This is a genomic window from Streptomyces sp. NPDC127108, assembly GCF_042677545.1.
In the GTDB taxonomy this organism is placed as follows: Bacteria; Actinomycetota; Actinomycetes; order Streptomycetales; family Streptomycetaceae; genus Streptomyces.
On record NZ_JBHXTE010000018.1, the window covers coordinates 110,550 to 167,140 of the forward strand.

Annotated in this window: 51 protein-coding genes (1 of these 51 only partly in view); 27 read left to right on the plus strand and 24 right to left on the minus strand. The window is 72.7% G+C overall.

Translation table 11 applies throughout. The features are described 5' to 3' along the window. Positions 1-90 precede the first annotated feature (90 nt). Complete coding sequence (locus tag ACFVHO_RS17165; RefSeq protein WP_385714568.1) at positions 91-1,641, plus strand: acyl-CoA synthetase; 1,551 nt, start codon at positions 91-93, stop codon at positions 1,639-1,641. A gap of 31 nt (positions 1,642-1,672) precedes the next feature. Here the strand turns inward: ACFVHO_RS17165 and ACFVHO_RS17170 are convergent, their stop codons facing one another. Then, positions 1,673-4,096 carry a penicillin acylase family protein gene (locus ACFVHO_RS17170; protein WP_385714571.1) on the minus strand — a complete coding sequence of 808 codons (2,424 nt, stop codon included), beginning with the start codon at positions 4,094-4,096 and terminating at the stop codon, positions 1,673-1,675. Positions 4,097-4,282: 186 nt separating this feature from the next. On the opposite strand from ACFVHO_RS17170, the gene ACFVHO_RS17175 reads away from it, so the two are divergent. Further along, a complete protein-coding gene (locus ACFVHO_RS17175) occupies positions 4,283-5,827 on the plus strand; it encodes an acyl-CoA synthetase (protein WP_385714573.1) in 1,545 nt (514 codons plus the stop codon). A gap of 28 nt (positions 5,828-5,855) precedes the next feature. Here ACFVHO_RS17175 and ACFVHO_RS17180 read toward each other — a convergent pair whose 3' ends face one another. Both ACFVHO_RS17180 and ACFVHO_RS17185 read right to left on the minus strand, forming a co-directional pair. Then, positions 5,856-7,061 (minus strand): HEAT repeat domain-containing protein, encoded by a 1,206-nt coding sequence (locus ACFVHO_RS17180; RefSeq protein ID WP_385714574.1) that lies wholly within the window; start codon positions 7,059-7,061, stop codon positions 5,856-5,858. 39 nt (positions 7,062-7,100) lie between these two features. Next, the gene (locus tag ACFVHO_RS17185) at positions 7,101-9,056 is read right to left on the minus strand and encodes a trypsin-like peptidase domain-containing protein (RefSeq protein ID WP_385714576.1); all 1,956 of its coding nucleotides are present in this window, start codon (positions 9,054-9,056) and stop codon (positions 7,101-7,103) included. Positions 9,057-9,313: 257 nt separating this feature from the next. On the opposite strand from ACFVHO_RS17185, the gene ACFVHO_RS17190 reads away from it, so the two are divergent. Further along, a complete protein-coding gene (locus ACFVHO_RS17190; RefSeq protein WP_385714578.1) occupies positions 9,314-9,754 on the plus strand; it encodes a hypothetical protein in 441 nt (146 codons plus the stop codon). Between the two features lie 304 nt (positions 9,755-10,058). Here ACFVHO_RS17190 and ACFVHO_RS17195 read toward each other — a convergent pair. Beyond that, a protein-coding gene (locus ACFVHO_RS17195) for an IS5 family transposase (protein ID WP_385714742.1) occupies positions 10,059-10,939 on the minus strand; the annotation gives its coding sequence in 2 pieces (ribosomal slippage) (positions 10,059-10,123 and positions 10,123-10,939; 882 coding nt in all). Between the two features lie 135 nt (positions 10,940-11,074). Between ACFVHO_RS17195 and ACFVHO_RS17200 the strand changes: the two genes are divergently transcribed. Next, positions 11,075-11,380: a trypco2 family protein gene (locus ACFVHO_RS17200; protein WP_385714581.1), complete on the plus strand. Its 306-nt coding sequence runs from the start codon at positions 11,075-11,077 to the stop codon at positions 11,378-11,380. A gap of 45 nt (positions 11,381-11,425) precedes the next feature. On the opposite strand, the gene ACFVHO_RS17205 is transcribed toward ACFVHO_RS17200, so the two are convergent. Further along, positions 11,426-12,370, minus strand: coding sequence for a LysR family transcriptional regulator (locus ACFVHO_RS17205; protein WP_385714584.1), 945 nt, complete (start codon positions 12,368-12,370; stop codon positions 11,426-11,428). An 89-nt stretch (positions 12,371-12,459) separates the two neighbouring features. On the opposite strand from ACFVHO_RS17205, the gene ACFVHO_RS17210 reads away from it, so the two are divergent. From ACFVHO_RS17210 to ACFVHO_RS17225, 4 genes are all read left to right on the plus strand, one after another. After that, positions 12,460-13,383 carry a zinc-binding dehydrogenase gene (locus ACFVHO_RS17210; protein ID WP_385714587.1) on the plus strand — a complete coding sequence of 308 codons (924 nt, stop codon included), beginning with the start codon at positions 12,460-12,462 and terminating at the stop codon, positions 13,381-13,383. After that, on the plus strand, positions 13,380-14,387 hold the full coding sequence (locus ACFVHO_RS17215; protein WP_385714589.1) for an alpha/beta hydrolase family protein: 1,008 nt from the start codon (positions 13,380-13,382) through the stop codon (positions 14,385-14,387). Before ACFVHO_RS17210 ends, ACFVHO_RS17215 begins: the two co-directional genes overlap by 4 nt. Next, a complete protein-coding gene (locus ACFVHO_RS17220) occupies positions 14,384-15,130 on the plus strand; it encodes an SDR family NAD(P)-dependent oxidoreductase (RefSeq protein WP_385714592.1) in 747 nt (248 codons plus the stop codon). Before ACFVHO_RS17215 ends, ACFVHO_RS17220 begins: the two co-directional genes overlap by 4 nt. Before the next feature lie 86 nt (positions 15,131-15,216). Next, positions 15,217-15,729: a PH domain-containing protein gene (locus ACFVHO_RS17225; RefSeq protein ID WP_385714595.1), complete on the plus strand. Its 513-nt coding sequence runs from the start codon at positions 15,217-15,219 to the stop codon at positions 15,727-15,729. Here ACFVHO_RS17225 and paaK read toward each other — a convergent pair. Together paaK and ACFVHO_RS17235 are read right to left on the minus strand one after the other, a co-directional pair. Beyond that, positions 15,698-16,993, minus strand: a complete 1,296-nt coding sequence (gene paaK / locus ACFVHO_RS17230) for a phenylacetate--CoA ligase PaaK (RefSeq protein WP_385714597.1) — start codon at positions 16,991-16,993, stop codon at positions 15,698-15,700. The two genes, ACFVHO_RS17225 and paaK, sit on opposite strands and share 32 nt — an antisense overlap. Before the next feature lie 264 nt (positions 16,994-17,257). Further along, positions 17,258-18,307 (minus strand): glycoside hydrolase family 5 protein, encoded by a 1,050-nt coding sequence (locus ACFVHO_RS17235; protein WP_385714600.1) that lies wholly within the window; start codon positions 18,305-18,307, stop codon positions 17,258-17,260. A gap of 215 nt (positions 18,308-18,522) precedes the next feature. On the opposite strand from ACFVHO_RS17235, the gene ACFVHO_RS17240 reads away from it, so the two are divergent. Further along, entirely contained in the window at positions 18,523-19,134 is a 612-nt protein-coding gene (locus ACFVHO_RS17240) for a chorismate mutase (protein WP_385714602.1), read from the plus strand. Positions 19,135-19,205: 71 nt separating this feature from the next. Here ACFVHO_RS17240 and ACFVHO_RS17245 read toward each other — a convergent pair whose 3' ends face one another. Beyond that, the gene (locus ACFVHO_RS17245) at positions 19,206-20,819 is read right to left on the minus strand and encodes an acyl-CoA synthetase (RefSeq protein WP_385714605.1); all 1,614 of its coding nucleotides are present in this window, start codon (positions 20,817-20,819) and stop codon (positions 19,206-19,208) included. A gap of 166 nt (positions 20,820-20,985) precedes the next feature. On the opposite strand from ACFVHO_RS17245, the gene ACFVHO_RS17250 reads away from it, so the two are divergent. The 5 genes from ACFVHO_RS17250 to ACFVHO_RS17270 all read left to right on the plus strand — a co-directional run bounded on the left by ACFVHO_RS17250 (position 20,986) and on the right by ACFVHO_RS17270 (position 25,432). After that, the gene (locus ACFVHO_RS17250) at positions 20,986-21,786 is read left to right on the plus strand and encodes a crotonase/enoyl-CoA hydratase family protein (protein WP_385714608.1); all 801 of its coding nucleotides are present in this window, start codon (positions 20,986-20,988) and stop codon (positions 21,784-21,786) included. 17 nt (positions 21,787-21,803) lie between these two features. Continuing rightward, a complete protein-coding gene (locus ACFVHO_RS17255; protein WP_385714611.1) occupies positions 21,804-22,760 on the plus strand; it encodes a Zn-ribbon domain-containing OB-fold protein in 957 nt (318 codons plus the stop codon). Beyond that, positions 22,761-23,828 carry a thiolase domain-containing protein gene (locus tag ACFVHO_RS17260; protein ID WP_385714614.1) on the plus strand — a complete coding sequence of 356 codons (1,068 nt, stop codon included), beginning with the start codon at positions 22,761-22,763 and terminating at the stop codon, positions 23,826-23,828. It abuts the gene before it with no gap. Beyond that, positions 23,825-25,072 carry a thiolase domain-containing protein gene (locus ACFVHO_RS17265; protein WP_385714616.1) on the plus strand — a complete coding sequence of 416 codons (1,248 nt, stop codon included), beginning with the start codon at positions 23,825-23,827 and terminating at the stop codon, positions 25,070-25,072. The genes ACFVHO_RS17260 and ACFVHO_RS17265 overlap by 4 nt, the downstream gene beginning before the upstream one ends. Positions 25,073-25,186: 114 nt before the next feature. After that, positions 25,187-25,432, plus strand: a complete 246-nt coding sequence (locus ACFVHO_RS17270; RefSeq protein WP_030357441.1) for a DUF397 domain-containing protein — start codon at positions 25,187-25,189, stop codon at positions 25,430-25,432. Between the two features lie 76 nt (positions 25,433-25,508). Here the strand turns inward: ACFVHO_RS17270 and ACFVHO_RS17275 are convergent, their stop codons facing one another. Continuing rightward, positions 25,509-27,086 (minus strand): amidohydrolase, encoded by a 1,578-nt coding sequence (locus ACFVHO_RS17275; protein ID WP_385714619.1) that lies wholly within the window; start codon positions 27,084-27,086, stop codon positions 25,509-25,511. Positions 27,087-27,204: 118 nt separating this feature from the next. Here ACFVHO_RS17275 and ACFVHO_RS17280 point away from each other — a divergent pair, with 118 nt between their 5' ends. Beyond that, positions 27,205-27,834 carry a hypothetical protein gene (locus ACFVHO_RS17280; protein WP_385714621.1) on the plus strand — a complete coding sequence of 210 codons (630 nt, stop codon included), beginning with the start codon at positions 27,205-27,207 and terminating at the stop codon, positions 27,832-27,834. A 12-nt stretch (positions 27,835-27,846) separates the two neighbouring features. On the opposite strand, the gene ACFVHO_RS17285 is transcribed toward ACFVHO_RS17280, so the two are convergent. Beyond that, positions 27,847-28,056, minus strand: coding sequence for an MbtH family protein (locus ACFVHO_RS17285; RefSeq protein WP_385714624.1), 210 nt, complete (start codon positions 28,054-28,056; stop codon positions 27,847-27,849). 195 nt (positions 28,057-28,251) lie between these two features. After that, complete coding sequence (locus ACFVHO_RS17290) at positions 28,252-29,202, minus strand: methionyl-tRNA formyltransferase (protein WP_385714627.1); 951 nt, start codon at positions 29,200-29,202, stop codon at positions 28,252-28,254. A 67-nt stretch (positions 29,203-29,269) separates the two neighbouring features. Between ACFVHO_RS17290 and ACFVHO_RS17295 the strand changes: the two genes are divergently transcribed. Then, a complete protein-coding gene (locus tag ACFVHO_RS17295) occupies positions 29,270-30,667 on the plus strand; it encodes a lysine N(6)-hydroxylase/L-ornithine N(5)-oxygenase family protein (RefSeq protein WP_385714630.1) in 1,398 nt (465 codons plus the stop codon). A gap of 18 nt (positions 30,668-30,685) precedes the next feature. Here the strand turns inward: ACFVHO_RS17295 and ACFVHO_RS17300 are convergent, their stop codons facing one another. Beyond that, a complete protein-coding gene (locus ACFVHO_RS17300) occupies positions 30,686-31,411 on the minus strand; it encodes a leucine-rich repeat domain-containing protein (RefSeq protein WP_385714633.1) in 726 nt (241 codons plus the stop codon). Between the two features lie 51 nt (positions 31,412-31,462). Between ACFVHO_RS17300 and ACFVHO_RS17305 the strand changes: the two genes are divergently transcribed. From ACFVHO_RS17305 to ACFVHO_RS17315, 3 genes are all read left to right on the plus strand, one after another. Beyond that, positions 31,463-32,101 (plus strand): CGNR zinc finger domain-containing protein, encoded by a 639-nt coding sequence (locus ACFVHO_RS17305; RefSeq protein WP_385714636.1) that lies wholly within the window; start codon positions 31,463-31,465, stop codon positions 32,099-32,101. A 92-nt stretch (positions 32,102-32,193) separates the two neighbouring features. Beyond that, positions 32,194-32,694, plus strand: a complete 501-nt coding sequence (locus ACFVHO_RS17310) for a hypothetical protein (RefSeq protein ID WP_289954534.1) — start codon at positions 32,194-32,196, stop codon at positions 32,692-32,694. 140 nt (positions 32,695-32,834) lie between these two features. Further along, positions 32,835-35,216: a glycoside hydrolase N-terminal domain-containing protein gene (locus ACFVHO_RS17315; RefSeq protein ID WP_385714639.1), complete on the plus strand. Its 2,382-nt coding sequence runs from the start codon at positions 32,835-32,837 to the stop codon at positions 35,214-35,216. Positions 35,217-35,307: 91 nt separating this feature from the next. On the opposite strand, the gene ACFVHO_RS17320 is transcribed toward ACFVHO_RS17315, so the two are convergent. Next, positions 35,308-37,296 (minus strand): N-acetylmuramoyl-L-alanine amidase, encoded by a 1,989-nt coding sequence (locus ACFVHO_RS17320; RefSeq protein WP_385714642.1) that lies wholly within the window; start codon positions 37,294-37,296, stop codon positions 35,308-35,310. 459 nt (positions 37,297-37,755) lie between these two features. Between ACFVHO_RS17320 and ACFVHO_RS17325 the strand changes: the two genes are divergently transcribed. Beyond that, positions 37,756-38,964 carry a serine hydrolase domain-containing protein gene (locus ACFVHO_RS17325; protein ID WP_385714645.1) on the plus strand — a complete coding sequence of 403 codons (1,209 nt, stop codon included), beginning with the start codon at positions 37,756-37,758 and terminating at the stop codon, positions 38,962-38,964. A 3-nt stretch (positions 38,965-38,967) separates the two neighbouring features. Here ACFVHO_RS17325 and ACFVHO_RS17330 read toward each other — a convergent pair whose 3' ends face one another. The 4 genes from ACFVHO_RS17330 to ACFVHO_RS17345 all read right to left on the minus strand — a co-directional run bounded on the left by ACFVHO_RS17330 (position 38,968) and on the right by ACFVHO_RS17345 (position 41,495). Continuing rightward, a complete protein-coding gene (locus ACFVHO_RS17330) occupies positions 38,968-39,804 on the minus strand; it encodes a pentapeptide repeat-containing protein (protein ID WP_385714647.1) in 837 nt (278 codons plus the stop codon). Between the two features lie 68 nt (positions 39,805-39,872). Further along, on the minus strand, positions 39,873-40,127 hold the full coding sequence (locus ACFVHO_RS17335) for a hypothetical protein (RefSeq protein ID WP_385714650.1): 255 nt from the start codon (positions 40,125-40,127) through the stop codon (positions 39,873-39,875). Positions 40,128-40,212: 85 nt separating this feature from the next. Next, positions 40,213-40,923 (minus strand): hypothetical protein, encoded by a 711-nt coding sequence (locus tag ACFVHO_RS17340; RefSeq protein WP_385714653.1) that lies wholly within the window; start codon positions 40,921-40,923, stop codon positions 40,213-40,215. Then, entirely contained in the window at positions 40,920-41,495 is a 576-nt protein-coding gene (locus ACFVHO_RS17345; protein WP_385714656.1) for an RNA polymerase sigma factor, read from the minus strand. Before ACFVHO_RS17345 ends, ACFVHO_RS17340 begins: the two co-directional genes overlap by 4 nt. A gap of 267 nt (positions 41,496-41,762) precedes the next feature. Here ACFVHO_RS17345 and ACFVHO_RS17350 point away from each other — a divergent pair, with 267 nt between their 5' ends. After that, a complete protein-coding gene (locus ACFVHO_RS17350; protein WP_385714658.1) occupies positions 41,763-43,055 on the plus strand; it encodes a TolB family protein in 1,293 nt (430 codons plus the stop codon). A gap of 170 nt (positions 43,056-43,225) precedes the next feature. Then, positions 43,226-43,573, plus strand: coding sequence for a hypothetical protein (locus tag ACFVHO_RS17355; protein WP_385714661.1), 348 nt, complete (start codon positions 43,226-43,228; stop codon positions 43,571-43,573). 49 nt (positions 43,574-43,622) lie between these two features. Here the strand turns inward: ACFVHO_RS17355 and ACFVHO_RS17360 are convergent, their stop codons facing one another. After that, positions 43,623-45,554: an SMI1/KNR4 family protein gene (locus ACFVHO_RS17360; protein WP_385714664.1), complete on the minus strand. Its 1,932-nt coding sequence runs from the start codon at positions 45,552-45,554 to the stop codon at positions 43,623-43,625. Positions 45,555-45,818: 264 nt separating this feature from the next. Here ACFVHO_RS17360 and ACFVHO_RS17365 point away from each other — a divergent pair, with 264 nt between their 5' ends. The 4 genes from ACFVHO_RS17365 to thrS all read left to right on the plus strand — a co-directional run bounded on the left by ACFVHO_RS17365 (position 45,819) and on the right by thrS (position 51,046). Next, entirely contained in the window at positions 45,819-47,261 is a 1,443-nt protein-coding gene (locus tag ACFVHO_RS17365) for a cytochrome P450 (protein ID WP_385714666.1), read from the plus strand. Further along, positions 47,251-48,570 (plus strand): FAD-dependent oxidoreductase, encoded by a 1,320-nt coding sequence (locus ACFVHO_RS17370; RefSeq protein ID WP_385714669.1) that lies wholly within the window; start codon positions 47,251-47,253, stop codon positions 48,568-48,570. Before ACFVHO_RS17365 ends, ACFVHO_RS17370 begins: the two co-directional genes overlap by 11 nt. Continuing rightward, positions 48,567-49,568 carry a hypothetical protein gene (locus ACFVHO_RS17375; protein WP_385714672.1) on the plus strand — a complete coding sequence of 334 codons (1,002 nt, stop codon included), beginning with the start codon at positions 48,567-48,569 and terminating at the stop codon, positions 49,566-49,568. Before ACFVHO_RS17370 ends, ACFVHO_RS17375 begins: the two co-directional genes overlap by 4 nt. A gap of 236 nt (positions 49,569-49,804) precedes the next feature. Next, positions 49,805-51,046 (plus strand): threonine--tRNA ligase, encoded by a 1,242-nt coding sequence (gene thrS, locus ACFVHO_RS17380; protein ID WP_385714675.1) that lies wholly within the window; start codon positions 49,805-49,807, stop codon positions 51,044-51,046. A 14-nt stretch (positions 51,047-51,060) separates the two neighbouring features. Here the strand turns inward: thrS and ACFVHO_RS17385 are convergent, their stop codons facing one another. Genes ACFVHO_RS17385 through ACFVHO_RS17395 form a run of 3 tightly spaced genes read right to left on the minus strand, consistent with a single transcriptional unit; the run spans position 51,061 to position 53,198 of the window. Further along, the gene (locus tag ACFVHO_RS17385; RefSeq protein WP_385714678.1) at positions 51,061-51,498 is read right to left on the minus strand and encodes a nuclear transport factor 2 family protein; all 438 of its coding nucleotides are present in this window, start codon (positions 51,496-51,498) and stop codon (positions 51,061-51,063) included. A gap of 15 nt (positions 51,499-51,513) precedes the next feature. Next, a complete protein-coding gene (locus ACFVHO_RS17390; RefSeq protein ID WP_385714681.1) occupies positions 51,514-51,885 on the minus strand; it encodes a DUF488 domain-containing protein in 372 nt (123 codons plus the stop codon). Between the two features lie 14 nt (positions 51,886-51,899). Further along, entirely contained in the window at positions 51,900-53,198 is a 1,299-nt protein-coding gene (locus ACFVHO_RS17395; RefSeq protein ID WP_385714683.1) for a flavin-containing monooxygenase, read from the minus strand. Positions 53,199-53,292: 94 nt separating this feature from the next. Here ACFVHO_RS17395 and ACFVHO_RS17400 point away from each other — a divergent pair, with 94 nt between their 5' ends. Then, the gene (locus ACFVHO_RS17400) at positions 53,293-53,949 is read left to right on the plus strand and encodes a MerR family transcriptional regulator (protein ID WP_385714686.1); all 657 of its coding nucleotides are present in this window, start codon (positions 53,293-53,295) and stop codon (positions 53,947-53,949) included. Here ACFVHO_RS17400 and ACFVHO_RS17405 read toward each other — a convergent pair. The 3 genes from ACFVHO_RS17405 to ACFVHO_RS17415 all read right to left on the minus strand — a co-directional run. Beyond that, positions 53,933-54,913, minus strand: coding sequence for a superoxide dismutase (locus tag ACFVHO_RS17405; RefSeq protein ID WP_385714689.1), 981 nt, complete (start codon positions 54,911-54,913; stop codon positions 53,933-53,935). The two genes, ACFVHO_RS17400 and ACFVHO_RS17405, sit on opposite strands and share 17 nt — an antisense overlap. A 104-nt stretch (positions 54,914-55,017) precedes the next feature. Beyond that, a complete protein-coding gene (locus ACFVHO_RS17410) occupies positions 55,018-56,157 on the minus strand; it encodes a PQQ-dependent sugar dehydrogenase (protein WP_385714692.1) in 1,140 nt (379 codons plus the stop codon). Positions 56,158-56,378: 221 nt separating this feature from the next. Further along, a protein-coding gene (locus ACFVHO_RS17415; RefSeq protein WP_385714694.1) for an ROK family protein crosses the window boundary here: on the minus strand, positions 56,379-56,591 show its end. Its footprint extends 1,011 nt past the window's final position; the window shows 213 of its 1,224 coding nt (coding positions 1,012-1,224); the start codon falls outside the window, past its right edge; it ends in the stop codon at positions 56,379-56,381.

Genomic DNA, 56,591 nt, shown 5'->3' on the forward strand with positions numbered 1-56,591 from the left:
GCCCCCCGAGCGACCGGGGCCCCGGGCGCAACCCCCGGCGCCCACCCCGCCACCTCCCGCCACCCCCGCGCCAACCCCCGAGGAGACCCGATGAGCACCCCGCCCAACGGATTCTGGGCCCAGGCCGGTGCCGACCCCGGCCGTACCGTCCTCGTCGACCCCGGCGGCGAGGAGTGGACGGCGGGCCGACTGCACGCCGAGGTCAACCGGCTCGTGCACGGCTTGCGCGCGGCGGGCCTGGAGCGCGGCGACGCGTTCGCCGTCGTGCTGCCCAACGGCGTGGAGTTCCTGACCGCTTACCTCGCCGCCAGCCAGGCGGGGTTCTATCTCGTCCCGGTCAACCACCATCTGGTGGGCCCGGAGATCGCCTGGATCGTCGCCGACTCGGGCGCGAAGGTCCTGATCGCGCACGAGCGGTTCAAAGAGGCCGCGACCTCGGCGGCCGACGAGGCGAAGCTCCCCGCGACGCGCCGCTACGCCGTCGGCGACATACCGGGATTCCGCCCCTACGCCCAACTCGTCGACGGACAGCCGGAGTCGGTGCCCGCAGGCCGCACCCTCGGCTGGGTCATGAACTACACGTCCGGCACCACCGGACGGCCCCGCGGCATTCGCCGCCCCCTTCAGGGCAAGCCGCCCGAGGAGTCCTATCTGGGCGGCTTCCTCGGCATCTTCGGCATCAAGCCCTTCGACGGCAACGTCCATCTGGTGTGCTCGCCGCTCTACCACACGGCCGTGCTCCAGTTCGCGGGCGCGGCCCTGCACATCGGCCACCCCCTCGTCCTCATGGACAAGTGGACGCCCGAGGAGATGCTGCGCCTCGTCGACGAGCACGCCTGCACGCACACCCACATGGTCCCCACCCAGTTCCACCGCCTGCTCGCCCTGCCCGAGGGGATCCGGGCGGCGTACGACGTGTCGTCGATGCGGCACGCCATCCACGGGGCGGCGCCCTGCCCCGACCACGTGAAGCGGGCGATGATCGAGTGGTGGGGCGAGTGCGTGGAGGAGTACTACGCGGCCAGCGAGGGCGGCGGGGCCTTCGCCACCGCGGCGGACTGGCTGAAGAAACCGGGAACCGTCGGAAAGGCCTGGCCCATCAGTGAGTTGGCGGTCTTCGACGACGACGGGAACAGGCTGCCGCCCGGGGAGCTGGGCACCGTCTACATGAAGATGAGCACCGGCGGCTTCTCGTACCACAAGGACGAGTCGAAGACGCGCAAGAACCGCATCGGTGACTTCTTCACCGTCGGCGACCTCGGCTACCTCGACGAGGACGGCTATCTCTTCCTGCGTGACCGCAAGATCGACATGATCATCTCGGGCGGCGTCAACATCTACCCGGCGGAGATCGAGTCCGCGCTGCTCGCCCACCCCGCCGTCGCCGACGCCGCCGCGTTCGGGATCCCCCACGACGACTGGGGCGAGGAGGTCAAGGCCGTCGTCGAGGCCGCCGAGGGGCACCCGGCTGACGAGGCGCTCGCCGCCGACATCCTGCGCCATTGCGAGCACCGGCTCGCGGGCTACAAGCGGCCCAAGAGCGTCGACTTCGTCGCGTCCATGCCCCGCGACCCCAACGGCAAGCTGTACAAGCGCCGACTGCGGGAGCCCTACTGGGAAGGACGGGAGCGGGCGGTCTGAGACCGCCGCGCCCCCGCCCCGCCGATGGGCGTCAGCGCTGGCGGACCTTCACCACCTTCAAGCCGGGCGCGCTGCGGATGTCCTTCTCGCAGAAGCGCGACGTCACCCAGCGCTCCTCGGAGTACAGCCGCGTCTGGTCCCTGTAGTGCGGCGAGTTGGGGTTCGGCGACTGGGAGTAGGACAGCAGGGTGCGGGCCTTCGGGCACGACGACGCGTCCCAGCCGACGGCCTGGATGTGGCTGGAGCCGTGCGCCACCTCCGTGTAGCCGCCGCCCCGCGCGTCCCACCGCGGCTCGATCTTGTTCCAGACGCCGAGGGACTCGGTGCCGCCGTGGATCGGCAGCCGCTTTCCTCCTCGTACGACGAACTGGTGGTCGCCGAGCCGGGAGTCGAGCGGAATCCCCGCCGCCGTCAGCTCGGCCACCGTGTCGGCGAGCGCCGTCGCGAAGCCGGGCACGCCGGTGTCGAGGGTGTTCGGGGTGCGCACCGGATCGGCGGCGGAGAACGGCACCTTCCACAGCCGCGCGCCGGGCACCTTCGCCGTCAGGGCGCGCCAGAACCGGTCGAAGAGCAACGCGCCCCTGCTCGACGTGTCCATGGTGCGGTCCCAGGACTTGATCACGCGGCAGGCCTCGCTGACGTCGACGGCCTTGCCGTCGGTGGTCCGCGCGGCGCCGGGCGGCAGCGCGGCGCAGGCGCGCGCCACGTCGGCGGCGGCGAGGTCACCGGCGGGTGCGCGGTTCGCGAACTGCTGGCGCTGCAGGTCCTTGACGGTCAGACCGCCGCGCTCGGCCATCGCCGCGACGTCCTCGATCGCGCCGCGGGTGCGCATCGAGCGCTGCGTCCCGATGGTGCCGAAGACCCGCTCGTACCCGGTCAGCGGCCGGTCGGCGTTGCTCAGCCAGGGGCTGTCGTTGGAGTTCTCGGCGTACGGGGCGTTCACCAGCGTCGGCATCCGCGACGGGCCGAAGGTGCCCGGCTGGATCGCGTCCTTGTCCCTGCCGAGCGCGCACGCGCCGCGGGACCCGTCGAGGACGGCGACGCCCGCCGCCGGGTAGGTGGCCTTGCCGAGGGCGGTGGAGCAGCGCCCGACGAGGTCGTCGGTGAGCCGGGGCAGGACCTGCGACTGCGTGTACAGGGTGTTGCCGTGCCGGTCGGCGGCGACGGTGTTGACCCACGGCAGCCCCTGGGTGGCGTTGAGCGCGCGCAGCACGCCCTTGGCCGAACGGGCCTGACCGAAGCGGAGGTCGGCCTCCCCGATGCGCAGATTGCGGGAGTTGGGGTCGTTGAGGGCGTACGCAGTCGTCTTCGTCCACGGCAGCGGCAGCTGGCCGCCGAGCGACGTCACGACCGGGCCGAAGCGCGTCCAGTACTGCGTGCGGGTCACCGGGGCGCCGTCCTTCACCGGGACGGTCACGGTCCGCTTCGTCATCCGCTCGCGCTTGCCGTCCACGAGGTACGCGGTCGGGTCGGCGGGGTCCAGGGTCAGCTCGTGCACGTTGAAGGGGACGCCCGTCGCGACGGTGTGGCTCCACGCCACCTGGCCGTTGAAGCCGACGTTGATGACCGGTGTGCCGATGAGCGAGCCGCCCGACGCGTTCAGCTCGCCGGGGATGGTCAGCTGCGACTGCCAGAAGCGCCGGCTGCCGTGCCAGGGGTAGTGCGGATTGCCGATGAGCAGGCCGCGGCCGTTCGCCGTGGTGGAGCCGTGGAAGGCGACGGCGTTGGAGCCCATGTCGGCGTTGCCGGGTCCTGGGGAGACGAGCTCGCGCGCCGCCTCGGCGGCACGGCGCGGGTCCGGCGCCCTGCGGGTGGCGTCCGCGCCCGGCGGCCCGGCCGCGACGATGCCGTCGACGCCGCGGCCCTCGCCGCCGAGCACCGCCACCGCGTAGGTGAGCCGCGCCTGGTCGAGGGTGGTCACCGGGCGCACCCAGTCGGCCTTCGCACAGGCCGGGTCCGTGATGCGGTTCTGCCTCAGCCAGGCGTTGTAGCCCGCGGCGAACCCGCGCGACAGCTCCTTGCTCGCGCGGCTCATGCCGAGCGGGGCGGACTGCCGGTACAGCCGTTCCACGGTGCCCGCTTCGCGTACGCCCCGGAAGTACTGGTCGCTCGCGAGGTTCGTGGTGGCCGACGACAGCTGGCCGCCGGGGTCGCCGTCGGCGCCGAAGTACCGGGAACGCTCGCCGCGCGCGGTGACGAACCCCTCGGCGAGCGTGCACACCTGGTCCGCGGCCTGCGCCCAGCCGGTACCGAAGCCGAGGTCCGCGTAGTCGTCGGCGCGGATGTGCGGGATGCCGTACTCGGTGTAGCGGATCGTGGCCGACAGGCCGCCGCCGGACGGACGGTCGTCGGGGGAGCGGTCGTCGTTGCGCGCGGACGCCATGGGCGACAGCAGGGCCGAGGCGGTGAGGAGCGCGGCGGACAACGCCACGACGGGTCTGACGCGGATGCGCATAGAGCCTCCCAACTGGTGTGAGAGCAGTGGCCTTTGGAGCGTACCAAGCGGTATGTATCTTGTCCGGAGCGCCTGACGTGGGGCGATGACGCCTGGGGGTGTGGGGTGACGGCGTCCGACGGGGGGCCGACGCGCGCGGCGCGGGGGCCTTGACCGCCGTACCGGACCGCCCGCAGGATCACGCCCATGACGGGTGAACGCGGCAGGGCGACAGCAGGCGACGGCACGGCCACCGCGGCGGCGCGCGGCAGCACGGTCGACGGCGTCCTCAGGCGCAGCGCGCGCCGGACACCGGCCCGCACCGCACTGCGCTACGGCGACCGCTCCTGGACGTACGCCGAACTCGACGACGCCGTCTCGCGCGCGGCCGGAGTCCTGCGCGCGACCGGCCTCGACCGGGGCGACCGCGTCGGCGCCTACGCCCACAACTCGGACGCCTACCTCATCGGCTTCCTGGCCTGCGCCCGCGCGGGCCTCGTCCACGTCCCGGTCAACCAGAACCTCACCGGCGACGACCTCGCGTACATCGTCCGGCAGTCCGGCAGCACCCTCGTCCTCGCGGACCCCGGCCTCGCCGACCGCCTCCCCGAGGGCGTGGCCGTCCTGCCGCTCAGGGACGCCGACGACGCGCTCCTCGCGCGGCTCGCGACCACGGCCCCCTACGACGGCCCCGCACCGGACGCCGAGGACCTCGCGCAACTCCTGTACACCTCGGGCACAACGGCCGCCCCAAAAGGCGCGATGCTCACCCACCGCGCCCTCGTCCACGAGTACATGAGCGCCGTGCACGCCCTGGACTTCTCGGAGTCCGACCGGCCGCTGCACTCCCTGCCGCTCTACCACTCGGCCCAGATGCACGTGTTCCTGCTGCCGTACCTGGCCGTCGGCGCCGAGAACACCGTCCTCGACGCGCCCGACGCCGTACGGATCTTCGACCTGGTGGCCGCGGGCCGCGCCGACAGCCTGTTCGCGCCGCCCACCGTGTGGATCGCCCTGTCGCAGCACGCCGAGTTCGCCACCCGCGACCTGAGCGCCCTGCGCAAGGCCTACTACGGGGCGTCGGTCATGCCGGTGCCGGTCCTGGAGCGGCTGCGCGCCCGCCTGCCGGGACTCGCCTTCTACAACTGCTTCGGCCAGAGCGAGATCGGCCCGCTCGCCACCGTCCTCGGCCCGGACGAGCACGAGGGCCGCATGGACTCCTGCGGGCGGCCCGTCCTGTTCGTCGAGGCGCGGGTCGTCGACGAGGCGGGCAAGGAGGTGCCGGACGGCACCCGGGGCGAAGTGGTCTACCGCTCACCGCAGTTGTGCGAGGGCTACTGGGACAAGCCGGAAGAGACCGCCGAGGCGTTCCGGGACGGCTGGTTCCACTCCGGGGACCTCGCGGTGCGCGACGCGGAGGGCTACTTCACCGTCGTCGACCGGGTGAAGGACGTCATCAACTCCGGCGGAGTCCTCGTCGCCTCACGCCAGGTCGAGGACGTGCTCTACACCCATCCGGCCGTCGCGGAGACCGCCGTCGTCGGCCTCCCCGACGACCGCTGGATCGAGGCCGTCACCGCCGTCGTCGTACGCGGCGGCGAGGTCACCGAGGCCGACCTGATCGCCCACGCCCGCGAACGGCTCGCGCACTTCAAGGCACCCAAGCGCGTGGTGTTCGTGGACGCGCTGCCGCGCAACGCCAGCGGGAAGATCCTCAAGAGGGAGCTGCGGGACCGCTTGCGCGACGGCTGACCGGGGGCCGCTCCCGACGCCCGGCCGCTCATGGGGTGGCGTGGGCGTCCCGAAGGTCGGCGAGCAGTTGCCCCAGCGCGGCACGGGCGTGCGGGTCGAGGCTCTCGTCCGCGGTCAGCTCGGCGCAGAGGGCGGCCCCCTGCCGGGGCGAGCGGCGCGCCAGCGCACGGGCCGCCGCGACGCGGTGCTCGGCCCGCAGACCGGCGTCGGCGGTGAGCGCCCTGGCCACGGCGACGGCGCGGGCGTCCGGGCATCGGGACAACAGGGCCTCGGCGGCGGCGATCCGCACCTGTCCGCCGTGTGAGCTGTTCATGGCCAGACCGGCACAGAGGTCGGCCGCGCGGGGGAACGGAAGGCGGCTCAGCGTCCTGACGAGCCGTCGGCGGCGGGCCAGGTCGAGTCGGGCGTCCGCCGCGAGCAGGGCGTACTGGTCGGCTCCGCGCGCGTCGTCGAGCGAGACCAGGAGGATGGCCATCCAGGTGCGGTGCGTCGGGCTGAGCGTGCGCCGCGCGCAGAGGTCCGCGCACAGGTCGGCGGCGCGCGGGTCGCCGAGCCGCGCCAGCGCCCGCAGCGCCCGCACCCGGGCCTCGTCGTCCAGGTCGGCGTCCTGCCCGAGGGCGGCGCACAGGTCCGCGCCGCGTGGATGCCACCCCGCCAGCGCCCGCGCCGTCCTGACGCGCACGGTCCCGGGAAGGGCGGGGTCCGAGGCGAGGCGCACACACAGCTCGACGCCCCGTGCTCCGCCCGCGCGGGGCAGGGCCCGGGCCGCCCACATGGCGGTCCGGTCGTTGAGCCGGGGATCCTTGACGAGGTCCGCGCAGATCTCGATGGCGTCGGGATGCCCCACGCCGAGCACGACGTCCACGACGCCCGCACCCTCCTCCCACTCGTAGAGGTGGGAGGGGCGGGCCCTGAGCAGCCGAACGGCCGCTTCCACGACGGTGGTGACGACCCGTGGGGGCAGCGCGGCACCGAACCGCGCGAGCTGGACGACGAACTGGCAGGCGCGCAGCGGGTAGTCGGCCTTGAGCAGGTGGCACAGGCGCCCACTGATCTGCTTCACGGCCCCCTGGTCGCCGCTCTCCGAGGCCGCGTCCAGGAGGAAGGCGATGTAGGAGAGGTACTCGCTGGGGATGCGGACGCCGTACTCGACGCGCCACGTCGACGTCCCGCGGTTCTCGAACTCGAAGACGCGCTGGAGCGCGGGCCCCAGCGCGTGGGCGCCATCGGCCAAGGCGTGTTGCGCGGCCAGGAACTCCAGCAGCGTCTGGTGTCAGAACTCCAGGCGGCCGGCACCGGCCGTCAGCAGGCCGCTGCCGCGCAGCGCGGCCTCCAGGAACGCGCGCCACTCCCGGGCGGGAACCGCACAGGGCCGCTCCGCCGCGGGCAGCGTCTCCAGGACGTCGACCGCGGACAGCCGGTTGTCGCCGTGCAGGACGTCCGCGACCTCGGCGATCAGGGCGGGCAGGTGGTCCAGGGTGCGTTCGACGGCCTTGAGGGCCTGGTCGCCGCGCCCTTGGAGGGCGGCGCGGGTCTGGGCCCTGACCCGTACGAGACCGGCGGGGCTGCGGCCGCTGTCGAGCAGCTCGATGTAGCTCCGGTAGACCGCGCCCCGGCTGCTCGGCAGCGTCCCGTCCGGCCCCGCCGCGTACAGACGGCACAGCATGGTGGCCATGAGCGGACTACTCGCCATCTCGGCGAGGCTCGCCCGCTCCAGGACGCTCAGGAAGCGGTCGGCCGTCCCCTCCGGATCGGGCAGGCCCAGGTAGCGGAACCACACCAGGGCGAGTTCGCGCACGTCGTGGTCCTGGAACGGCTTGAGGGCGAAGTGCAGAGTGAAGCTCTCCAACTCCTCGTCGGCGAGCGGCCGTGTGGCGACCACGAACCGGAACGGGCCCGCGGGACCGGCTTCGCCGAGCGCGGCGAGACTGCCCAGCACGCTCCGCCGGACACCGACGTCGGCGATCTCGTCGAGCCCGTCGACCAGCACCGTCCAGCGCGCCCCGGGACCGGGCCCCCTGCTGAACAGCGTCGGGGAGAGCGTCTCCAAGAGCCCGAAGGGCGCCAACTCCGCGGTCGCGGCGGCCGCGAGGGCCTCCGCGAGCGGCCGTCCGGCCAGCGCCGCCGCGGGCACGAGGACGGGGACGCTGACGTCGTCGGCCTCGGCGCGGCGACGGGCCTCGATGCCCAGGGCGAGACAGCGGCGCAGCAGGCTGGTCTTGCCGCCCCCGGCTCCGGCGACCACGACGCAGGGTTCCTCGCTGGTGAACACCTCCTCGGCGGAGACCTCTTCGAAGAGCCGGGCGGTGAGCCGCTCCCGGTTTCCCGGTGGTCCCGCTCCCTCTTTCTCCTCGCCCCCTTGCGGGTGCTCGATGAGGCGCCTTCTGACACATCGGCGGAGGTAGACGTCCGCGAGCGGCGGGGTGCGGCCGAACGACACGTCGTCGTAGGGGTGCGTGCCCGCGTAGCGCTCGGCCGCCGCCAGATAGTGGTCCAGCTGGCCGTCCGGCGCGTACGACGGCGTCCGCGGCGCCTGTTCCCGTACGGCCTCCAGGGCGTCGAGCGTCAGCGAGCAGCCCAGCAGCTCCTCCAACTGCCCCCGCTCGTCGGCCGACAGCGTCTCGGCCCAGCGGTCCACCCGGGAGGCACCGAGCCGACCGGTCCCGTCGCCGAGGTGATGGCGCGAGACGATGCCGACGATCCGCCCGTCGCTGAACACCGCGGCGCCGGACATGCCCTCCCACGGCGAGACCGCGCGTGCTCCGGCCGCCCCGGGGACGGTCTGGGCCACACGCAGGTCCAGCGTCCCCTCACGGCGGTTGGCGAGCACCGAACAGGTGGCGTGGACGTGCTCGCAGTCCCGGTAGCGCGAACCGTCCTTCCGCCGACGCAACTTGAAGTACGGGAAGCCCGCCGCGCTGCACCGCAGCAGCAGGTCCTCCTCGGGGACCCGACCGAAGCCTGCCGTGCCGACCTCCGCCCCCGCCCGTGACGGCACGCCGAGAACGGCGACATCGACACCCGCGTGCCGCCACCGCACTTCCGCGACCACGCTGTACTCGCCCGGCCGGTCGGCGTCGAACCGTACGCGCGCGTGGTCGGCCCCCGCGACGACGTGGGCGGCGGTCAGGACGACGCCGGGCCGCACCAGATAGCCGGACCCGCGGCGGTTGCCCGCGCTGTGCGGCACGACGATCTCCGCCACCTGACCGGCGCGCAGTCCGGACACCTCCGCCACCTGTTCCACCCGAGCCACCGACTGGCTAGGGCCTGTCCGATGGGTCCGTTGGAGGTGCGCGACTGACTCCGTGGCCTCTGGGGAAGCAGACGGGGGGCGTGAACGGATGTCGCGTGGTGCCATCGTCCGTCCGGGTGGTGTGTGGTGTGGCTGGTCAGCGAAGCAGGCAGGCTGAAGGTGCCCGGCCATCCGTTGAGTCGGGCGCTTCGATCGGAGTCCTGATGTTCTCGCGTACCCGTACGGCGTCCGTGTCCCTGGCCGTGGTCGCATCCTGCGGTCTGGCCCTGCTGACTGCCCCCGCCCACGCCACCGCCTCACAGGCGTCACCCGCCCTCCACAGCAGCACCGCCCCCGCACACCGGGTCGCGTACAAGGCGGATGCCAACCCGATTCCCCGGCTCGGCATCACCGAGTCTGCCATCGTGCGTGAGGATCCCGATTCGGAGACTGGGGTCTTGAAGATCCGCGCGCTGGCCCCGGGCGGGCCCGGCGAGAAGTCCGGGCTGAAGGTGAACGACCTCATCGAGAGTATCGACAACAGCGAGGTCGACGGACCGGACGGGATCGAGATCACCACTCCTGAGGCTCTCAACGAGGCCCTGAAGGACCGCCCGAGCGGCGCGGTCGTCCACGTCCAGATCGACCGGGAGGACGCCGGGAAGTCGATCGTCGACGTCACCCTGGACTGAACGACTCACGCTCCGTCAGCGGTGTCCATCGTCTGACGAGCGTGCCTTCCCTGTGCCTGCCAGTTGCAGCCCGGTTCGCCGGGCCGCAACTGGCAGGCCTCTGCGCAGCCATCGGTGCAGGACATGCCGATGATTCGTCCCGTCACGGGAGCCCGTGCCGGGACATGACCAGAACTTCGCCAGCGCGCCCTGCGTGTACGCGTCCGGCGTCACGCCGATGTCACCGGCGAACGGGTGGTCGAGCACCAGGACGAGGAGCAGGCTGAAGCCGACGAGTGCGGCGACCGAGCCGACGAACAGCAGGTCACCCCCGCAGCCACAGCCAGATCGCGGCGAGGGTGACCGTGCCGTGAAACATGTAGGCCCGCTCTCGTATCTGGTGGCGACGGCCCGAAAGCCCTTGAGTGCCAGGATGGTCCGTTCCACTTCGTTGCGGCGGGCATACCGCGCGCGGTCGAAGCCAATGGGCCGACCGCCCTTGCTACCGCGGCGCCGCCGGGTGGTCTGCTGGTTCCTGGGCTCGGGGATGGTGTGCTTGATCTGGCGTCGGCGCAGGTAACTCCGGTTCCTGCGGGAGGAGTACGCCCGGTCGCCGCCGAGGTGGTCGGGCCGGGTGCGGGGGTGGCCGCCGCCGGGACGGGGGACGCGGATGCGGGCCAGGACCGGGATCATCTGTGGTGCGTCACCCCACTGCCCTGGCGTGATGAGCAGCACGAGCGGGCGGCACCGCCCGTCCCCCGCCAGATGGATTTTGGTTGTCAGTCCGCCCCGAGAACGGCCCAGGCCCTCATCAGCCCGATGCTGGACTGGCCGGGCTCTCTTCCCGGTGATCCGGGGTGGCAGGCCGAGGGCTCCGGCAGCATGCTGATGGGCGCGGCAGACCGTCGAGTCGACGCTCACCATGGACCAGTCGATCCGGCCCTCGGCGTCAGCATCGGCCTGCACACTGCGCAGCATTCGGTCCCATGTGCCATCCGCTGACCAGCGCCGATGCCTGTCGTAGACCGTCTTCCAACTCCCAAAGCGCGTCGGTAGATCACGCCACGGAATGCCAGTCCGGAGCCTGAATAAGATCCCATTGATCACTATGCGGTGGTCCTTCCAGCGGCCGCCCCTGCCAACCGACCTCGGAAGATGTCCCTCCAGCCGGGACCACTCCTGGTCAGACAGATCGCTCCTCCCCACGCCGAGGAGAACGATCGAACGCAAGCACGGTCACCGACCCATCAGACAGGCTCTAGGCTCCACCCGATCAACTTCCTTGTGGCACAGGCCACATGGACGAGAGTACGACGGTCCCGCACGCCAGGGAGACAGGCAGTGGAACTCGCCGAGATGATTCGCGCCCTGCGCGAGGAACTGAACGAGGCCTTGACCGACGGCGCCGACGAACCGGTCCGGTTCGAACTCGGCCCGGTCGAGATCGAAGCGACCGTGGCGGCCGAGCGCACGGCGGGCGGACAGGGGAAGATCCGCTTCTGGGTGGTGGAGGGCACGGCCGACACCACGCGCTCCGCGGCGCGGACCCAGCGGATCACCCTGACCCTGCACCCCAGGATCCGCGGCGGGGACGGGACGTTGACGACCGCGTACGTCGCGGGGGAGGCGGAGGGCGACGAGCTGTGAGGGCCGTCGCGCGGCGGCGCCGGACCCACTGACGGCGCCCCCGTCTCACGCCGTCCGCGCGCCGGGAGCGTGGGCGGGCTGTTCGGGCAGCCAGTCGCGGGCCGGGTCGTACTCCAGCCACCGGCTCCGCCCCGCCTCCCCGGCGCACGCGGCGGCGAGGCGGTCGAGGCCGGGGTGGGCGTTCCCGGTGCGCCACAGCAGCGACCAGGCGTACAGCGGGGTGGGGTCGACCAGCGGGACGGAGCGCAGGCCGGGGACGTCCGGCAGGGGCACGTCGGCGGGGAGCAGCGAGAAGCGGCGCGGGTGGGCCGCCACCTCGGCGAGGAAGTGGGCGAGGCCCAGGTTGACGCCGACGGCCCGTTCCCGGACGTCGAAGCGGTCGGCGAACCGGCGCAGGAAGTCGAGCCGGTCCAGGGCGCCGGGCGCCCACAGCACGCTGTCGCGCAGCTGCCCGGGCCGGAGCGCGGGCTCGGCCGCGAGCGGATGGTCGGCGCTCAGGACGGCGTCGACGGGTTCGAGGCGGACCAGACGGTGCGTCAGCTCGGCGGGCAGCGGCGGGTGGACCCGGCCGAAGGCCGCGTCGATGTCGCCGTGCAGCAGCGCGCTCAGGACCGTCGGCAGATCGCGCCCGTGGCCGAGCTCAAGCTCCTGGGTCCGACCGGCGACGTGGGCCAGCGTCCGCATCGGCGCGTAGAGATGGCCCCAGACGTCGACGCGCAGCGGGCCGTCCTTCCGCGCCAGCGCGGCCACCGCGTCATCGGCGGCGGCAAGGGCCCGCCGGGCCGGTTCGAGGAAACCGCGCCCCGCCTCGGTGAGGGCCACGCCGTGGCCGAGGCGCGCGAAGAGCTTCGTCCCGAGCAGTGACTCCAGGCGTCCGATCCGCTTCGACAGGGCCTGTTGCGTGATCGCCAGCTTCCCGGCGGCCCGCCCGAAATGCAGCTCCTGGGCGGCGTACACGAAGGCACGCACCTGTGCCATGTCCAGATCCACGCCCGCCACCATAGGTGACAACCCATGGTTGTCGGGCTTTCCGGTCCGTTGTTGGATCACCGGGCGGCCGCCGGGATTGCATCGTCCGCATGCGAAGACTGATTCCCACGGGGGAGGCGACGCGTCCGGTGGAGTTCACCGACGTCCCCCAGCCCACCCCGCAAGCCCATGAGGCGCTGATCAAGGTCGAGGCGTTCGCGCCGAACCGGGGCGAGACCTTCCTCCTGGAGCGGCCCGCCCCGGGGCTGCTGCCCGGCAAGGACGTCGCGGGGCTCGTCGTCCAGGCCGCCGCCGACGGCTCCGGCCCCGGCGTCGGCGCCCGCGTGGCCGGGCATCCGCCCCAGGGCGGCTGGGCCGAGTACGCCGCCGTCCCGACCCACTCCCTCGCCGTGCTCCCGGACGGGATCGACAGCGTCCGGGCCGCGGCCCTGCCCCTGGCGGGCATCACCGCCCTGCGCCTGCTGCGCGCGGCGGGCTCCCTGGCCGGCCGACGGGTGCTGCTGACCGGCGCCTCGGGCGGCGTCGGCCACTACGCCACCGAGCTGGCCGCCGCGGCCGGGGCGGACCTCACCGTGGTGACGGCCACCCCGGAGCGCGGAAGGCGGCTCGCCGAGCTGGGCGCGGCCGAGGTGGTGCACGAGGTCGCGGCGGCTCGGGGGCCGTTCGACGTCGTCCTGGAGTCCACGGGCGGCCCGCAGCTCCCGATCGCCCTGTCCAAGGCGCGCCCGGGCGGCCTGCTCATCTGGTTCGGCCAGGCGAGCCGCACCCCGGTCACCCTGGACTTCTTCGACGTCCTCGGCGGCCCGGCGGGCGTCACGATCCAGCACTTCCACTACGCGGGCGCCCCCTACGGCCCCGACCTCGCCGCGCTGGTGCGCCTCGTGGAACAGGAGCGGCTGCACCCCGAGATCGGCCGGGTCGCCGACTGGGCCCAGGCCGCCGACACCCTGGTCGACCTGCGCGAGCGCCGCATACGCGGCAAGGCCGTCCTCACGACAGGAGCCGCCCGATGAGCGCCCCCGAGTTCTCCGCCGCCGACTTCGCCGCCGCCCAGTGGAGCCGCGCCACCGGCGCGGGCCTCGACCCGCACGCCTACCAGCGCGTCACCGGGGACCTGGAGTCCGTGGCCGACTGGGGCCCGGCTTTCGACCGCGCCGGACGCGACCACCTCCGGCGCGTGGCGGACGCGGGGTCCCCGCTGTCGGCGGGGGAGGAGCTGCTGACGGCGGCGCGGTGGTTCCACGTCGCCACGCTGGCCCCGTTCGCCGGGGCCGACCGGGCCGCGGCCGCTGCGGACGACGCGCTCGGGCGGGCGCTCACCCTCCTTGAGCCCGGGGCCCGGCGCGTGCGCGGCGCGGAATTCACCGGCTGGCTGCGCGGCCCCGCGGACGCGGCGGGGACCGTGATCGTCGTTCCCGGTCTGGACTCGGCCAAGGAGGAGTTCCTCGACCTCGTGTCCGCGCTCCTGGCCCGCGGTCTCGCGGTGTTCGCGATGGACGGCCCCGGGCAGGGCGTGCTCGCCGCCACGACGACCGTGCGCGCGGACTACCACCAGGTCGTCGGCCGTGTCGTCGACGCCCTCGGCGTCCCGCGCGTCGCCGTCGTCGGCCTCAGCCTGGGCGGCTACTACGCGGCCGAGAGCGCGGCACGGGAGCCGCGCGTGGCCGCCGCCGCGACCGTCAGCGGCCCCTTCCGCCTGGACTGGGACGAGCTGCCGCAGCCCGTACGGGACATCCTGACCCGGCGTGCCGGATCGGCCGAGGCCGCCCGTGCGTTCGCCCGCCAGGTGGACCTCTCCGCCCTGGCACCGCGCATCACGGCCCCGCTCCTTGCCGTGGACGGCGGCCAGGACGTCATCCCCGGCGTGACGAACGGGGAGCCGCTGGCCCGCCTCGCGCCGAACGGAACCCATCTGTCCGTTCCGCACGGCGATCACCTCCTGGGCAACGCACGCCCCGACTGGCTGCCCCAGGTCGCGGACTGGATCACCCGAGCACTCACAGGAGCACCGGCATGAACCGCTTCACCGGAAAGACCGCCCTCATCACCGGGGGCACCAGCGGCATGGGGCTCGCGACCGCGCACCGCCTCGTCGCCGAAGGAGCCCACGTCGTCGTCACCGGCCGCACCCGCGCCCGGGTGGACGCGGCCGTCGAGGCACTCGGCCCGAACGCCTCGGGCGCCGTGGCCGACGCCGCCGAACTCGGCGCGGTGGACGCCCTGATGGACACCGTCAGGGACCGGCACGGCCACCTCGACAGCCTCTTCGTGAACGCGGGCACCGGCACGTTCCTGCCGTTCGAGGACATCACCGAGGCGGACTTCGACCATGCCGTCGACGTCAACCTCAAGGGCGTGTTCTTCACCGTCCAGAAGGCGCTGCCCCTGCTCGTGGACGGAGGCTCGATCGTCATCAACGCGTCCTGGACCCTGCACCGGGGAAACAGCGTCCTCACCCTGTACTCGGCGACGAAGGCCGCCGCGCACAACCTGGCCCGGACCCTCGCCGCCGGACTCGCCCCGCGCGGCATCCGCGTCAACTCCGTCAGCCCCGGATACATCGACACCCCCATGTACCCCGCCGCCTCCCTGAGCGACGCGGAAGCGGCGGCGGTGACCGGCCGGATCGTCACCGGCCGCTTCGGCCGCCCCGAGGAGGTCGCGGCGGCCGTCGCGTTCCTCGCCTCGTCCGACGCGTCCTACGTCAACGGCCAGGACCTGATCGTCGACGGAGGGCTGGTCGGGGCCGTACCGGCCTGACGGCGCTACCGCGGCCCAGGGCATCGAGGCGATCGACGACTGACCTGGCGGCCGCCGGGTGCGGATCGGCGAATTACCATGAACCGGTGGAAACAGTTCGAATAGCGCTCCCTCGGCGCCGACGCCGCTCCCTGCACCTCGGCCTGGCGGTGGTCACGCTCACCCTGGGGCTCATCGCTCTGTTCGTGCTTCCCGGCGCCTACGCGCACTCGACGAGCAGCGGCCGGACGGCCACGGCCGTGCTGGCCGGGATCTGGCTGCCGACCGCCTTCTACGTGGTGAACCGCGCGTCCGGCACGACCACGCTCACCCCTGAGGGGCTGCGGCTCAGGACGGCGGTGAGCCGGCGGCTGATCCCGTGGCACACGGTCACCCGCATAGAGGCGGAGCGACGCACCGGCCGTGGCGGTGTCCGCTGGTACGTCGCCCGGGCGCACCTGGTCCGCGGTCGCCCCGTCGTTCTGCCCGGCGCGCTTGCCGAGGGCCGTCAGGACGAGGCGTTCCGGGCGAGCCTGGAGGCGCTCGACCGGTACTGGGAACGCACCCGTCCCCCGGCGGAAGGCGTCCTCACTTCCCCCGCAGATCCACGATCCGCTTGAACTTCCCCACCGAACGTTCGATGGTCTCGGGGTCCACGACCTCCACGGAGACCGTGACGCCGATCCCTTCCTTGACCGCCGAGGAGATCTCCCGCGCCGCCGTGACCCGCCGCCCGGGCGGGGTGTCCGCGCGGGCCTCCACGCACACCGTGAGGGCGTCCATGCGGCCCTCCTTCGTCAGCCGCAGCTGGAAGTGCGGGGCGAGCCCGGGGGTGCGCAGGACGATCTCCTCGATCTGGGTCGGGAAGAGGTTCACGCCCCGCAGGATCACCATGTCGTCGCTGCGCCCGGTGACCTTCTCCATGCGCCGGAACACCCGGGCCGTGCCGGGCAGGAGCCGCGTCAGGTCCCGGGTGCGGTACCGGATGACGGGCAGCGCCTCCTTGGTGAGGGAGGTGAAGACCAGCTCGCCGTGCTCGCCGTCCGGCAGCACCTCGCCGGTGATCGGGTCGACGACCTCCGGGTAGAAGTGGTCCTCCCAGATGTGCAGGCCGTCCTTGGTCTCCACGCACTCCTGGGCGACACCGGGCCCGATCACCTCCGAAAGCCCGTATATGTCGACGGCGTCGATCGCGAACCGCTCCTCGATCTCGCGCCGCATCTCCTCCGTCCACGGCTCCGCGCCGAAGATGCCGACCTGGAGGGAGGTGGTGCGCGGGTCGATGCCCTGGCGCTCGAACTCCTCCAGGAGGGTGAGCATGTACGACGGCGTCACCATGATGATCTCGGGCCGGAAGTCGAGGATGAGCTGCACCTGGCGCGCGGTCATGCCGCCGGATGCGGGGATCACGGTGCAGCCGAGCCGCTCCGCGCCGTAGTGCGCGCCGAGCCCGCCCGTGAAGAGGCCGTACCCGTACGCCACGTGCACCTTCTGCCCCGGCCGGCCGCCCGCGGCCCGGATGGACCGCGCCACGACATCGGCCCACATGCTCAGGTCCTGCTCGGTGTAGCCGACGACGGTGGGGCGTCCGGTGGTGCCGCTGGACGCGTGCAGCCGCCGCAGCTCGGACTGCTCCACGGCGAGCATCCCGAAGGGGTAGTTGGCCCGCAGGTCCGCCTTCGTGGTGAACGGGAACCGGGCGAGGTCGGCGAGCGTGTGGCAGTCGTCGGGGCCGAGCCCCGCCGCGTCGAACGCCGCCCGGTAGAAGGGCACGTTCTCGTAGGCGTGCAGCAGCGTGTCCTGCAGCCGGTCCAGCTGCAGCGCCTCCAGCTCCGCGCGGCCGAGCCGCTCTCCCGCGTCCAGCAGTGCCGGTGTGCGCGCCATCTGGAGTACCCCCGTCCCACGCCGGGCGACCGGCCCTCGGCCGATCTTGTGTCGGGGTCAGTTATTCAAGGTTTCATGGCTTCTGGCAAGGGTTTCGTACGAGGTGGCGTGGGCGGTGTCGCGGCGCGTCGCGACGGGCGGGTGGCTCCCGGGACAGGGGTGGCGTTCCGGTTCTCGCGGGCACGGATCGGGGACGGGCATTCGTGCGGGTGGTGCCGGGGACCGGCGCGGTCGGCGGACGCTGCGCGCCGGTCCCCGCCGTGCTCAGAAATCGTCCGCGGTGCGCATCCGCTCGCGTATCCAGACACCGGCCGGTTTGAGCGGGGCCGTGCCGGTCCAGGGGCCGCCCTTGTCGCAGGTGCCGGTCTTGAAGACGGCGCCGGAGCGGTTGTCGTCGGAGAAGTTCCAGTTGACCCAGCTGATCTTCTTCGAGGCCATCAGGTCCAGGTACTTCTGCGACATGGCGAAGTCGTTGGCGTCCTCGCCCGCGTAGTTCTGGGTGCCGAACTCCGTGACGAAGACGGGGAGCTTGGCGGAGGCGCGGGAGAGGGTGTTCAGGTACTCGTCGCGGTGCGAGGCGGCGTAGAAGTGGAAGGTGTACATGATGTTGGCCGCGTTCACCGGATTGTTGACGACCTCGGACTCGTTCGCGCCCTCCGAGACGCCGAACGACGACCAGGCGCGGGTGCCGACGAGCACCGGGGCGTTGGAGTCGATGTTCCTGATCACCGGGATGATCTGCTCGGCGTAGGACTTGATGCGCGACCAGCTCACGCCGCTGGGTTCGTTGGCGATCTCGTACAGGACGTTGCTCTTGCCCTGGTGCCGCTTGGCGATCTCGGTGAAGAAGGTCTTGGCCCGGGAGAGGTTGGAGTTCGGGTCGCCGGGGCTGAGCATGTGCCAGTCGACGATCACGTACATGCCGCGCGCGGAGGCCTGCTCGATCAGCGAGTGCGCGAGATCGGTGTACTTCTTGGGGTCGGTCTCGTACCCGCCTTCCTGTACGTAGGTGGAGACGCGCAGGACATCGGCGTTCCAGTCGCCGGAGAGGGCGTCCAGCGAGCCGTTCGTCAGACAGTGCGCGTACCACTGGGTGCCGTGGCTGCTCATGCCACGCAGCTGGATGGCCTTGCCGTTCTGGTTGCAGAGCTTGGTGCCGCACACGGTGAGCTGGCCGTTCGCGGCGACCGGGGTCGGCGCGGCGGCGCGTGGCGCGGCGGGGTCCGAAGCGGTAGCGGCGGCCGGTGGGGCGGCGGACGCGAGGCCGGCGACGAGTGCTGCGGCGAGAGCGGTGGCCAGACGGGCTGGTCTCATGGGGACTCCAAGCCGTAGAAGGTTAGGAACCTTTCCTAACCAAGGAATAGCAAAGAGCCGGTACGCCTCACAAGGTGCATGACAAGGGATCCTTCAGCGGGCTGATCGGTGGGTCAACCCGCTGAACCGGAATGGCGGCCCTAGGATAGCCGTCTCCACGGGTGCCGTCCCGGTGCCCGTCCGCTCAACGGCCGCCGTCAGCAAGGGGACTTCTCGTGCGCGTTGCCTCATCCGTCGGACGTCTGCTCGCTGCCGGGGGAGTCGCTGCGGCGCTGCTCTTGGGCGGGGGCACGGCGATCGCCGCGCCCGCCGTGCCCGACGCGCGGGCCGCCGCCTCCACCGGCCCGTACGCGCAACTGCGCCCGCTCTCCGACCTCTCCGCACGTCGCCTCGCCACCGCCGACCTCGTCGCCGCGGCCAAGTACGGCACGGGCAGCCCCATCGACGACCCTGCGCGCGAGCGGCAGGTCCTGGACGCCGTGGCGCGGCAGGCGGAGCAGATCGGCGCGGACCCCGAGGCGACCGTGCGGATCTTCCGGGACCAGATCGAGGCCAACAAGGTCGTGCAGCGCGCCCTGCACCGGCGGTGGGACGCCGATCCCGCGTCGGCCCCGACCGAGCGGCCCGACCTGGCGAAGGTGCGCGAGGAGATCAACCGCGTCAACGGCGAACTGGTCCACGCCATCGCCGCGTCCGAGCCCGCCCGCGCCGCCCCGTACTGCCACGGTCTGCTCGCCGCGGCCACCGCCCAGGTGCGGCACGAGCGGCGCCTCGACGCGCTGCACACGGTGGCGCTGGTGCGGGCGTCGCGGTCGGTGTGCGGCTGAGGAGTCGGGCGTGCGGGGCCTGCGGCTGAGGGGCCGGGCGGGCGGGCCCTGCGGCTGAGCGGTCGTGGGGGCTAGGCCCCGGCCGCCACTGCCCGCGCCCAGCGGTAGTCCGCCTTCCCGCTCGGTGAGCGCTGGATGTGGTCGGTGAAGACCACCGCCCGCGGGATCTTGTACCCGGCGAGGTGCGTGCGGCAGTGGGTCTGGAGGGCTGACAGGTCCAATCGGTCGGCGCCGTCGCGGAGTTGGACGACGGCGGCGACCCGGTTGCCCCAGCGTTCGTCCGGCACTCCGGCGACCAGTGCGTCATAGACGTCGGGGTGCGACTTGAGGGCCTGCTCGACCTCCTCCGGGTAGACCTTCTCGCCGCCCGTGTTGATGCACTGCGAGCCGCGGCCAAGGACCGTCACGATGCCGTCCGCGTCGACCGTCGCCATGTCGCCGAGCAGCACCCAGCGTTCGTCGCCGCGCTGGAAGAAGGTCTCGGCGGTCTTGCGGGCGTCGTTGTAGTAGCCGAGCGGTACGTGGCCGCGCTGGGCGATGCGTCCGGGCTCGCCGGGCGCCACCGGGGCGTAGGTCGCCGGATCCACCACCTGGGTGCGGGAGTTGACCCGGAGCCGGAAGCCCTTCTCGGGGCCGGAGTCGTCCGTCGCGGTGCCGTTGAAGCCGGACTCGGACGAGCCGAAGTTGTTGAGGAGCATCACGTTCGGGGCGAGCGCGGCGAACTGGGCGCGGACCGTCTCCGACATGATCGCGCCGGAGGAGGAGACGCTGAAGAGGGCCGAGAGGTCGGTGCCCGCCAGCGGGCCGTTCAGGGCGTCGATGAGGGGGCGCAGCATCGCGTCGCCCACCAGGGACACGCTGGTGACCTTCTCCTTCGCGATGGTGCGCAGGACCTCTTCGGGGGCGAACTTGCGGTGGATGACCAGGCGTTGGCCGAAGTGGAAGCAGATGAAGGCGGTGAGCGTGGACGTTCCGTGCATCAGGGGCGGGGTGGGGAAGAAGGTGATGCCGTCGCCCCCGGCCGCGACCCGCTCGGCGACCTCCTGCGGGCTCGTCACCGGCTCGCCGGTGGGGGCGCCGCCGCCGAGCCCCGAGAAGAACAGGTCCTCCTGGCGCCACATCACGCCCTTGGGCATGCCCGTGGTGCCGCCGGTGTAGATGATGAACAGGTCGTCCGCCGAGCGCTCGGGGAACCCGCGCTCGGGCGACCCGGACGCCTCCGCCTCCGCGAACGCCACGGCGTCCGGGCCCGGTGCGCCGGGCGGCGCCTCACCGACCCGGATCAGATGCCGCAGCTTCCGCGCGCGCGGCAGCGCTGCGGCCACCCGCTCGCCGAACTCCGTGTCGAAGACCAGCGCGGCCAGATCCGCGTCCTGATACAGATACGCCAACTCCTCCTCGACGTAGCGGTAGTTGACGTTCACCGGCACGATCCGCGCCTTCAGGCAGGCCAGGACCGTCTGGAGGTACTCGACGCCGTTGTAGAGGTGCAGGCCCAGGTGCTCGCCGGGCTTGATCCCCTGGTCCATCAGGTGGTGGGCGAGGCGGTTGGCGGCCGCGTCCAGCTCCGCGTAGGTGAGACCGCGCTCCGCGCCCGTGCCGGGGTGGTCGATGTAGAGGAGCGCCGCGCGGTCCGGCACCACGTCCACGACCGACTCGAACAGGTCGGCAAGGTTGTACTCCACCGCTCCTCCTGACCCCGACGCCATCCCGTGTGGCGGTCATGAGAGCAGAGCCGCGCACAAGTGGGAAGGGCCCGCGTAGAAGAAAACTGACTACCTGTCAGAAAACTCTTGAACTGGCACCCCACCTCCTGCAACCTGTTCCAGGTCTGAAGACGGGAGGACGGCTATGGGTGGCACGGAACATCTCTCCGTACAGCGCGAAGGCGCCACGCTGATACTCACGCTCAACCGGCCGGAGGCCAGGAACGCGCTCTCGCTGCCGATGCTGGTCGGCCTGTACGACGGGTGGCTGGCCGCCGACGAGGACGACGACGTGCGCTCGGTCGTGCTCACCGGCGCGGGCGGTGCGTTCTGCGCGGGCATGGACCTGAAGGCCCTCGCGGGCGGGCAGATGGCGGGCGAGGAGTACCGGGACCGGCTCAAGGCCGACCCCGATCTGCACTGGAAGGCCATGCTGCGCCACCACCGCCCCCGCAAACCCGTGCTCGCCGCCGTCGAGGGCGCCTGCGTGGCTGGCGGCACCGAGATCCTCCAGGGCACCGACATCCGCGTCGCGGGCGAGTCCGCGACCTTCGGGCTCTTCGAGGTCAAGCGGGGGCTCTTCCCCATCGGCGGCTCCACGGTGCGCCTGCAGCGCCAGATCCCGCGCGCCCACGCCCTGGAGATGCTGCTCACCGGCCGCGCCTACTCGGCCGCGGAGGCCGCCGCCGTCGGCCTGATCGGCCATGTCGTACCCGACGGCACCGCCCTGGAGAAGGCCCTCGCCATCGCCGAGCGCATCAACGCCTGCGGGCCGCTGGCCGTCGAGGCCGTGAAGGCCTCGGTGTACGAGACCGCCGACATGACGGAGGCCGACGGTCTCGCGGCCGAACTGAAGCGCGGCTGGCCGGTGTTCGACACCGCCGACGCGAAGGAGGGCGCCCGCGCCTTCGCCGAGAAGCGCCCGCCCGTCTACCGCCGCGCCTGACCCGAGGAGCCAGCCCCGTGACCGAAGTCCTCAGCGCACCCCTGGTCGTCGAGTTCCCCTTCACCCGCTCCCTCGGCCCCGTCCAGTCGGCCTTCCTCACCGGCCTGCGCGAGCGCACCGTGCTCGGCGTGCGCACCGCCGACGGCAAGGTCCTGGTGCCGCCCGTCGAGTACGACCCGGCGACCGCGGCGGAGCTGCGCGACCTGGTCGAGGTCGCCCCCACCGGCACCGTCACCACCTGGGCCTGGAACCCCGAGCCCCGCCGCGGCCAGCCCCTGACCACCCCCTTCGCCTGGGTCCTGGTCCGCCTCGACGGCGCCGACACCGCCCTGCTGCAGGCCCTCGACGCCCCGGCCCCGGACGCCGTGCGCACCGGCATGCGCGTCCGCGTCCGCTGGGCCGCCGAACGCACCGGCGCCATCACGGACATCGCCTGCTTCGAGCCGTACGACGAAGTGACGGAGCATCAAGCCACGCGGCACACGGGTGAGTTCGCGGGCGAGGCCGTCACCGGGATCGTGGCGCACGCCCGGCTCGACTACACCTACAGCCCCGGGCGCGCCCAGTCCCAGTACATCCAGGCCCTGTCCGGGCGCAGGACCGTCGGCGAGCGCTGCCCGTCCTGCCGCAAGGTGTACGTGCCACCGCGCGGGGCCTGTCCCACCTGCGGCGTCGCGACCACCGAGCAGGTGGAGGTCGGGCCGCGCGGCACCGTCACCACGTTCTGCATCGTCAACATCAAGGCGAAGAATCTCGACATCGAAGTGCCCTACGTCTACGCGCACATCGCCCTCGACGGCGCCGACCTCGCCCTGCACGCCCGGATCGCGGGCATCCCCTACGACCAGGTCCGGATGGGCCTGCGGGTCGAACCCGTGTGGGCCGACTCCGTGGCGGACAGCCGCTACCCCGACCACTACCGGCCCACCGGCGAGCCCGACGCGGACTACGACACGTACAAGGAGCTGGTGTAGATGGCACCCGTCGCGCGCGGGGCGCGGGACGTCGCGATCGTCGCCTTCGGGCAGAGCGACCACCGGCGAAGGACCGACGAGCTGTCCGAGGTCGAGCTGCTCATGCCCGTCCTGCACGAGGTCCTCGCCGCCACCGGCCTGAAGACCGGCGACATCGGCTTCACCTGCTCCGGCTCGTCGGACTACCTCGCCGGGCGCGCCTTCTCCTTCACGATGGCACTCGACGGCGTCGGCGCCTGGCCGCCGATCTCCGAGTCGCACGTGGAGATGGACGGCGCCTGGGCGCTGTACGAGGCGTGGGTGAAGCTCCAGACCGGCGAGTGCGACACCGCGCTCGTCTACTCCTACGGCAAGTCGTCGCCCGGATCGGTGCGCGACGTCCTGACCCGTCAGCTCGACCCGTACTACGTGGCGCCGCTGTGGCCGGACGCCGTCGCGCTCGCGGCCCTCCAGGCGCGGGCGCTGATCGACACGGGCGAGACCGACGAGACCGCCCTGGCCGGGGTCGCGACCCGCAGCCGCACCGCCGCGCGCGCCAACCCCCACGCACAGCTGAAGGGTTCGGTGCCGCACGGCGACTACGTCGTCCGTCCGCTGCGCACCGGCGACTGCCCGCCGGTCGGCGACGGCGCCGCCGCCGTCGTGCTCGCCGCGGGGGAGCGGGCCCGGGAGCTGTGCGAGCGTCCCGCGTGGATCCGCGGCATCGACCACCGCATCGAAGCGCACAGCCTCGGCGTGCGCGACCTCACGGACTCGGCCTCCACGCGGCTCGCCGCCGAGCGCGCCGGTGCCTTCGAACGGCCCGTCGACACCGCCGAGTTGCACGCGCCGTTCAGCTCGCAGGAGGTCGTGCTGCGCAAGGCGCTGCGTCTGGACGAGAAGGTCACGGTCAACCCGTCGGGCGGCGCCCTCGCCGCCAACCCGGTCATGGCCGCCGGGCTCATCCGGCTCGGCGAGGCCGCGGCCCGCATCCACCGCGGCGCGTCCGAGCGGGCTCTCGCCCACGCCACCTCGGGCCCCTGTCTGCAACAGAACCTGGTCGCCGTCCTGGAAGGAGATCCGCGATGAGCGACGCGTCAGCGCCCACGAGGGCGACGGGGGCTGTGAGTTCGGCGGGTTCGGCCGGTTCTACGAGTTCGGCGGGTTCGGCGAAGGAGCCGGTCGCCGTCGTCGGGATCGGGCAGACCAAGCACGTCGCCGCGCGCCGGGACGTGTCGATCGCGGGCCTGGTCCGCGAGGCCGCACAACGCGCGCTGCTTGACGCCGAGTTGACGTGGGCCGACATCGACGCCGTCGTGATCGGCAAGGCGCCCGACTTCTTCGAGGGCGTGATGATGCCCGAGCTGTACCTCGCCGACGCGCTCGGCGCCGTCGGCAAGCCCATGCTGCGCGTCCACACCGCGGGCTCGGTCGGCGGCTCCACCGCGCTCGTCGCCGCGAACCTCGTCGCGGGCCGCGTCCACGGCACCGTCCTCACCCTGGCCTTCGAAAAGCAGTCGGAATCCAACGCGATGTGGGGCCTGTCGCTGCCGGTGCCGTTCCAGCAGCCGCTGCTCGCGGGCGCGGGCGGCTTCTTCGCTCCGCACATCCGCGCGTACATGCGGCGCACCGGCGCCCCCGACGCGATCGGCTCGCTCGTCGCGTACAAGGACCGGCGCAACGCCCTCAAGAACCCCTACGCGCATCTGCACGAGCACGACATCACCCTGGAGAAGGTGCAGTCGGCGCCGATGCTCTGGGACCCCGTCCGCTACTCCGAGACCTGCCCCTCGTCCGACGGCGCCTGCGCGATGGTCCTCACCGACCGCGCGGGCGCGGCCCGTGCCCCCAGGCCGCCCGCCTGGGTGCATGGCGGCGCGATGCGCAGCGAGCCCACCATGTTCGCGGGCAAGGACTTCGTGTCGCCGCGGGCGGGGAAGGACTGCGCGGCCGACGTCTACCGGCAGGCGGGCATCGCCGACCCGCGCCGCGAGATCGACGCGGTCGAGATGTACGTGCCGTTCTCCTGGTACGAGCCGATGTGGCTGGAGAACCTGGGCTTCGCGGCGGAGGGCGAGGGGTGGAAGCTCACCGAGTCCGGAGTGACGGAACTGGACGGTGACCTTCCGGTGAACATGTCGGGCGGCGTCCTGTCCACCAACCCGATCGGGGCGTCCGGGATGATCCGCTTCGCCGAGGCCGCGCTCCAGGTGCGCGGACAGGCCGGTGAGCACCAAGTGGCCGGTGCCCGCACGGCACTTGGGCACGCCTACGGAGGGGGCTCGCAGTTCTTCGCCATGTGGCTGGTCGGCGCGGAGCCGCCCACGACGTGACGCGGGCCCGAGGGGCGCGAATCGGCCCGTCTCCGTGGCCTGTGCCGCGGCCTGTGCTGCGCCGGAGGTGAAAGCTAGGCTGGCGGCGGACGACGCATCGGGAGGAGCACGCACGTGGCCGACAGCACCATCACCCAGCAGCATCCGCTCGCGGGTTGGGACAAGCCGGACCTCGACCTCAGCAGCGCCGAATGGCGGTCGAGCAGCGAAGGCCGCGGTGACGTGGAGATCGCCTTCGTGGAGGGGTTCATCGCGATGCGCAACGGCGGCCGGCCGGAGAGCCCGTCCCTGATCTTCACGCCCGCCGAGTGGGGCGCGTTCGTGCACGGTGCCCGTGAGGGGCGCTTCGACCTGACGTAGGACGCGCGGTGGCGCGCGTGCGCCGCGACGGCCCGTGGCCCCGGTCTCCCGCCTGCGGGAGACCGGGGCCACGGAGTCAGGCGGCGGGCGCGTCCAGGTCGTCCTCGCCCTCGACGAAGGTGCCGAGCACCTCGATGTCCCCGATCCGCCCCGGCTCCACCTGCCTCGGGTCGTCGCCGAGGACGACCAGGTCGGCGCGCTTGCCCGGCGTGATGCTGCCCGCGCTGTCCTCCCAGTGGCAGGCGTACGCCGCGTCGATCGTGTACGCGCGCAGCGCCGCGTCCACGTCGATGGCCTCGTCGGGGCCGATGGCCCGCCCTGATGAAGAGGCCCGCTCGACCATGAACTGGATGGCCCGCAGCGGCGCCCCGTCGGCCACGGGCCGGTCCGAACTGCCCACCAGCCGCACCCCGTGGTCGAGGAAGCCCCGGGCCCGGTACATCCACGGCGCCCGCTCCGCACCCATGATCGTGGCGTAGTCGTCGCCGAAGTACCGCAGGAAGCTGGGCTGGACGACGGCCGTGACGCCGAGATCGGCGAACCGGCGCAGCTGGTCGGGGCGCACCAGGCCCGCGTGCTCCACGCGGTGGCGGGCCTCGGGCCGGGGCAGGGAGCGCTGGGCAGCATCGAGGCCGTCCAGGGCGACGTCGACCGCGCGGTCCCCGATCGCGTGCACGGCGAGCTGCCAGCCCGCGCGGTGACCCGCCACGATGGTGTCCTTGAGCAGGTCGGGGGCCATCTGGAGCTGGCCGTTCGACTCGCTGCCCACATAGGGGTCGGTGAGCGCCGCGGTCCGCGCCATCATGCCGCCGTCGGTGAACACCTTCAGGGCGCCGAGGGAGAGCCCGCCGTCGCCGAAGCCCGTGCGCAGACCGAGCCCGAAGGCGCGGGTCGTGGTGTCCGCGCGCGCCGCCTCGACCGGGCGCAGCGCGTCCGCGGCCACCATCAGCTGCACCCGCACCGGCAACCTGCCCGACTCGTGGGCGAGTTGGTACGCCGCGGCCTCGATCGGGCTGTGTGCGAACAGCTCGCTGCCGATGCCCGCCTCCGCGACCGCCGTCACGCCCTCGGACCGGCACACGCGGGCCGCGTGCTCGATGGCGTCGGCCAGTTCGCCGAGCGCGTGCGGCGGCCGCAGCCGCAGCACCGCGCCCATGTCCTCCTCCGCGAGGAACCCGTCCGAGCCCGCGACATGCGCCGGGAGCAGGTCCAGGATCGCCGTGTTGACCAGGCACGCGTGCCCCGAGATGTGCCCCAGGTACACCTTGCGCCCGGCGCTCACGGCGTCGAGTTCCTTGGCGGTGAGGGGCCGGTCCAACTCGCGCTGGTCGTAGTCGGCCAAGGTCACCCAGCCGTCACCGGGGGCCGCCGCGACGGCGTCGGCGACCACCTTGAGGACGTCGTCGACACGGCTGCTGGGCGCCACGCTCGGCGCCTTGGCCCTCAGGCCCGCCCACACGAGATGCACGTGGCTGTCGATGAAGCCGGGCAGCACGGTCGCGCCGCCGAGGTCCAGGACGCGGCGGGCCGGGAGTCCCGCCACGTCGGAGTCGAGGCCCACGATCCGCCCCCGCCAGATGCCGAGTTCGCGGGCGGTGGGACGGTCCGGGTCCATCGTGACGACGCGGGCGTTGGTGATCCTGGTGCAGAGCACGTACAGATCCCTTCGAGGCAGCGGGGTGTCGGGTCCGGTCTTCGTCCGTACGGGATTCCGACGGGCTATTGTTCTATTGTTAGGTGAGGCTAGCCTAAGTTGCTTTGGTGGTGAGTTGGTGGAAGACGAACGGGTGGAGCGGCGGGCGGCCGCTGTCAACCGCCTTGAGGCCTGGGCCGATGGTGTGGTCGCGGGCCTCGACGCGCAAGAAGATATCGATCGTTCCTTATTGCAGGCGCTGCGGGTGGACCCGAGCCTGCGCGCGGAGACCGCCGTGCGCAGGGCCGACGCGCTGCGCGCGGCGGCGCTCGGCCTCGGTCCTGCGGGCTGCGCCGCGGCGGCCGGGGTGACGGAGCGGCTGCTGCTCAACTGGCAGGCCCAGGACCCCTCGTTCGCGGAAGCCATGGCGGCGGCGACCCTCATGGCGGCGAGCGAGCGCGAGCAGGGGCGCCCGATGGCGACCCCGGCGGGGCCGGGCGCGGCGGCGCTCCGGGTCGTCCTGCGGGCCGTGCGCGACGGGGTCGCCCAACCGTCGGCCGCCGTGCTCGGCGGCTGGTCCGAGCGGTCCTTCCTGCGGCTGCGCCGACGCAGCCCGGAGGTCGCGGCGCTCCTTGCCGCCGCCCGCCGCGCCCGGGCCCGGGCGCGCAGGACGGAGCGGCGCGGGGTGCCCGGGGGCGGGCGGGGGTACCGCCTGGTGCGGGTCGACGACGGGCCGCTGGCGCATGCGCGGGGAGCGGGGGAGTCGTGAGGCGGGGGTGCGTCAGCCGCGCGTGGACTCGCGCAGGCTCCTGGGGCGCAGATCGGTCCAGTTGGCCTCGACGTGGTCCAGGCAGGACTGCCGGTCGGCCGGGCCGTGGGCGACGGTCCAGCCGGCTGGTACCTCGGCGAACTCGGGCCACAGGCTGTGCTGGCCCTCGTCGTTGACGAGCACGGAGAACCGGCCGTCGGCGTCGTCGAAGGGGTTGCTCATCTGCGGTCTCTCCTCGGTGTCGGTGCTCCGGAGGTCGGTGTGAGCGGTCCGGAGATCGGCACTATGTTAAGGCAAGGCTTGCCTAAGTGAAGGGGTGGCCTGGAGGAGGTGGGGGGAGGGGTGGTGCGGGTGGGGCCAGGCTGGGCCGGATCAGGTGAAATCGCGCCAGATCGGATCAGGGTTGATCGGGCCCGGTCAGGACGGGTGAGCCGTCAGATATCCGCCCATCGTGCGGAAGTAGTCCGTCGCCGCGTGCTCCGCCCCGTCCTCCGTCCGCACCCGCTTGACCGCGAGTCCGTGGCGGCGGCCCGTGCGCGCGTCGGCACCGGCGACGATGACGACCGCGTCGCCCTCGCGGATGAAGACGCGCCCGGGAGTGCCGCCGTACCGGCCCTTGGAGACCGCCGCCTCCACGATCCGCAGCGGCTTCCCGCGGTGGTGCGTGAAGGCGTTCGGGTACGGATCGCACTGGGCGCGGACGAGCCGGTCCAGGTCCTCGGCCGGCCAGGTCCAGTCGATGCGGCTGTCCTCCAGGGCGCGTTTGTGGAAGAAGCTGGCCCGGGACCGGTCCTGCGGCGTCCACACCGCCGTGCCCGAGGCGATCAGGTCGAGCGACTCGCGGACGATCGGCGCGATCAGGTCGACCGTCGCGCGGAACAGGTCCGCCGCGGTGTCCCGCGGGCCGACGGGCACCGCGCGCTGGATCAGGACGTCGCCCATGTCCAGTTCGGCGTCCATGCGGTGGGCGGTGACGCCGACTTCGGGCTCGCCGTTGATGAGGGCCCAGATCAGCGGGGAGAAGCCGGCGTAGGTCGGCAGGAGCGAGTCGTGTACGTTCAGCGTGCCGTGCCGGGGCAGGTCGAAGATCTGCGGGGGCAGCCAGGTGCGCCAGTTGTTGGCGACGATGAGGTCCGGTTCGGCCGACTTGAGGGTTTTGAGGAGTTCGGGGTCTCCGGGGCGGTTGCGCAGCAGCACGGGCACGTCGTGCTTCGCGGCCAGGTCGGCGACCGAGTCGTCCCAGATCTTCTCGTACGCGTGGTCGCTTCTGGGGTGCGTGACGACGAGGGCCACGTCGTGCTCGGAGTCGAGAAGAGCCTGCAGTGTGCGGTGGCCCCACGTCTGATAGCCGAACATGACGACCCGCATGTGAATCCTCCTCAGACATTGCAAGGTAAGGCTAACCTTATCTAACATGTGCCTGCTTAGGGAGGCGATGACGCGGGTGAACACTCTGCACAGCGAACAGGATTCGACGTACGGCGGCACGGAGCCGGCAAGCGGCGGCACGGGCTCGGCACACGGGGGACCGGAAGTGACGTACGACGTCCTGGGGATCGGCTTCGGGCCGTCCAACCTCGCCCTTGCCATCGCGGTCGAGGAGCACAACGCGCGGGCCGCCGAAGGCGACCGGATACGCGCCGGATTCCTGGAGAAGCAGCCGCGGTTCGGCTGGCACCGGGGCATGCTCATCGATGACGCGACGATGCAGGTGTCCTTCCTGAAGGACCTCGTCACCATGCGGGACCCGAAGAGCAGCTACAGCTTCCTGTGCTACCTGCAGGAGCGCGACCGGCTCGTGGACTTCCTCAACCAGAAGACCCTCTTCCCGCTGCGCATCGAGTTCCACGACTACCTGGAGTGGGCCGCGGGCCGGGTCGCCGGGCTCGTGGAGTACTCCTGCGAGGTCGTGGCCGTGAAGCCGGTGACCGAGAACGGCGAGGTCGTCGCCTTCGACGTGGTCAGCCGCGACCCGCGCGACCCGGGGCGGAAGGTCGTGCGCCGGGCCCGCGGCCTCTGCGTCGCCACCGGCATGGAGCCCCATCTGCCGCCCAGCGCCGCGCGCTCCGAACGGGTCTTCCACAACAGTGAGTTGATCCCGCGGGTCGGCGCGCTCCTGGAGGCGGGCACCCCGGTGCGCCGCGCCGTCGTCCTCGGTGCGGGCCAGAGCGCCGCCGAGAGCGTGGACTACCTCCACCGGCACTTCCCCGACGCCGAGATCTGCTCGGTGTTCGCGAAGTACGGCTACACGCCCGCCGACGACAGCCCGTTCGCCAACCGGATCTTCGACCCGGAGGCCGTGGACATCTTCTACAACGCGCCGCCGGAGGTGAAGCAGTCCCTCTTCGACTACCACCGCGGCACCAACTACTCGGTGGTCGACATGGACCTCATCGAGTCGCTCTCGCGCACCATGTACCAGGAGAAGGTGCAGGGACGCCAGCGCATGCGGATGCTCAACGTCTCCCGCATCCGTGAGATCGAGGCCCACGACGACGGCCTGCGCGTGGGCATCGAGTTCCTGCCCACCGCCGAACGCGACGTCCTGGACGCCGACCTCCTGGTGTGCGCGACGGGCTACCAGCCGCGCGGCATCGACGAGCGCATGGGCGAGCTGGGCAAGCTGTGCCGCCGCGACGACGAGGACGCCCTCGTCGTCGGACGCGACCACCGCGTGGCCACGCACACCAACGTCGCCGCCGACATCTACCTCCAGGGCGGCACGGAGCACACCCACGGCCTGACCTCGACGCTCCTGTCCAACACGGCGGTCAGGGCGGGCGAGATCCGCGCCTCGCTGATCGAGCGCCGCCGCGGTTCCGCGCAGGGCTAGCGCGGGGATGGCGCAGGACTAGCGCAGCACCACGCAGCCCCGCGCGCGCAGGGCCGCAAGGGTGTCCTCGCCGCCTCGCACGTCGTTCCAGCGCAGATCCAGCTTCTCCAGGGACGGCAACGCGGCCAGCCAGTGCGGCACTTCGCGCAGACGGTTGGCCCGCAGGTCGAGGCGGCGCAGGAGCGGAAGGGCGCGCACGGCGTCCGGCACGGTCTCGAACGCGTTCTCCCGCAGCTCCAGTTCGCGGAGTTCGCCGAGGTGGCGTACGCCGTCGGGGAGCGTGGTCAGCTCGTTGCCGCGCAGCCACAGCTCGCGCAGTCGACGCAGGCCGCCGAGCGTGGCGGGCAGCGCGGTGAGCCGGTTGTGCTGGGCGCGCAGCTCGACGAGGGACGCCATGCGGCCGAGCGCGTCGGGCAGGGCGGTGAGCCGGTTCTCGCCCACGTTCAGGTAGGCGAGCCGGTCCAGGCCGCCCAGCTCTTCGGGCAGGGCGGTCAGGCGGTTGTCGTGCAGATAGAGGAAGCCGGTCAGCGCGGGCAGGCCCCCGAGCTCCGGCGGGACCTCGGTCAGCAGGTTGTGGCCGAGGTCCAGGGTGTGCAGGGCCGGGAGGGCGGCGACGCGGGCGGGCAGGTGCGTGAGCGCGTTGTCGGCGAGGAGCAGGGACTCGACGCGGGGGTGGTCCCACACCGCTTCGGGCACGGCGTCGAGTCCGGCGCGCCAGTAGTCGAGCACGGTCCCTGCGGTCACCGCGAGCCACCCCTCCCGTTAATGGTTGCCGGGGAACCTATCATTAGCTCCATGCCTGCCGCGCCCGAGCCGTCCGCACCGGCCGTCACCCTCCTCACCCTCGACCTCACCGCCACCATCCGCCACGACGGCCACGGCGGTGTCGCCGACGACCTCGACACGCCGGACGGCCTCACCGCCTGGGTCCGCGCCCACGCGACAGCGCTGCCCGGAGCCCTCGCCGCCCGCCACTTCCGGGCCGACGAGAGCGCGCTGGAAGCGGTACGGGGGGTGCGTGCCGCCGTCCGCGCGCTGTTCGCACACGCCGTGCGTCCGGGAGCGCCGAGCCCCGCCGACGCCCGGCGGCTGCTGCCGCTCGGCCAGGCCGTGACCAGGCTCAACGAGGCCGCCGCCCGGGTGCCCACCGTGCCCGTGCTGAGCTGGCCGCGCGGCGCGGCCCCCGTCGTCCGTGACGAGCCGGTCGACCGGGCGGAGACCGTCGCGCGCGCCGACCTCCTGAGCGCCGCCCTCGCCCGCGCCGCGCTCACCTTCCTCACCGGGCCCGACCGGGAGCGCCTGCGCGCCTGCCACGCGCCCCGCTGCGTGCGGTACTTCCTGAAGGACCACCCGCGCCAGGAGTGGTGCAAACCCGCGTGCGGCAACCGTGCCCGGGTGGCCCGCCACCACGAGCGCAACCGGGACCAGGCCTGAGCCGGGCCCGGCCGGGGACCACACCCTCACCGGCGCTTTCCCGGCGCCGCCCCCGGGCCGGGGTGGGCGCGCCGGACACGTACCATTGCGACATGTCCTTCCTCCGCCGCCGCAGCTCCGCCACTCCCGCGGGCCCGGACTTCGATGTCCTGGCCATGGACCCGGGTGACTGGCCCGGCAATCTCGGCGCCGGCCTGCTGCCGGCCCCCGACGGCAGCTGTCAGGGCGTCTTCCTGCGCTACGACCTGTTCGGCGGCCGCGGTCCCGCGATGGTCATCGGCAATCTGCCGGAGGGCTCCCCGGCCCGCGAGCTGGCCGACGGCGAGGTGCCCTTCGAGGTGGCCCAGCTGCTGCTCGCGTTGGAGAACGACGAGGAGGTCACCGTCGTCGCCAGCGAGGACGTGCCGGTGATGCAGGGCGACAACCTCCTGATCGTGCGCCGCCTGCGGCTGTCCGAAAGCCGCGTGTCCTGCGTGCAGTTCGACCGCAGCGACAACGTTCTGGTGACCATCGCGGCCTGGGACCGCCCGATCACCGACGACCTGTACGCACTCCTGAAGCCGCTGCCCGCGGAGCTGTTCCAGCAGGGCTGAGAGCCCCGGAGGCCGCGCGCCGCCCGAAGGGCGGCCGAAGCCCGCCGCCCCGAAGTCCAAGTGTCCGCCCACTCCGTCCAAGGAGTGGGTTTGTCATGTGCCTTGTCAGGCGAGTCATCGGACTTTTAGCGTGACGGCCCATGAGGCCACAGTTCCTGGAGTCCATCCGGCAAGGCATCACTCGAAGAGCCACCCTTCAGTCGGCCGTAGGGGCGGGAGCCGCCCTGGCCCTCGGCGGACCGGCGTCCGAGGGCGTCGCGGCCACCGGCGATTCTCCCCAGTCATCCGATGACCTGAGGCTCTGGTACCGGGCCCCGGCCGCCGACTGGGAACGGGAGGCGCTGCCCATCGGCGGCGGGGCCCTGTGCGCCATGGTCTTCGGATCCCTCGCCAGTGAGCGGCTGCAGCTCAACGAGAAGACGCTGTGGACCGGCGGCCCCGGCGCCGAGGGCGGCTACGACCACGGCAACTGGCGAGCGTCCCGCCCCGACGCCCTCGCCACCGTCCGCAAGGACCTCGACGACCGCGGCCGACTCGCCCCGGACGCCGTCGCCGCCGCGCTCGGCCAGCCCCGGCGCGGTTACGGTGCCCACCAGACCCTGGGCGACCTGCGCATCGACGTCGCGGGCACGCCGGACGCCCCCGACGCCTCGTACCGTCGCGCCCTGGACCTGCGTCAAGCCGTCGCCGACGTCACGTACACACACCAAGGCGTCCGCCACACCCGGGAGTTCTTCGCCTCCCACCCCGACGCCGTGATCGTCGGACGGCTCGGCGCGGACCGCCCCGGAGCCGTCACCTGCACCCTGCGCACCACCTCGCCGCGCACCGACGTCACCACCGAGGCCGACGGCGACCGCATCACCGTACGCGGTCAACTCGCCGACAACGGCCTGAAGTTCGAGACCCAGATCCGGGTCGCCCACCGGGGCGGGACGCTCGCCGCGGGCGCCGACGGCAGCCTCACGGTCACCGGCGCCGACCAGGTGTGGTTCGTGCTCGCGGCCGCCACCGACTACGCCGACACCTTTCCGCGCTACCGCGGCGACGACCCGCACCGGACCGTCACGCGCGCCGTCGACGCCGCGCTCGCCCGCGGCCACGAGGAGCTGCGCGCCCGCCACGTGCGCGACCACCGGGCCCTGTTCGACCGCGTCACCCTGGACCTGGGCGCGGGACCGGCCCCGGACGTCCCCACCGACCGGCTTCTGAAGGAGTACGGCACCGCGCCCGCCGCCGACCGGGCCCTCGAAGCGCTGTTCTTCCAGTACGGGCGCTACCTCCTCATCGCCTCCTCCCGCCCCGGCTCGCTGCCCGCCAACCTCCAGGGCGGCTGGAACCACAGCACCGCCCCGCCGTGGTCGGCCGACTACCACGTCAACATCAACCTCCAGATGAACTACTGGCCGGCCGAGGCCGCCAACCTGGCCGAGACCACCGCCCCCTACGACCGCTTCGTCGAGGCCCTGCGCGCGCCCGGGCGGCGCACCGCGCGGGAGATGTTCGGGGCGCCCGGCTGGGTGGTGCACAACGAGACCAACCCCTACGGCTTCACCGGCGTGCACGACTGGGCGACCGCGTTCTGGTTCCCCGAGGCCGCCGCCTGGCTCACCGCGCAGCTCTACGAGCACTACCGCTTCGGCGGGTCCACGCACTATCTGCGGCACACCGCCTACCCGGTCATGAAGGAAGCCGCGGAGTTCTGGCTCGATCAGCTGCGCACCGACCCGCGTGACAACACCCTCGTCGTCACGCCCAGCTACTCACCGGAGCACGGGGACTTCACCGTCGGCGCCGCCATGTCGCAGCAGATCGTGCACGACCTGCTCACCAACACCCTTCAGGCCGCCCGCGTCCTCGGCGACGACCCCGCCTTCCGCACCCGTCTGGAACAGACCCTGGAGCGGCTCGACCCAGGCCTGCGCGTCGGCTCCTGGGGACAGCTCCAGGAGTGGAAGGACGACCTCGACGACCCGGGCGACGACCACCGGCACGTCTCCCACCTCTACGCCCTGCACCCCGGACGGCAGATCCGGCCCGGCAGCAAGTGGGCCGAGGCCGCCGAGGCCTCCCTGAAGGCACGCGGCGACGGCGGCACCGGCTGGTCCAAGGCCTGGAAGATCAACTTCTGGGCTCGGCTCCGCGACGGCGACCACGCCCACAAGATGCTCGGCGAACAGCTCAAGTCGTCCACGCTGCCCAACCTCTGGGACACCCACCCGCCGTTCCAGATCGACGGCAACTTCGGCGCCACGTCCGGGATCGTCGAGATGCTGCTGCAGAGCCAGCACGACGCCATCGAGGTGCTGCCCGCCCTGCCCGCGAGCTGGCCCGACGGATCGGTGCGGGGCCTGCGCGCACGCGGCGGCGCCACCGTCGACATCACCTGGGCCGACGGTCGCGCCACCCATGTCGTCGTGCACGCCTCGCGCACCCGCGAACTGACCGTGCGCTGCGCCCTGGTGCCGGGCGGCGAGCGCACCTTCAAGGCGGTGGCGGGCCGCCGCTACGACTTCCGCTAGCCGTACGCGGACGACGTCGGGCCCGGAGCCTGCCCCCACGCAGGTCCGGGCCCGACGAGTTCACACGGTCACGCCGTCGTGCCTGATGGCGTCACGATCCGGACGGCACCACCTTCACGTCGGCGGCGCGCACGAACGCCACCCGGTGGCCGAACTGGATCTCGTAGTACATGTCCTTGCCGCGCACCACGCGGTGCGGGGCGAGGTCGAACGTCGGTGAGAAGAAGTACTCGCCGGGGAGCTTGTCGCCGACCGCGTACTTCTGGCCGGAGAGCAGCTTGTACGGCAGCGGCGACACGGCCTGCACCGGCACCCCGGCCGGGTAGGCCTCCTTCTCCGGGTAGGCGCGGCCGTACACCGGGACGTCGCTCACGCCGTCCTTCGGCGTCAGGACCCAGCCGCGCGCGTCGACGGCCGTCGGCTGCTTCGCCGGGTTCTTGAACCAGGCCTTCTGGCCGAGGTACCAGACGGCCGTCCAGTCGCCCTGGCGGTCGGCGACCGCGTACTGCTGGCCGGTCGACAGGCGCGAGCCCATGTCGTTGACGTCGATCGTCGACGGCTCACCGCCCGGACGCAGACCGATGTCCTGGATGAGCGGGGCGTCCTCGCGGGGCTCGGTGTACACGCGCACCGCGCTGGAGCCGTGCGGCACGCACTTCTCGCCCGGCTTGGCGCAGCCCGTGAACTCCGGCTGGTTCTTGCTGAACTCGGGCGCCACCGTGACCAGGCCGCCCTTGGGGCCCGCCGTGCGGTGCAGCGGCTTGCCGAGCAGCTTGAAGTAGTGCTGCCAGTCCCAGTACGGGCCGGGGTCGGTGTGCATGCCGCGGATCGTCGCCGCCGTCGTGCCCGGCACCGTGTCGTGGCCGAGGATGTGCTGGCGGTCCAGCGGGATGCCGTAGCGCTTGGCGAGGTACTTCACCAGGCGCGCCGACGAGCGGTACATCGCCTCCGTGTACCAGGTGTCGGGCGCCGTCAGGAAGCCCTCGTGCTCCAGGCCGACCGACTTGGCGTTGACGTACCAGTTGCCCGCGTGCCAGGCGACGTCCTTGGTCCGCACGTGCTGGGCGACATGGCCGTCGGAGGAGCGCAGGGTGTAGTGCCAGGACACGTACGTCGGGTCCTGCACCATCTTGAGGACGCCCTCCCAGGTGCCCTCGGTGTCGTGCACGACGATGTACTTGATGCCCTGGCTCTTGGGCCGGTCGGCCTTGTCGTGGTTGCCGTAGTCGCCGTCGCCGAACTCCTCGTACGGCGCGGGGATCCACTCGCACGCGAGCGTCTTCGGACAGTCCGTCGCGGCCGCGTCGGCCTTGCGCAGCCCCATGCCGCGCAACTGGGCGGCCTCCGGGGCGAGCCCGGGCCGGGCGGCGAGGGTCACGCGCTGGCCCGCGTCGGTGGTGCGCCGCTGGCCGTCGCGGATCACCGCGAACACGTCGTTGGCGTACGTGGCCGCGCTCGCCCGGTCGTCGGCTCCCGAGAAGCGCGCGATGGCCCCGTACCAGTCGGCCGGGTCGGCGCTGAGCGGCTTGCCGAGCCGCTTCTGCGCGGCGGCGAGCAGGGCCGCGCCGCCCCGGACGTTCGCCGCCGCGTCCTCGCGCAGCCGCTCCGCGGGCAGCCCGCTGAGCTTCGCGGCCCGCTTCAGGGTCTTGAAGCGGGCCGGCAGCTGGGCCTCCGTCGGCGGCTTCGCCTCGGGCCGCAGCGTGGCCCGAGACGTGTCCCCGCGCGGGTCCTCCGCGCCGTCGCCGTGGTGCGGGGCGGAGGCGAGCGCGGTGCGGGCGTCGGTGAGGTGCATCGGGCCGTAGCCGCCGGTGACGCTGGGGGCGCCGCCGTGCGCGTCCCAGCGGGACTGGAGGTAGGACACGCCGAGCAGCACGCTCTGCGGTACGTCGTACTCGGCGGCCGCCGCCGCGAAGGCGCGCTGCAGGCTCTCGGGCCCGGCGGCCGACGCGGGCCGGGACGCGGAGGACGACGGTGCGGCGCCGAGCAGGGGCACCAGCAGGGCGGCCGACGCGAGAGCGCCCGCCGCCCTGGCGGCACGTCTGCGCGTGGGCGGGACGGATGCGGTGACGGATCCTCGCAAGGCAGCCTCCTGGGACTTCCGGGCCGAAGCGGCGTGACGGGGCGTGCGGGGCCGGGCGTGCGTCAGTGGTACCGGCTCGCCGACGATCCGTCAATCATGCCCAGGAGAAGGGATTTCCCATGTCAGCGCCGGTCTGGCGTGTTTTCGCCATGGGTTTTCGCCACGGGCGGTGTCATCGCCTGCGGTGCGTCAGTGGAGTGGACCAAAGGTCGAACGGGCCGCTCGGCACCCGGCCGGGGCGGAACGTGCCGGTCGTTCCCGGTAGTTGACACGAAAGAGGGGGGCAGGCCCCAGCCTCGATGGTCCGGTGTGCCCCAGTGACCCGGGGCCGCCGGGTGCGTGAAGCTGATCGGCATGCCGATGAGAGCCCACCCCGTCAGCGGGCGCGCAGAGTCCACCGTCCGACGCGTTCACCGCCGTCGCCGTGTCCGGCTGCTCGCGGCGTCATCCTTGCTCGCCGTGACCGGCCTCGTCGCCACGCTCGGCCAGCCGGGACAGGCGCTCGCGCGTACGGACGGCACCCACACCCAGCAGCGCGCCCAACTGGAGCGACTGGCGCAGAAGTTGGTGGCCGCCGGTGCGCCCGGTGTGATCGTGCGGGTCGACGACGGGGGCCGCGGCCGGCCGGTCGAGGTCGTCGAGCAGGCGCCGTGGGCCGGCGCCGAGCATCGGCTCCGGGGCGGGGACGAGTTCCGGATGGGGTCCAACACCAAGACCATGATGGCGACCCTCGTCCTGCAGCTGGTCGGCGAGGGCAAGCTCGCCCTGACCGACCCGGTGGAGAAGTGGCTGCCCGGCCGGATCCCCCACGGCGACGCCATCACCCTGCGCATGCTCCTCAACCACACCAGCGGCCTCGGCGACTACACAGAAGCCCCCGAACTCCTGCCGTCGATCCTCGGCAAGGACCAGCGGCGCTGGACGTCGGAGCAACTGCTCGCCGTGGGCGTGAAGCGCGACCGGCCCTTCCCGCCGGGCGCCAGATGGTCGTACAGCAACACCAACTACGTCGCGATCGGCGCCCTCCTGGAGCGGGTCACCGGAAAGAGCCTGGCCGCACTGGTCCGGGACCGGATCACCCGGCCGCTCGGCCTCAAGCACACGTACTACGCCACGGACTCCTCCTGGCGCGGCCCGCACGCCCGCGGCTACGAACCCGACGCCGCGCACATGCCGCCGGGCGTGCCGCCCGAGTACAGGGAGTACGCCGGAGTGGCGCGCGAGGGCCATGTGGACGTCTCCGGGAACTCGCCCTTATGGGGCGGCGCGGCCGGTGCCGTGGTGTCGACCGCCCGGGACTGGGGCCGGTTCTACCACGCGCTGATGTCGGGCGAGCTGCTGCCCGCCGCCCAGCTGGCCCAGATGCGCACCACCGTGCCGGTCGTCCCGGACCGCCCGGACGGGCCCGGCGGCGGACTCGGCATCCAGACCTTCGCGAGCCCCTGCGGCACGGTGTGGGCCCACGAGGGCGGCATCCCCGGCTACTTGAGCACCAACGTCACCGACTCCACCGGCGAGCGCACGGCGACCGTCCTCATCTCGACGGAGGCCTTCGCCGAGCACCCGAACGCCTTCCCGAAGATCAACGAGGTGTCCCACGAGCTTCAGGTCACCGCGATGTGCACCATGTTCGACAAGCCGGTGCCGCCCGAGACCCCCACCGGCTGATCGTCAAGGGCGCGCCGGGGCCCAGTGCCCGGGGCGCTCCAGGGGGCTCGACACCTTCGTCCGCGCGTCGCCGCGCGCGGCGTTGAGCTGCGGCTGCGTGAGGAAGAGCGCGCCCGTGAGGTCGGCCCCGCACAGGTTCGTGTCCCGCATGTCCGCGCCGATGAGGTCGGCGTCGCGCAGGTCGGCGTCCGTCAGGTCGGCGGCGATGAGCAGGGCGCCGCGCAGGCTGGCGCCCCGCAGCCTCGCGCCGCGCAGGCGCTTGCCCATGAGGTTGGCGCCCCGGTGGTCCTTCTTGCGCCCCGGCACGGCCGACCGGGTCAGCTCGCTGGCCCGCAGCAGCAGCGGATTGACCTCACCGCGGAGCGCGTCCACGTCCACGCCGAGCAGCGTCTCGGGGGTGTCCCGGGTCAGCGCGTCGATCCGCGAGTACGCCCGGCGCAGCTCCCGGTGCACGGGGCGGGCCGCCGCCAGGTCCAGGGCCTGCGCGGTGTACTTCAGGAGCTCCTGGAGCTGCCGCACGACGGGGAAGACCTCGTACATCGTGCGGGCCGTGTCCGGCTCCTCCCGCCAGCCGATGCCCTTGAACGTCACCTGCGAGACCTTCTGCCCGGCGCCGAAGCAGTCGAAGACCGTACAGCCCTGGTAGCCCTTGTCGCGCAGCCGCTCGTGGATCCCGCAGCGGAAGTCGTCCTGGAGATTGCCGCACGGCGTACCGGCCGCCTTGTCCACCGGGAAGTCCGACGAACGGGAGAAGGGCAGCGCCACGCAGCACAGCCCGAAGCAGCTGCCGCAGTCGGCGCGCAGTTCGGGCTGGTCGGCGTGCGAGGTGCGCTCGGACAAGGTGGTGGCTCCTGGTGCTCTGGGCGCTGTGGTGTGCGGCGGGTGTATGGGTCGATTGTCCCCCGGCCTCAGAGGGGAAAGTCACCCCCGGTGATCACGGCGAGCGCGACGACGGTCGCCAGGGACACGAGGCGCCGGGCACCGCTGGAGACGCGCCCCCGCGGGGGCGTGCCGGTGCGAGGCCCGGCGTCATCGGCCCGGGGCCGCGATGCCTGTGGGGACACGTCCGCCACCTCGCGGCAGGTGCCGTCGGGGTGGACCAGGAACATGGCGCCCTGCTTGTCGGTGACCAGCTTCCCTAAAACGATCTTCTCTTCGGTCATGTGTCCTCCTCGGATGTGCTGATGCTTTTGGGTGTGCGGGGGCGAGAGGTGTGCGGAGGCGGGGGAGAGGGGCGGGGGAGGGCGGTCATCCGTCGGACTTGGAACTTCTGGTGCAGCCGCCGACCGGTTCGGCGGGCCATCGCGGCAGGCACACCAGGTTCCGGTCGCGCCGGTCGTGCGACAGATAGCGGCCCACGCAGTCCCCGGCCTCCGTGCGGCCGACGGACTTGCAGAACCTCAGTGCCTGGGTGCCGTCCCGGTAGGGGCCGGGCTCGTAGACGACCCAGTAGCCGGGGTGGAGCGAGGCGAAGTCGCTGCTGTCGAGCACTTGCGCGTACGGGACCGACCTGCGGATCGCCGCGAGGGTCCGGCGGGCGCTCTGCTCGCCCTCGTGATGCGCCACGGAGGCCAGCTGGGCGATCCACCGGGGCTTGAGGGGGTTCGACGGCGGCGGGACGGGGCTCGGTGCGGCGGACCCGGCCGGGGCCGGGGACCGCAGGTCGCGGGCCTGCCAGCCGACGGTGACGCAAGCCAGCGCGGCAGCTATGCCGAGGCTCGCCAGCCAGGTGCGGCGAGCGGGCCGGACCACCCGCGTCGGCGGCGGCGCCGGGACGTGACCGGTGGGGTGGAGCAGCACCACGGCCTCCGGCGCGGTGTCCGGCCCGGGCGGCTCCGCCGCGCGCAGCTCCCGCAGTTCACGTTCGATGTCGTCGGGGTGGTCCTCGTAGTGCTGGACCAGGGCGGCCCGCAGTTCGTCGATCCGGTCGGCTCGACGGTCGAGGTCGTGGGAATTCACTGGGATCCTCCCTTCATCCGGTGGGTCGGGCCGGGCAGTTCGGCCTCGGCGGCACGTCGGCGGAGCTTCTTCTTCGCGCGCCGCACGGAGGCGGAGACGGAAGCGGGCGCGATCCCGAGGGCCTCCGCGGTCTCGGCGCGGGACAGCCCCAGGTACTCGCGCAGGAGCAGCGCCCACCGCAGTTCCTCGGTGAGGGTGTTGATCTCCCGGAGCACCTCGGCGATCTCCAGGGCCCGGTCCGGGCCCAGCGTTCTGCTCACCGAGGTCCACTCCCCGCTGTCCTCGGGGAGTTCGCCCGCGGGCGCCCAGGGACTCCGCTGGGCGACGCGGACGGCGTCGATGGCCTTGCCCGACGCGATCCTGCGGAGCAGCGGCCAGGGCGAGGCGACGGGCCCGCCCTCGCGGAGGATCTGGAGGTAGCGCAGGAACGTGTCGTGGGAGATGGCGTCGACATCGGCTCCCGGTCCGGCCACCGTGTAGATCACGGAGCGCACTCCGGGCCGATACTTCTTGTACGTCTCGGTGAACAGGGCGTCCAGTTCGGGCCGGAGTGGAAGAGCACGGCGTATCACAGGGTGCCCACCCCTCGTCCGGGTCCACCCGAGCTCGCGGACAGTGCCGTTCCGAGCGTCTTGTGCGGCTTCGCTCATGTCTATAAAGCCGACAGCGACAGCGAAAAGGCGACAGCCCGGCCGGTGGAACCTCGGAGCGATCACGGACCGTCCCGGCCCCGTCGGGGGCGTACGCGTCCCGGCTCATTGACCGTCCGCCCGGTGTGCGCTTGCATCCCCGAGGGGCCCTGGCACCGGGCCGGGGCCCGTGCTCTGGGAGGGGTGCACATGGCCAAAACCGGCCCGCACAAGAGACGTGGCGGAGTCGTACGGACGGCGGGCGCGGGCGCGCTCGCCGTCTTACTGTCGGCCGGGGCGCTGCCCGCGGCCGTCGCCACACCCGCCGGAGCCCCGGCACCGGCGTCCCGAGGGCCCGCCGTGGCCGCCGGGACCACCCACCTGCTCAGCGTCGCCGCCGACGGCGGTCAGGCGGACGGCCCCTCCGGCCGACCCGTCGTCAGCGCCAACGGCCGTGTCGTCGCGTTCACTTCGGAGGCCACCAACCTCGTCGCGGGGGACACCAACAACCGGTCCGACCTCTTCGTACGGGACCTGCGCGGCGCCAGGACACAGCGCGTCGTCGACCCCCTCGGCGAGATCTCCTCGCCGACGCTCAGCGCGGACGGCCGGTACCTCGCCTACACCAGGCGTGACGACGAGGGCTCCGCCGTGATCGTCCGTGACCTGTGGAAGGGCGGGACCGAACGCGCCGACGTGGACCTCCCGATGCAGCACATCGACGGCCACGCACCGGCCATCTCCGCCGACGGCCGCACGGTCGCGTTCGCCGTCCTCGGCACCGACTCGGGACGCACCGGCGCCCAAGCGGTCTACCTGCGCGACCTGCGTGCTCAGCGCACCGAACTCGTCAGCTTCCCCGCCGAGTCCGACGAGACCTTCCTCGGCTTCCGCGCCCCGACCCTGAGCGCGGACGGGCAGCGCGTCGCCTACCAGTACGTGCACGGCGCCCCGCCGCGCGGCGACTGGTCCGACATCTACGTCCACGACCGTGCCACCGGCGGCGAGACCCAGATCGACACCCCCTACGACGGCGGCCCCGCCGACGGCGCGGCCACCAACCCGCTGTTCAGCGCCGACGGCTCCACCCTCGCCTTCGACTCCGGCGCCTCGAACCTGGTACCCGGCCGTGACCCGAACGACAGCCACAACCCCTTCGTGTGCGACCTGCGCACCGGCACCCTGGAACGGATCGACGCGGTGCTGCCCGGGCCCGAAGGCGTGCTGTCCGTGGACGGGGTGTCCGCCGACGGGTCGAAGCTGCTGCTCGACACCTGGCCGATCCTGACCGTCGAGGACGCCGAGTACGTCCGTGGCCTGCGCACCGGCACCAACGTCCTGGTCTCCCCCGACAAGGACGGACGGCCCGGCAACGCGATCGACGCGCGCACGGACGCCGCCGCGCGGACCGTCGTCTTCTCCGGGTTCGACAGCGCGAACTTCGTGGCGGGCGACACCAACGGGGTCGCGGACGTGTTCGTCTTCGTACGCAAGAAGCGGTAGCGCGGGCGGCAGCGGGCGAACCGTTCCTGTGGCAGGCCCGTGACGGGACGGCGGTCGGCATGTGATCTCCCCGGGCGATGCTCGACGGAGCGATCAGCGTGATGGCGGCGCGCGGCGGCGGGCGGCAGGGTCCGTTCGCCGCGGCGCGAGGTGAGGGGAGAGACGGGACCGTGAACATGCCCCAGGGGATTCCGCAGCGGCCGACGGGCAGCCCGCAGGCCCCCCGGACGACGTGGCATCTGATCGTCGAGCGGCACGAGACCGCGACCGGCGGCGGCTTCTGGGGCACCGACTTGCTGGGGGAGTGCGTCGGGACCCGGGAGCAGGCCCTGGCCATGTTGGAGGGCATGGCCCGCACCTACGTGCCCGAGCACCCCTGGAACCGGAGGCGGACCCAGCTCTACCGGACCGTCGACGGCTTCATGATGATCACGGAGGGTGTGCGCAGCAGCCGGCGGTGGACGTGCCGCTTCCTGGTGGCGGAGCTGCTCTGGGACACCGGGGCGCCGACGCCCTAGGCTCCCGGCGCCCGTGCGTCGCGGGACCGGGGGTTCACGCCTCGGACCGTCAGCCCTGGCGCCGGCCCACGGTGATCACCGTGTACGTCTCGCCCGGCACCGGCGGGCGCGTCCAGGAGCGGGTGCGGAACGTGTGCAGGCGGCCGTGGTCGAGGGCGAACCGGGGGAGCGTGACACCGAACGTCGCCCCGACGGCCTCCAGCGCGGCGGCCTCGCCGAGCCCCTCCCGATACCGGCCGCCGTCCCGGACCTCGGGGAAGAGACGCTCCGGCTCCAGCTCCCGCGGTATCTCCCCGGAGCGCTCGCACCGCTCGCCGAAGACCGTGAACGCGTACCGCTGCACGCCGCGCTCCGCGACGGACAGGTGGAACAGCGCGCCCCTCTCGAACGAGTCGGGCTCGGCCCAGACCACCACCGCGCGGCCGTGCCGGGCCGCGGCGACGGCAGGAGAGACGAACCGCACGTCGTGGAACGGCTGCGGCTCCCGGTCGATCGCGAAGCTCCAGCCGTCCCCGGCCCGGCCGACCGCGACCAGCGCCTCGTCGTCGTACGAGGACGACACCCCGTCCGTCCGCTGCGTCCGGCGCGCGTCCCACCCCCGCATCGGCACCCGGAGCGGCGCGCCCTCCTCGGCGCCGACGAGGGCGGGCAGGGCGGCGGGCTCCACGCCTTCCACGAGGACGAAGCGGTACGCCTCACGGCGGCCGCTGCCCGGGGCGTGCTCCGCGAGCCACGCGAGGCCCTGCGGATCCTGGTCGACCGCCGCCGGGACGACACCGGTCGCCTCCTCGCCCCGGGGTGTGGACAGGAGCACCCGGCCCCGCTCCGGCGTGAGCAGCGGGCCGAGCAGCGGGTCGGCGAGGAGGCCGACCGGGGCGAGGTGGTCGGGCCCCAGCGGGCGCCACTCGGGCAGCGCGGCGAGCAGGGTCCGCCAGGCCGCGTCCGTCTCGCCCCAGCGGGCCTGCTCCCGGGCCGTGCGCACCGCGTCGCCGAACGGTCCCCGCGGCACGTACGCGTACGTGCCCTCCCGCAACTGGTGCAGCACCTCGCCCTCCAGCGCACGCGTCTCGTCCGGTCCGCCGCGCAGATGGGCCGCGTACGCGCCGTCGGCCTCCCAGGCCCGCCCCCTGTGCTCGGTCTCCTCGGCGATCAGCGCGGGCAGCAGCTCCGGCGCGTACACGGGGTCGCCCGCGAGGCCGTCGAAGTTGTGGGCGTACCGGTCGCCGAGGAGCCATCTGATCTGGTCCCGCAGGGCCCGGGCGCGGGGCCTGCCGAACTCCCCCGCCTCCGTGAGCACCGCCTCCGCCGGCTCGTACGCCCCGCGCAGCGCGTCCTGCCGTGCCTGTGCCACGCGCGCGTCCCACTCCTGCGTCGTGGCGTTCACGAACTCCGGCCGGTCGTCCTCTCTCGCCCGCAGGCTGTGGAACTCCCGGTAGGCGTCCCGCATGAACTCCCGGAAGGACGCGTGCCGTTCCGGCGGGCTGCCCAGCCAGGGCGCCCACGTGTACAGCGCCCATTCGCCGTGCTCGTCCACGTCCTCCGGGTCGAGGAGCACGGCCACGGCGTCGGAGTCCACGGCCAGTTCGAGTGCCCGGGTCCAGATCGTGGCCTCCAGGACCTCTTCCCGCGTCGAGTCCTCGGTCAGCTCCTCCTGGAAGATCTCGGCGAGCCCCGCGTCGTCCTCGTACCAGCGGGCGTCCGCGGTGCCCGCGAGCCGCCACACGAATCCGCCCGCGTGCCGCCAGCCGTCGGTGACCTCCAGGAACGTGCGGTACGACGGGGGCAGCCGATGCCCGAGACGCTCTTCGAGGGCCTCGACGCGCGCGGGCGGTGCGGGCGGGAAGCCCAACCAGCGGGCGCGGCGCGCCTCTTCGTCGTCCGCCTCCAACTCCTCGTCGGGAGCACAGGAGTCCGCCCACTCCTCGCTCCACCGTGTGAGGAATCGCCGCCAGTCGTCGTGCGCGTCAGCCGTCTCAGTCATGGGTGCGATCGTCGCACCCGGCACTGACAACGCCAGCTGACCAGCCCTTTCACCGCGTCCACGAAGCCCGTCGGGGTGCGGGACCCGGCAGGCGTACGGAAGTGCGGAAGGAGCGATTCTGTATGCCGGGTGCTCCGGCCGTGCCGACGCGGCCGCCCTGCACCGGCGCCGATCGGTGCGCCCCACGGGGCGCCTTGTTGCCGTTGCACGGGGTGAGTTGAGTGGGATGTCTGTCCTTCGGCGGGAGGGGCAGGGGAGGGAAGCATGTCCAGTCGGCCCTTCACCACCGGTACGGTTCCCGGCGCACTGCCCGGCCTCGGGCACATCTGGCCCCTGATGCGCCGGCCCATCGAGTTCCTGACCTCGCTCCCGAACCACGGCGACCTGGTGGAGATCAGGCTCGGCCCGACGCGGGTGTACGTCCCGTGCCACCCCGAATTGCTGCGGCAGACCCTCACCGACGACCGCACCTTCGACAAGGGCGGCAAATACTACGACAGGGCGCGGGCCATGGCCGGGAACGGCGTGGCCACCTGCGCGCACCAGGACCACCGGCGGCAACGACGGCTGCTCCAGCCCGCGTTCCACCCGTCGCGCCTGGAGGCCTACGCGACGACCATGGAGCAGGAGGTGAAGGCGCTCACCGACTCCTGGGGCGACGCCGAGGTCATCGACGCCTATCCCGTGCTCTACGCCCTCGCCCTGCGGACCGTGACGCGCACGCTCTTCTCGACCCGCGTCACCGACGAGGTCGTCACGGACATCCAGCACTCCTTCGACATCGCGTTCAGCGGATTCTTCCGGCAGATGTTCATGCCCCCGGCCCTGCTGCGCCTGCCGCTGCCCGCGAACCTCCGCCACCGACGTGCCCTGCGGAACCTCAACGACATCGTGGACCGCGTGCTGCGGGACGCGACGGCGGGGGAGAACAGGGAGCACGGGGACGACGGGGGCGACGGGAAGGGCAGGGACGACGCCGCGCGGAACGTCCTCTCGGTGCTGCTCGCGTCCCGGGGGAGCGCTGCCGGTGCGGACACGGGCGACGCCGACGCGGGAGCGGCCGGGGCCGACGCGGGAACCACCGACGCCGAGATCCACGACCAGGTCGTCACCGTACTGGCGGCAGGCAGCGAGACCGTGGCGTCCACCCTCACCTGGGCGCTGTACCTGCTGTCCCGGAACCCGGCGGCGCAGCGACGGCTCCAGGAGGAGGTCGACTCCGTGCTCGGCGGCCGACCGGCCCGCTGGGAGGACCTCCCGCGCCTGGCCCACACCCACCGCGTCATCACGGAGACGATCCGCCTGTATCCCCCCGGGTGGCTGTTCACCCGGGTCACGACGAAGGACGTCGTCCTGGCGGGACGGCACCTGACGGCGGGCACCACGGTCGTCATCAGTCCGGTCCCCGTGCACCGCAACACCGGCATCTTCCGGCGGGCCGCCGACTTCGACCCCGACCGGTGGCTGCCGGAGCGCACCTCCGCGCTGCCGCGCGGGGCGTTCGCCGGATTCGGCACCGGACCGCGCAAGTGCATCGGGGACACCTTCGGCGTCGCCGAGTGCGCCTTCGCCCTCACCGCGGTCGCGAACCACTGGTCCGTCGGCTGCGCGCCGGGGGCGGACATCCGACCGGTGCCGCTCGCGGCCTTCTACCGCCCCCGCAGGCTCCGCCTGGAGCTGAACCGGCGTTCCCGCCATGACGCCTGAGGGAACCGGGCGCGCCCTCGTCGTCGGCGGCGGCTACGCGGGCCTCGTCACCGCCCGTGTCCTCGCCGACCGCTTCGACGAGGTGACCGTCCTGGAGCAGGACCACGTCACCGCCGCACCGGAGCACCGCCGCGGCACCCCGCAGAGCCGTCACCCGCACGCGCTCCTGGCCCGTGGGGCGGACCTCCTCGAGGGCCTCTTCCCGGGGCTGCGCGCCGAACTCCGGGAAGCGGGCGCCCCGGTGTCCGACTTCGGGCAGTTCCCGATGCTGTACCCGGCCGGATGGTCGCCGCGCGTCCGCACGGGCCTCGCCCTGCAGACCTTCAGCCGCCCGTTGCTTGAGGCCGCGATACGACGGCGCGTCCTCGCGCATCCGCGGGTCCGCCTGCTCGACCGGACCCGAGCGGAGCGCGTGGTCCTCAACGACGCGCGGGACCGCGTCATCGGCGTGCGGACCACAGGGGACGCGCTGCGCCCCGCCGACCTGGTCGTCGTCACCACCGGCCGCAACTCGCGCCTCCCCGCCGGTCTTTCCACTGCCGGCCTTCCCGCACCCGACGTGCTCCGCGTCGACGGGAAACTCTCGTACACCTCGCGCGTCTACCGGCGGGACACCGCGTCGCCGCCCGACTGGCAGGCGTCCCTGCAGGCCACCCTCGCCCCGACGGCGAGGCGCGGCGGCACCGTCGTCGCGCTGGAGGACGACCGCTGGCTGGTGTGCCTGTTCGGCGCGGACGGACAGTCCGCCCCCACGGATCCGGCGGGGTTCGCCGCGTACGCGGACTCGCTCGCGAACCCCCACATCAAGGACGTCGTCACCCGCGCCGAGCCGCTGGGCTCCATCTACCGGTACGGCGGCCTCGGCGGCCAGTGGCGCCGCTACGACCGGATCCGGCCCTGGCCCGGCGGCCTCGCGGTGCTCGGCGACGCCCTCTGCGTGCTCAACCCCCTGTACGGCCACGGCATGACCGTCGCCGTACAGCAAGCCGTCCTCCTGGCCCGCGAGCTCGACGCCCACGGACCGGCCGACGCCTGCGCGCGCTTCCAGCGCCGCTCCGCCCGGACCCTGCTCCTGCCCTGGTACCTGTCGACCAGCCTGGACCTGGGCTGGCGGCCCGAGGGCGCCTCCGTCCAGGCCCTGCTCGCCCGCCGCTATCTGGCGCGGCTGCTGCGTCGCATCCCGGACGACCCCGAGCTGTACCGGCGGTTCCTGGCCGTGCAGCACATGACGGCGTCCCCGCTGACGCTGCTCGTGCCGTCCGCACGGGGACCGTCCGCACGGGCCAGAAGGGGCGGTGAGCGGTCATGACACTCCCGCACGACGACCTGGACTCGCTGCGGATCTTCCCCGGCCCCGACCACCTGCTGTATCAACTGCCGTCCCGCACCGAGCCGGACGACCACCGCCTGGACGACCTGGTCGGGCACTGGGCCGATGCGTGCGGCCTGCTGCCGGACGCGACGGCCCACGACCGGCTCGGCGACGCCGCCGTGGCCGACCTCATCACGCACTGCTACCCGGGACTCCGACCGGACCGAGCCGCCCCGCTGGCGGGCTGGATCTCCTGGCTCTTCGTCATCGACGACTACTACGACCGCCTCAACGTCCGGGGCGAGGAGCACCCCGACGCCCTCACCCAGGAGATCATCGACGCCCTGCCCGTGGAACCGGAGAGCCGGACCCGCCACCACGACGCTCCGCTCGCCCGCGAGCTCGCCCGCCTCTGGCGGCACATCGCCCCTCAACTGAGCCGCTGGTGGCGCATGCGGTTCGCCACGCACGTCGCGCACTTCCTGACGGCCTTCCGGTATGAGCGCATGCATCGGCAGGAGGGCCTGCCGCCCGGACTCGCCGCGTACGCCGAGCTGCGCCGCGCGTCGAGTTCGGTCACCGCGTGCCTGGACCTCCTGGAGTACGCGACGGGCCAGGAGGTCCCGGCGCTGCTCCACGAGACCCGCCACCTGCGGACGATGTTCGGCAAGGCCACCGATGTCGTCGCGTGGGTCAACGACGTCGTCTCCCTGAAGAAGGAACTGGGCATCGGCGACACGAACAACGGGATCATGGTCGTGCGCCGGGAGCTCGACCTGGACACCCAGGGCGCCATCGACCACGTCTACCGGAGCGTCGCCCGCGACATCGAGGAATTCCTCGACGCGGAGGCCGAGTTGTGGCGCATGTGCAAGCACTGGACCGGCGTCACCGAGGCCGAGCGGTCCGCACTCGCCCTTCTGTCCGACGGCATGAAGGCCTGGATGCGGGGGAACCTCGACTGGTCGGTGCGCGCCAACCGCTACGCCGCCTGAGGGCGCCCGCCCCTCGGGGAGCCGCCGCGCCACCCCGCCTGAGCGCCCGAAACAGCCGAGCCGCGTCACCCGGGTCTCTGTTACGGTGACCGGCATGAAGCGCGCCGCAGTGACGACGACGCCGGAGAGAGTCCCGGCGCGCTGACAGCTGATCTGACGCGAAGCCCCGGGGCGAGTGCCCCGGGGCTTCGTCGTGCGGCCCGGTCACTCGCTCCGCCACCCGTGAGGAGCCCCCCATGACCACCGCCCACGACCACCGCAGGCTCGGCCGCGAGCTCGGCCTCTTCGACACCGACCCGCTGATCGGCGCGGGCCTGCCGTACTGGCTGCCCGACGGCGCGACCGTACGGCACGCCTTGGAGGAGTACATCCGCGCCGCCGAACGCCGGGCGGGGTACCGGCACGTGTACTCGCCGGTGCTCGGCAAACGCGAGCTGTACGAGATCTCCGGGCACTGGTCGCACTACAGCGACGACATGTTCCCGCCGCTCGACCTCGGCGGCGAGCAGGTCGTGCTGCGGCCGAGCCTGTGCCCGCACCACGCCGTGATGTACCGCTCCCGGTCCCACAGCTACCGGGAACTGCCGCTGCGCATGGCCGAGTTGGGCGGCATGTACCGCGCGGAGCTGTCGGGCGTCCTCGGCGGCCTGACCCGGGTGCGGGCCATCCAGCTCAACGACGCGCACATCTTCTGCACCCTCGACCAGGTCGAGCGGGAGGCGCGCGGCGCGCTTGACATGATCCGCGACGCCTACCGGGCGCTCGGCATCACCCCCGCCCGCTACCGGCTCTCACTGCCGGGCGCCGGCGGGAAGTACGTCGCGGCGCCCGAGCTGTGGCAGCGCGCCACCGCCCTGTTGACCGAGGTCCTCGACCGCTCCGGGCTGCCCTACGAGGCGGTCGAGGGCGAGGCCGCGTTCTACGGCCCGAAGATCGACGTCCAGGTCGCCGACAGCGCGGGCCGCGAGTCCACCCTGTCCACCGTCCAGGTCGACTTCCACCAGCCCGAGCGCTTCGACCTGCACTACATCGGCCCGGACGGCGCCAAGCACCGCCCGGTCATGGTCCATCGCAGCATCATCGGCAGCGTGGAGCGAGCCGTCGCCCATCTCATCGAGCAGCACGGCGGCGCCTTCCCGGCCTGGCTCGCCCCCACCCAGCTGGTCGTCCTGCCGATCTCCGGGAGCGAGGTGCCGAACGCCGAGGCGATCGCCCGGCGCTGCGCCGACCTCGGCCTGCGCGCCGAGGTCGCCGGACCGGAGCGCGGCAGCCTGGGCGCCCGGATCAGGGAGGCCCGCCTGGTCCCGTACCAAGCCGTCGTCGGCGCGAAGGAAGCCGCCGACGACCACGTCGCCCTGCGGCTGCGGGACGGCCGCCGCCTCGATCCACGCCCCGTGGCCGACGTCCTCGCCCGCGTCGGCGCGCTCGTCGAGGCCAACAGCACCGACTTGTGGGAGGAGGGGGACGGTGGTTCCTAGCACCCGCGGCTCGTTCAGCTCATCAGCTCGGGCGCGAAGTAGTCCCGCAACCGCGCGATCTTCCCGTCGCGGACACGGAAGATCTGCACGAGGGAGACGGTCACGTCCGCCCCGCCGCGGCTTCCGTCCTCGCCCCCGTCTCCGTCTCCGTCGAAGACCGTGTCGATCTCGGCGATGAACACATCGGGATCGGCGGTGGTGTGCAGCACGAACCCGGACTTCTCCAGGTTCGGCGCACGCTGGTCCTTCGCCTGCCGTTCGTAGTACGCCGCCATCACGTCGCGGATCTCGTCGCGCCCCACCATCCGCCTGGGGAACGCGGAGTCGAGGGGCATGAGCGGCAGCTCGAAGACGCCGTCCGGGGTGAAGTTCTCGGCGAGGGCGTCGGCGTCCCGGGACATCGCACCGGCGTGGACGTAGCTCTGGAAGATCTGCTGCGGTGTCCGGGACACGTGGGTCTCCTTTGGTCAGTTGGAGGTCAGGACGTCCATGAGGACCCGCACGTGTCCGTGCGGGAGGTCCTTGGTGGCGGTCAGGAGGGTGAGCCGGCCCGCGCGGGCCAGAGCGCGGAGCCGGTCGAGCTCCGCGGCGCGGGCCGGGGAGCTCAGCTCCTGGCGGTAGCGCGCCGCGAACTCGTCGTAGCGGTCGGGGTCGTGGTCGTACCAGCGTCGCAGCTCGTTCGACGGGGCGAGTTCCTTTTCCCACGCGTCGAGGCCGGCCCGTTCCTTGGAGACGCCTCGGGGCCAGAGCCGGTCGATGAGGACACGGGAGCCGTCGTCCGGTGCCGTGGGGTCGTAGATCCGTCTGACCTGGATGTCGAGGGAGCGCTTTGTCGTCATGTCCGCATTGTGCGTCATGGGGTGATCAGGGACGCCGAGGAATCGGATCGCATGACGTGGTCGATGTGGATCTGGCGAGCGATGAACCGGCCGTTCTCGACACAGGCCGAGATGGCCACCGGGGCGAGTGAGTTCCCGTCCGGGAGCCCGGCGTAGTACAGGCCGGGAAGCGCGCCGAGAATGCCCTTCCGCTGGAGCGGCGCCCCGTGGTCGTCGAGCACGTGAGCGGGCAGGATGCGGTAGTCCGGCCCGAACCCCGTGCACCAGACGATGGACGTGATGTGGTTTCGCGCCAGGTCCAGGCGCTTGCCGAAACCGGATACGCGGTCCAGGTCGACGGCCGGTCGGGGCCGTTCTTCCGGCGCCACGAAGCCCCGCTGCCGGAGGCGGGTGTCGATGATGTCCATCGCCTCCTGGAAGGAGCGGGCGGATTCCTCCGCGACGGCGACGACGTTGTCCTCCAGGGCGAGGGTTCCACGGTCCGCGGCGCGCGCGGAACCGACGAGGACGACCCCCTTCGCCGCCAGGGTGCCGAGATTGAGGTCGCCGCTCTTGTCCCGCACGGCGGTGACCGGCAGGCCGGGCAGTACGGAGGTGCCGTTGCCGCCGACGGTGACGAAGTCCTCGTACAGGGAGAGGGCGAACATCCACTCATGGAGCCCCCGGCCGCGATAGTGGCGCGGCCACGCGCGGTGGCGGCCGACCGAGAGGAACACCGAGCGCCCGGCGTCCACGAGTTCGTCGGCGATCTGCTGGCCGCTGATCCCCGCCCCCACGACCAGGACGGCCCCGTCCGGCAGGGACTCGGGGTTGCGGTAGTCGCGCGAGTGGAGCTGACGCACGGCGGGGTCGACGGCGGACGCGAGAGCGGGCACGCGGGGCGCCGCGTAGCCGCCCACCGCCGCCACGAGGTTGCGGGACTCGATGACGCCGCCCGCGGCCAGACGGGTCCTGAACCGCACCTCGTCGCGGTCGTCGGCGTCCGGCGGGCACTCGACCTCCCGCACGGGCGTGTGCTCCCGTACGCGCAGGTCCCGCTCCTTCGCGTACCGGCGCAGGTGGTCCGCCAGCTCGCGCCCCGACATGAAACCGTCGATGTCGTCGCCGTCGTACTCCCAGCCGGGGAACCGGACCGAGCGGTTGCCGCTGCCCACGAGCAGGCTGTCCCACCGTTCGTGCGCCCAGGCCTGACCGATCTCCGCCCGCTCCAGGACGAGCGCGTCCCGGCCGAGCTCCCGCAGGGCGGCGGCCGTCCCGCACCCCTGCTGCCCGGCGCCGATGACGACGGTCTCCGCGTACTCCATGGCTGTCATGACAGACCCCTTCTGCTGCGAGGACATGGCTACTTAGGCTTGCCTTACCTGAACCTTGCCTCGTGAAGTCGGCTTGATGTCAAAGGGAGTTGTGATGCCTGGTGCGGTCTCCATCGGCGAAGCGGCGGCGCTGTACGGCCTCGCGCCGTCCACGGTGCGGTGGTGGGAGCGCCGGGGCGTGCTCAACCCGCCCGCCCGCCACGGCGGCAAGCGGCGCTACGGCGATCCCGAACTGCGGCGCATAGGGGTCGCCTATCTGTGCTGCGTGGTCGGGGCGATGCCGCTGGACCAGGCGGCCGTCGTCACCTCGGGGAAGTCCCCGCACAAGGCCTGGCAGGGCACGGTCGGCGAACAGATCGCGCTCGTGGAACAGCGGATCGAGGAGCTGACAGCCGCGCGGGACTACCTCCGTCATCTGCTGAGCTGCACGGACGACGACATGGCCGAGTGCCCCGTCCTGGAGGCCGAACTGTCCGCGCACACCCCGCGCGGGCGCGTCGCCGCCGTGGACCTCGTCACGGCCGCGCGCACGGCCCGCGGCGTCGAGAAGCGGGGCGCGGGCGCGTCGGCCCGTGACGAAATCCCGGCGGCGGAGCGCCCCGTCAGTGACGAAAACCCGGTGGTCTGCCCCGGCTGCCGGGGACCACTGGCCCGGTCCGCACGCGGGCGGCCCCGCACGTACTGCTCACCCGCGTGCCGACAGCGCGCCTACCGGGCCCGCCACAGCGGCCGGACTAGCGCACCTGGCTGACCGCCACCGCGTTGTACGGCGTCGTGGGTGTGGTCTCCTCGGTGAACCGGGAGTTGGGCAGGTAGAGGCGGTCGCCGAACGCGGCGACGGTGGTGGGGATGCGGAAGCGGGCGTCCGTGATCCGCGCGACCGCCGTGCCGCGCAGCCCCGTGGGGTGCATGCGGAACACGTCCACGGCGTTCTGGATCTGCTGGACGACGTAGAGCGTGCGACCCAGGAGCAGGGCGCCGTCGCCGTCCGGGAGCTTGCTGCCGCCGAGGTCGACCAGGCGGGTGTCGCCGGTGCGCGGGTCGACGCGGTAGAGGCTGCCGCCGTGGGCGTGGACGTTGATCACGAGCAGTCCGCGGCCGTCGGGCGTCCGCTCCAGGCCGTTGGTGGTGAAGCCGTCGGCCGGTGCCGAGACCCACTCGCCCACCAGCGGCAGCGTCACGATGTCACGGGCCGGGGGCAGCTCGCCGCGGGGGCCGAGCGGCAGGCCGTACAGCTGCTGCTGGGTGGAGTCGGTGAACCAGGCCGCGCGGGGCGTCAGGACGACGTCGTTCACGACGGTCTTGGGCGTGCCGACCTCGTACGTGGCGAGGACGCGGCCGCTGCGCCCCTCGACGACGCGCAGGTGGCGGGTGAAGCCCCCGGCCACGAACAGGCGGCCGCGCCCGTCGCTCTTGAGGCCGAGGCTCATCGCGTCCGTCCCCGTCGAGAGGGTCTCGCCGCGCCCGGTGGCGAGGCTCGCGCGGTACAGGTCCCCGCCCTTGCGCGAGCCGAACCAGGCGGTGGCGGCAGGCCCGATGGCGATGCCCTCGGGCTGGAAGCCGTTCGGAAGGGGGAAGTCCGTGGGCCAGTCGGCGCCCCGGGTCCCGGCGCGGGCCGCCGTGGTGAGCGGCCCGAGGGCGGCCAGCGCCCCCAGGGCGGCGCCGGCGCCGAGAATCGTCCGGCGGGAGGCGCCGGAAGCATCATCGTTGGTCATGCCGTACACCCTTCCCCGCCGCGGCCGCGGTGAAGAGGGGGGCGGGGAACGGCCTGCCGCCGGTGCGGGACCGGACGGCAGGCCGAGCCTCCCGCGGCCGGGTGCTATGCCCGGTCGATGCGGTACACGCTGCCGCCGATGTCGAGGACGTACAGCTCGCGGTTGCCGCCCTCGATGAACGAGACGACCTCACCGCCGTTGACCCCGAGGTCGCTCGCCCCGGTCACCTTGCCGTTCTCCATCTTCAGGGCGCGGACGGTGCCGTCGCAGTAGTCGCTGTACAGGTACTGGCCCTTGAGGTCCGGGATCGCCTTGCCCCGGTAGACGTAGCCGCCCGTCACCGAGCAGCCGAGGCCGGTGCGGTCGTACTCGTAGACCGGCCGGACGTGGTTCGCGGGCTCCTTGCCGTCCCGGAACGGGTGGGTGCCCTCCATCTGGGACCAGCCGTAGTTCTCGCCGCCGTCACTGCTCGCCGGGGACCAGTCGATCTCCTCCCAGGCGCTCTGGCCGACGTCGGCGAGCAGCAGGTCGCCGGTGCCCGCGTCGAAGGAGAACTTCCACGGGTTGCGCAGTCCGTACGACCAGATCTCGTCCTTCGCCTTCGGGTCGCCCGCGAACGGGTTGTCCTTCGGGATCGCGTACGGCTTGGCGCCCCTCGGGTCGATCCGGAGGATCTTGCCGAGCAGCGTGTCGAGGTTCTGCCCGTTGCCGTGCGGGTCGCCGCCCGAGCCGCCGTCGCCGAACGCGATGTACAGATAGCCGTCGGGGCCGATCTTGATGTCGCCGCCGTTGTGGTTGGAGTAGGGCTGCGTCTGGGTGAGGACGGTGCGCCGGGTCTGCGGCTGGATCTTGCCCTTGCGCACCGCGAACTCGTCGATGGTGCTGGTGCCTTGGAGGTTCGTGAACGAGATGTAGAAGTGCGCGAACTTCTTGTCGAACGCGATGCCCAGCAGGCCTCGCTCACCGTCGGTGGTCGTCTCCTTGGTGATGTCGATGACGGGGTTGCCGAGTCCTCCCTGGCTGTCCAGGACCCTTACGGTGCCCGCGCGTTCGGCTATCCAGACCGTGCCGCCGGGACCGGCGGTGCCGGCGACGGGATTCTTGGCCGTGGTCACCTTCGTGAGCGCGACCTTCGGAGCCTGCTTGGACGCGGCGGGCTCGTCGGCGGACGCCGTGGTGAGGGCGAGGGAGGCGACGAGGCAGATGGCGCCGACGATCGCCGAGCTTCTGGTGCGAACTTTCACCGTGATCCTCCTGGAGGCGGCGAATGGGGGAAGTCACCCAGCTGCTAGGGGCAGTTGTGAGGGGGTGTCGCCCGTGCCAGCACGCAACCTGGGTGGGGGATGGTGTGCAACTGGCACGCATGAGAATACTGGGACGGGGATGGTTGGTGTAGACCAGAACTAACGTCATCTGTTCCGGTTCCGCGCCGCGCGGCTCAGCGCGGTCACCGGAGGCCCGCCGCTCAGTACCCGCCGCCCGCCACCACCCGGTCCACCTCCCGCGGCGACAGCGCGTGTTCCATCGCGAGGATGCCCGCGCCGATCGCCGCCGCGTTCTCGCCGGTGCGGCTCGGCTCGATGCGCAGGACGTGGGTGGCGAGGGGGTGCGAGCGGCGGTACACCGCCTCCCGTACGCCAGCGAGCAGTTGGTCGTGGACCGCGGCGAGGGCGCCGCC

Excerpts from the sequence above, each read along its gene's own strand:
- ACFVHO_RS17165 (WP_385714568.1), top strand. The coding sequence starts at position 91 with ATGAGCACCCCGCCCAACGGATTCTGGGCCCAGGCCGGTGCCGACCCC.
- ACFVHO_RS17170 (WP_385714571.1), bottom strand. The coding sequence starts at position 4,096 with ATGCGCATCCGCGTCAGACCCGTCGTGGCGTTGTCCGCCGCGCTCCTC.
- ACFVHO_RS17175 (WP_385714573.1), top strand. The coding sequence starts at position 4,283 with ATGACGGGTGAACGCGGCAGGGCGACAGCAGGCGACGGCACGGCCACC.
- ACFVHO_RS17210 (WP_385714587.1), top strand. The coding sequence starts at position 12,460 with ATGCGAAGACTGATTCCCACGGGGGAGGCGACGCGTCCGGTGGAGTTC.
- ACFVHO_RS17215 (WP_385714589.1), top strand. The coding sequence starts at position 13,380 with ATGAGCGCCCCCGAGTTCTCCGCCGCCGACTTCGCCGCCGCCCAGTGG.
- ACFVHO_RS17220 (WP_385714592.1), top strand. The coding sequence starts at position 14,384 with ATGAACCGCTTCACCGGAAAGACCGCCCTCATCACCGGGGGCACCAGC.
- paaK (WP_385714597.1), bottom strand. The coding sequence starts at position 16,993 with ATGGCGCGCACACCGGCACTGCTGGACGCGGGAGAGCGGCTCGGCCGC.
- ACFVHO_RS17235 (WP_385714600.1), bottom strand. The coding sequence starts at position 18,307 with ATGAGACCAGCCCGTCTGGCCACCGCTCTCGCCGCAGCACTCGTCGCC.
- ACFVHO_RS17250 (WP_385714608.1), top strand. The coding sequence starts at position 20,986 with ATGGGTGGCACGGAACATCTCTCCGTACAGCGCGAAGGCGCCACGCTG.
- ACFVHO_RS17260 (WP_385714614.1), top strand. The coding sequence starts at position 22,761 with ATGGCACCCGTCGCGCGCGGGGCGCGGGACGTCGCGATCGTCGCCTTC.
- ACFVHO_RS17265 (WP_385714616.1), top strand. The coding sequence starts at position 23,825 with ATGAGCGACGCGTCAGCGCCCACGAGGGCGACGGGGGCTGTGAGTTCG.
- ACFVHO_RS17285 (WP_385714624.1), bottom strand. The coding sequence starts at position 28,056 with ATGAGCAACCCCTTCGACGACGCCGACGGCCGGTTCTCCGTGCTCGTC.
- ACFVHO_RS17290 (WP_385714627.1), bottom strand. The coding sequence starts at position 29,202 with ATGCGGGTCGTCATGTTCGGCTATCAGACGTGGGGCCACCGCACACTG.
- ACFVHO_RS17295 (WP_385714630.1), top strand. The coding sequence starts at position 29,270 with ATGACGCGGGTGAACACTCTGCACAGCGAACAGGATTCGACGTACGGC.
- ACFVHO_RS17305 (WP_385714636.1), top strand. The coding sequence starts at position 31,463 with ATGCCTGCCGCGCCCGAGCCGTCCGCACCGGCCGTCACCCTCCTCACC.
- ACFVHO_RS17310 (WP_289954534.1), top strand. The coding sequence starts at position 32,194 with ATGTCCTTCCTCCGCCGCCGCAGCTCCGCCACTCCCGCGGGCCCGGAC.
- ACFVHO_RS17315 (WP_385714639.1), top strand. The coding sequence starts at position 32,835 with ATGAGGCCACAGTTCCTGGAGTCCATCCGGCAAGGCATCACTCGAAGA.
- ACFVHO_RS17335 (WP_385714650.1), bottom strand. The coding sequence starts at position 40,127 with ATGACCGAAGAGAAGATCGTTTTAGGGAAGCTGGTCACCGACAAGCAG.
- ACFVHO_RS17350 (WP_385714658.1), top strand. The coding sequence starts at position 41,763 with ATGGCCAAAACCGGCCCGCACAAGAGACGTGGCGGAGTCGTACGGACG.
- ACFVHO_RS17360 (WP_385714664.1), bottom strand. The coding sequence starts at position 45,554 with ATGACTGAGACGGCTGACGCGCACGACGACTGGCGGCGATTCCTCACA.
- ACFVHO_RS17365 (WP_385714666.1), top strand. The coding sequence starts at position 45,819 with ATGTCCAGTCGGCCCTTCACCACCGGTACGGTTCCCGGCGCACTGCCC.
- ACFVHO_RS17370 (WP_385714669.1), top strand. The coding sequence starts at position 47,251 with ATGACGCCTGAGGGAACCGGGCGCGCCCTCGTCGTCGGCGGCGGCTAC.
- ACFVHO_RS17375 (WP_385714672.1), top strand. The coding sequence starts at position 48,567 with ATGACACTCCCGCACGACGACCTGGACTCGCTGCGGATCTTCCCCGGC.
- thrS (WP_385714675.1), top strand. The coding sequence starts at position 49,805 with ATGACCACCGCCCACGACCACCGCAGGCTCGGCCGCGAGCTCGGCCTC.
- ACFVHO_RS17390 (WP_385714681.1), bottom strand. The coding sequence starts at position 51,885 with ATGACGACAAAGCGCTCCCTCGACATCCAGGTCAGACGGATCTACGAC.
- ACFVHO_RS17395 (WP_385714683.1), bottom strand. The coding sequence starts at position 53,198 with ATGACAGCCATGGAGTACGCGGAGACCGTCGTCATCGGCGCCGGGCAG.
- ACFVHO_RS17400 (WP_385714686.1), top strand. The coding sequence starts at position 53,293 with ATGCCTGGTGCGGTCTCCATCGGCGAAGCGGCGGCGCTGTACGGCCTC.
- ACFVHO_RS17405 (WP_385714689.1), bottom strand. The coding sequence starts at position 54,913 with ATGACCAACGATGATGCTTCCGGCGCCTCCCGCCGGACGATTCTCGGC.